Annotated in this window: 43 protein-coding genes (1 of these 43 only partly in view); 18 read left to right on the plus strand and 25 right to left on the minus strand. The window is 67.4% G+C overall.

Translation table 11 applies throughout. The features are described from left to right. Nucleotides 1–258: 258 nt before the first annotated feature. On the minus strand, nt 259–1,158 hold the full coding sequence (locus tag ACFV0T_RS11115) for an alpha/beta hydrolase (protein WP_385776847.1): 900 nt from the start codon (nt 1,156–1,158) through the stop codon (nt 259–261). 322 nt (nt 1,159–1,480) lie between these two features. Between ACFV0T_RS11115 and ACFV0T_RS11120 the strand changes: the two genes are divergently transcribed. Together ACFV0T_RS11120 and ACFV0T_RS11125 are read left to right on the plus strand one after the other, a co-directional pair. Continuing rightward, nucleotides 1,481–2,305, plus strand: coding sequence for an enoyl-CoA hydratase/isomerase family protein (locus ACFV0T_RS11120; protein ID WP_385776849.1), 825 nt, complete (start codon nt 1,481–1,483; stop codon nt 2,303–2,305). A gap of 160 nt (nt 2,306–2,465) precedes the next feature. Beyond that, nucleotides 2,466–2,867 carry a tautomerase family protein gene (locus ACFV0T_RS11125; RefSeq protein ID WP_385776851.1) on the plus strand — a complete coding sequence of 134 codons (402 nt, stop codon included), beginning with the start codon at nt 2,466–2,468 and terminating at the stop codon, nt 2,865–2,867. A gap of 314 nt (nt 2,868–3,181) precedes the next feature. On the opposite strand, the gene ACFV0T_RS11130 is transcribed toward ACFV0T_RS11125, so the two are convergent. Further along, nucleotides 3,182–3,628 (minus strand): winged helix-turn-helix transcriptional regulator, encoded by a 447-nt coding sequence (locus ACFV0T_RS11130; protein WP_385776853.1) that lies wholly within the window; start codon nt 3,626–3,628, stop codon nt 3,182–3,184. A gap of 461 nt (nt 3,629–4,089) precedes the next feature. On the opposite strand from ACFV0T_RS11130, the gene ACFV0T_RS11135 reads away from it, so the two are divergent. Beyond that, nucleotides 4,090–4,983, plus strand: a complete 894-nt coding sequence (locus ACFV0T_RS11135) for a dihydrodipicolinate synthase family protein (RefSeq protein ID WP_385776855.1) — start codon at nt 4,090–4,092, stop codon at nt 4,981–4,983. Between the two features lie 167 nt (nt 4,984–5,150). Here ACFV0T_RS11135 and ACFV0T_RS11140 read toward each other — a convergent pair whose 3' ends face one another. The 3 genes from ACFV0T_RS11140 to ACFV0T_RS11150 all read right to left on the minus strand — a co-directional run bounded on the left by ACFV0T_RS11140 (nt 5,151) and on the right by ACFV0T_RS11150 (nt 6,967). Then, nucleotides 5,151–5,714 carry a dihydrofolate reductase family protein gene (locus tag ACFV0T_RS11140; RefSeq protein ID WP_385776857.1) on the minus strand — a complete coding sequence of 188 codons (564 nt, stop codon included), beginning with the start codon at nt 5,712–5,714 and terminating at the stop codon, nt 5,151–5,153. 333 nt (nt 5,715–6,047) lie between these two features. Next, nucleotides 6,048–6,203 carry a hypothetical protein gene (locus tag ACFV0T_RS11145; protein ID WP_385776859.1) on the minus strand — a complete coding sequence of 52 codons (156 nt, stop codon included), beginning with the start codon at nt 6,201–6,203 and terminating at the stop codon, nt 6,048–6,050. Nucleotides 6,204–6,505: 302 nt separating this feature from the next. Then, nucleotides 6,506–6,967 (minus strand): hypothetical protein, encoded by a 462-nt coding sequence (locus ACFV0T_RS11150; protein ID WP_385776861.1) that lies wholly within the window; start codon nt 6,965–6,967, stop codon nt 6,506–6,508. A gap of 377 nt (nt 6,968–7,344) precedes the next feature. On the opposite strand from ACFV0T_RS11150, the gene ACFV0T_RS11155 reads away from it, so the two are divergent. After that, the gene (locus tag ACFV0T_RS11155) at nt 7,345–8,190 is read left to right on the plus strand and encodes a hypothetical protein (RefSeq protein ID WP_385776863.1); all 846 of its coding nucleotides are present in this window, start codon (nt 7,345–7,347) and stop codon (nt 8,188–8,190) included. A 10-nt stretch (nt 8,191–8,200) separates the two neighbouring features. Here the strand turns inward: ACFV0T_RS11155 and ACFV0T_RS11160 are convergent, their stop codons facing one another. Further along, on the minus strand, nt 8,201–8,941 hold the full coding sequence (locus ACFV0T_RS11160; protein ID WP_385776865.1) for a YitT family protein: 741 nt from the start codon (nt 8,939–8,941) through the stop codon (nt 8,201–8,203). 130 nt (nt 8,942–9,071) lie between these two features. On the opposite strand from ACFV0T_RS11160, the gene ACFV0T_RS11165 reads away from it, so the two are divergent. Beyond that, nucleotides 9,072–10,463: a PLP-dependent aminotransferase family protein gene (locus ACFV0T_RS11165; RefSeq protein WP_385776867.1), complete on the plus strand. Its 1,392-nt coding sequence runs from the start codon at nt 9,072–9,074 to the stop codon at nt 10,461–10,463. 339 nt (nt 10,464–10,802) lie between these two features. On the opposite strand, the gene ACFV0T_RS11170 is transcribed toward ACFV0T_RS11165, so the two are convergent. Continuing rightward, on the minus strand, nt 10,803–12,425 hold the full coding sequence (locus ACFV0T_RS11170; protein WP_385776869.1) for a 4-hydroxyphenylacetate 3-hydroxylase N-terminal domain-containing protein: 1,623 nt from the start codon (nt 12,423–12,425) through the stop codon (nt 10,803–10,805). An 873-nt stretch (nt 12,426–13,298) separates the two neighbouring features. Beyond that, complete coding sequence (locus ACFV0T_RS11175) at nt 13,299–16,355, minus strand: BTAD domain-containing putative transcriptional regulator (protein WP_385776871.1); 3,057 nt, start codon at nt 16,353–16,355, stop codon at nt 13,299–13,301. A 288-nt stretch (nt 16,356–16,643) separates the two neighbouring features. Between ACFV0T_RS11175 and ACFV0T_RS11180 the strand changes: the two genes are divergently transcribed. Continuing rightward, entirely contained in the window at nt 16,644–16,814 is a 171-nt protein-coding gene (locus ACFV0T_RS11180; RefSeq protein WP_385776873.1) for a hypothetical protein, read from the plus strand. Between the two features lie 56 nt (nt 16,815–16,870). Here ACFV0T_RS11180 and ACFV0T_RS11185 read toward each other — a convergent pair whose 3' ends face one another. From ACFV0T_RS11185 to ACFV0T_RS11235, 11 genes are all read right to left on the minus strand, one after another. Further along, nucleotides 16,871–17,758 carry an NAD(P)-dependent oxidoreductase gene (locus ACFV0T_RS11185; RefSeq protein WP_385776876.1) on the minus strand — a complete coding sequence of 296 codons (888 nt, stop codon included), beginning with the start codon at nt 17,756–17,758 and terminating at the stop codon, nt 16,871–16,873. Between the two features lie 108 nt (nt 17,759–17,866). Beyond that, entirely contained in the window at nt 17,867–18,406 is a 540-nt protein-coding gene (locus tag ACFV0T_RS11190) for a flavin reductase family protein (RefSeq protein WP_385776879.1), read from the minus strand. 101 nt (nt 18,407–18,507) lie between these two features. Beyond that, on the minus strand, nt 18,508–21,564 hold the full coding sequence (locus ACFV0T_RS11195) for a BTAD domain-containing putative transcriptional regulator (RefSeq protein ID WP_385776881.1): 3,057 nt from the start codon (nt 21,562–21,564) through the stop codon (nt 18,508–18,510). A gap of 43 nt (nt 21,565–21,607) precedes the next feature. Continuing rightward, a complete protein-coding gene (locus tag ACFV0T_RS11200; RefSeq protein WP_385776883.1) occupies nt 21,608–22,468 on the minus strand; it encodes a cupin domain-containing protein in 861 nt (286 codons plus the stop codon). 153 nt (nt 22,469–22,621) lie between these two features. Beyond that, the gene (locus ACFV0T_RS11205; protein WP_385776886.1) at nt 22,622–24,151 is read right to left on the minus strand and encodes a 4-hydroxyphenylacetate 3-hydroxylase N-terminal domain-containing protein; all 1,530 of its coding nucleotides are present in this window, start codon (nt 24,149–24,151) and stop codon (nt 22,622–22,624) included. Between the two features lie 633 nt (nt 24,152–24,784). Next, nucleotides 24,785–25,441: a TetR/AcrR family transcriptional regulator gene (locus ACFV0T_RS11210; protein WP_385776888.1), complete on the minus strand. Its 657-nt coding sequence runs from the start codon at nt 25,439–25,441 to the stop codon at nt 24,785–24,787. Between the two features lie 240 nt (nt 25,442–25,681). Beyond that, nucleotides 25,682–26,266 (minus strand): carboxymuconolactone decarboxylase family protein, encoded by a 585-nt coding sequence (locus tag ACFV0T_RS11215; protein WP_385776891.1) that lies wholly within the window; start codon nt 26,264–26,266, stop codon nt 25,682–25,684. A gap of 5 nt (nt 26,267–26,271) precedes the next feature. Next, nucleotides 26,272–26,559 carry a hypothetical protein gene (locus ACFV0T_RS11220; protein ID WP_385776893.1) on the minus strand — a complete coding sequence of 96 codons (288 nt, stop codon included), beginning with the start codon at nt 26,557–26,559 and terminating at the stop codon, nt 26,272–26,274. A 500-nt stretch (nt 26,560–27,059) separates the two neighbouring features. Continuing rightward, the gene (locus ACFV0T_RS11225) at nt 27,060–28,460 is read right to left on the minus strand and encodes a M24 family metallopeptidase (RefSeq protein ID WP_385776895.1); all 1,401 of its coding nucleotides are present in this window, start codon (nt 28,458–28,460) and stop codon (nt 27,060–27,062) included. Nucleotides 28,461–28,600: 140 nt separating this feature from the next. Next, nucleotides 28,601–29,248 carry a helix-turn-helix domain-containing protein gene (locus ACFV0T_RS11230; protein ID WP_385776898.1) on the minus strand — a complete coding sequence of 216 codons (648 nt, stop codon included), beginning with the start codon at nt 29,246–29,248 and terminating at the stop codon, nt 28,601–28,603. Between the two features lie 371 nt (nt 29,249–29,619). Further along, nucleotides 29,620–30,381, minus strand: coding sequence for an FAD synthetase (locus ACFV0T_RS11235; protein ID WP_385776901.1), 762 nt, complete (start codon nt 30,379–30,381; stop codon nt 29,620–29,622). Nucleotides 30,382–30,571: 190 nt separating this feature from the next. Here ACFV0T_RS11235 and ACFV0T_RS11240 point away from each other — a divergent pair, with 190 nt between their 5' ends. From ACFV0T_RS11240 to ACFV0T_RS11255, 4 genes are all read left to right on the plus strand, one after another. Then, nucleotides 30,572–31,381 (plus strand): SDR family NAD(P)-dependent oxidoreductase, encoded by an 810-nt coding sequence (locus tag ACFV0T_RS11240; protein WP_385776903.1) that lies wholly within the window; start codon nt 30,572–30,574, stop codon nt 31,379–31,381. Nucleotides 31,382–31,500: 119 nt separating this feature from the next. Further along, complete coding sequence (locus ACFV0T_RS11245; protein ID WP_385777014.1) at nt 31,501–33,060, plus strand: Re/Si-specific NAD(P)(+) transhydrogenase subunit alpha; 1,560 nt, start codon at nt 31,501–31,503, stop codon at nt 33,058–33,060. Between the two features lie 23 nt (nt 33,061–33,083). Next, nucleotides 33,084–34,511 carry a Re/Si-specific NAD(P)(+) transhydrogenase subunit beta gene (gene pntB / locus ACFV0T_RS11250; RefSeq protein WP_385777016.1) on the plus strand — a complete coding sequence of 476 codons (1,428 nt, stop codon included), beginning with the start codon at nt 33,084–33,086 and terminating at the stop codon, nt 34,509–34,511. Nucleotides 34,512–34,620: 109 nt separating this feature from the next. Continuing rightward, entirely contained in the window at nt 34,621–35,343 is a 723-nt protein-coding gene (locus ACFV0T_RS11255) for an enoyl-CoA hydratase/isomerase family protein (protein WP_385776906.1), read from the plus strand. Between the two features lie 705 nt (nt 35,344–36,048). On the opposite strand, the gene ACFV0T_RS11260 is transcribed toward ACFV0T_RS11255, so the two are convergent. The 3 genes from ACFV0T_RS11260 to ACFV0T_RS11270 all read right to left on the minus strand — a co-directional run bounded on the left by ACFV0T_RS11260 (nt 36,049) and on the right by ACFV0T_RS11270 (nt 39,001). After that, the gene (locus ACFV0T_RS11260; RefSeq protein WP_385776908.1) at nt 36,049–37,425 is read right to left on the minus strand and encodes an NADP-dependent succinic semialdehyde dehydrogenase; all 1,377 of its coding nucleotides are present in this window, start codon (nt 37,423–37,425) and stop codon (nt 36,049–36,051) included. 383 nt (nt 37,426–37,808) lie between these two features. Further along, nucleotides 37,809–38,492, minus strand: coding sequence for a GntR family transcriptional regulator (locus tag ACFV0T_RS11265; RefSeq protein ID WP_385776910.1), 684 nt, complete (start codon nt 38,490–38,492; stop codon nt 37,809–37,811). Then, nucleotides 38,489–39,001, minus strand: a complete 513-nt coding sequence (locus tag ACFV0T_RS11270; RefSeq protein ID WP_385776912.1) for a VOC family protein — start codon at nt 38,999–39,001, stop codon at nt 38,489–38,491. The genes ACFV0T_RS11265 and ACFV0T_RS11270 overlap by 4 nt, the downstream gene beginning before the upstream one ends. A 133-nt stretch (nt 39,002–39,134) precedes the next feature. Between ACFV0T_RS11270 and ACFV0T_RS11275 the strand changes: the two genes are divergently transcribed. The 4 genes from ACFV0T_RS11275 (at nt 39,135) to ACFV0T_RS11290 (ending at nt 44,893) form a co-directional block, all read left to right on the plus strand. After that, nucleotides 39,135–41,324, plus strand: a complete 2,190-nt coding sequence (locus ACFV0T_RS11275; protein ID WP_385776915.1) for a dehydrogenase E1 component subunit alpha/beta — start codon at nt 39,135–39,137, stop codon at nt 41,322–41,324. Further along, nucleotides 41,317–42,597, plus strand: coding sequence for a dihydrolipoamide acetyltransferase family protein (locus ACFV0T_RS11280; protein ID WP_385776917.1), 1,281 nt, complete (start codon nt 41,317–41,319; stop codon nt 42,595–42,597). The genes ACFV0T_RS11275 and ACFV0T_RS11280 overlap by 8 nt, the downstream gene beginning before the upstream one ends. A 679-nt stretch (nt 42,598–43,276) precedes the next feature. Continuing rightward, the gene (locus ACFV0T_RS11285; protein WP_385776919.1) at nt 43,277–43,459 is read left to right on the plus strand and encodes a hypothetical protein; all 183 of its coding nucleotides are present in this window, start codon (nt 43,277–43,279) and stop codon (nt 43,457–43,459) included. A 456-nt stretch (nt 43,460–43,915) separates the two neighbouring features. Continuing rightward, entirely contained in the window at nt 43,916–44,893 is a 978-nt protein-coding gene (locus tag ACFV0T_RS11290; protein ID WP_385776921.1) for a phosphotriesterase, read from the plus strand. Here ACFV0T_RS11290 and ACFV0T_RS11295 read toward each other — a convergent pair. Beyond that, nucleotides 44,874–45,833 (minus strand): AraC family transcriptional regulator, encoded by a 960-nt coding sequence (locus tag ACFV0T_RS11295; RefSeq protein WP_385776924.1) that lies wholly within the window; start codon nt 45,831–45,833, stop codon nt 44,874–44,876. The genes ACFV0T_RS11290 and ACFV0T_RS11295 overlap by 20 nt on opposite strands. A 418-nt stretch (nt 45,834–46,251) precedes the next feature. Here ACFV0T_RS11295 and ACFV0T_RS11300 point away from each other — a divergent pair, with 418 nt between their 5' ends. The 3 genes from ACFV0T_RS11300 to ACFV0T_RS11310 all read left to right on the plus strand — a co-directional run bounded on the left by ACFV0T_RS11300 (nt 46,252) and on the right by ACFV0T_RS11310 (nt 50,645). Next, complete coding sequence (locus tag ACFV0T_RS11300) at nt 46,252–47,091, plus strand: SDR family NAD(P)-dependent oxidoreductase (protein ID WP_385776927.1); 840 nt, start codon at nt 46,252–46,254, stop codon at nt 47,089–47,091. 350 nt (nt 47,092–47,441) lie between these two features. Beyond that, nucleotides 47,442–49,373 carry an N-acetylmuramoyl-L-alanine amidase gene (locus ACFV0T_RS11305; RefSeq protein ID WP_385776929.1) on the plus strand — a complete coding sequence of 644 codons (1,932 nt, stop codon included), beginning with the start codon at nt 47,442–47,444 and terminating at the stop codon, nt 49,371–49,373. A gap of 591 nt (nt 49,374–49,964) precedes the next feature. Then, on the plus strand, nt 49,965–50,645 hold the full coding sequence (locus tag ACFV0T_RS11310) for a hypothetical protein (protein ID WP_385776931.1): 681 nt from the start codon (nt 49,965–49,967) through the stop codon (nt 50,643–50,645). Between the two features lie 303 nt (nt 50,646–50,948). Here the strand turns inward: ACFV0T_RS11310 and ACFV0T_RS11315 are convergent, their stop codons facing one another. Together ACFV0T_RS11315 and ACFV0T_RS11320 are read right to left on the minus strand one after the other, a co-directional pair. Then, nucleotides 50,949–51,959: a helix-turn-helix domain-containing protein gene (locus tag ACFV0T_RS11315; RefSeq protein WP_385776933.1), complete on the minus strand. Its 1,011-nt coding sequence runs from the start codon at nt 51,957–51,959 to the stop codon at nt 50,949–50,951. A 136-nt stretch (nt 51,960–52,095) separates the two neighbouring features. Beyond that, nucleotides 52,096–55,830, minus strand: coding sequence for a S8 family serine peptidase (locus ACFV0T_RS11320; protein ID WP_385776935.1), 3,735 nt, complete (start codon nt 55,828–55,830; stop codon nt 52,096–52,098). A 622-nt stretch (nt 55,831–56,452) separates the two neighbouring features. On the opposite strand from ACFV0T_RS11320, the gene ACFV0T_RS11325 reads away from it, so the two are divergent. Continuing rightward, on the plus strand, nt 56,453–57,671 hold the 5' portion of the coding sequence (locus ACFV0T_RS11325) for an MFS transporter (RefSeq protein ID WP_385777018.1). The gene runs 92 nt beyond the window's last position; the window shows 1,219 of its 1,311 coding nt (coding positions 1–1,219); it begins with the start codon at nt 56,453–56,455; the stop codon falls past the right edge of the window.

Below are 57,671 nucleotides of genomic sequence, written 5' to 3' on the forward strand. Positions count from 1 at the left end.
CCTACCCTTGATCGGATTCTGTGAGTGGGGTGCACCCGGCGTTCCTGGAACTTCCGTCCAGGGCACCACGTGCGCATCTCCACTCAACGCCCGAAGCACACGGCTCGCCACGCGGGGAGACCGGCTCCGGGGCGGTGCTTCAGCTCCGGCCCCGGGAGGCGTGGTACTCCACCTCTGCCTCGCAGGTGTGGGGGCGCGGACGAGTCCAAGCCCAGGCGCGCCCCTGGGTCGCCCCGGCGGCAGGTCCCCCTGATCGGTCTACGCCTGGAGGTGAGTACGGAAGAAGCGGATGGCGGCGCTGGTACTCGTCTCGAAGCCGTCGAGATAGGGATCGAAGTGACCGCCGGGAATGAGGACCAGTTCCTTCGGTTCGAGGGCGTGCTCGTAGGTTCGCAGAGCCAGGTCGGTGGGTGCGACCGTGTCGTGGGTGGCTACCAGCATCATCAGGGGGGTGGGGGAGATCTGGTCGATCCAGTGGCCGGGGTCGTACGACCTGAAGCGCCGGTTGGACTGGATGGTGACGCGGTTCTCCCATAGTCCCTCGGGCGCGGTGTGCCCGAGGTAGAAGTTGATGGCGTCGGTGGCGCGGTAGGACGCGGTCGTTGAACTGTCGTCGCTGACGAATGCCTGGGTGGCCGGAGGCTTGCCCTGGGCCTGGGCGAGTTCGTCGGCGGCGAAGGACTCATCGAGCTGCCGGGTCAGGTGCGGCGGAACGCGTCGTCGGCTGGTCTCCGAGCCGCTGGTGGTGGGCACCTGGGAGTAGACGGCCTTGATCCTCCGGTCGGTGGCGGCCAGGACGAAGGCGTGTCCGCCGGCGTAGCTGGAGCCCCACAGGCCGATGCGGTCGCCGTCGACGGTGTCGAGGGTCTGAAGGTGGGAGATGACGCGTCGCCAGTCCTCGATCTGCTGGTAGGGGTCGATGTCGTGACGGGGGGCGCCGCCACTGTCGCCGAAGCCCCGGTGGTCGTGCAGCGAGACCGCGAATCCGGCTTCCGCGAGCTGTTGGGCGATGGGTTCGATGCTGTGGTACTTCGTGCCGCCGAAGCCGTGCGCCATCGTGATGGTGGGGTGGGGTCCGGAGCCGTCCGGGAGGAACAGCCAGGCGTGCAGCACGGTCCCGTCGGGAAGGTGAACGAGCTCGTCGGTGCGCTGGACCATGGTGATTCTCCTTAGGTGGTAGCGACCTTGCGGGATGGACGACGGCGGGGCGTCGATCGGATGTCCGTCGTGCGCGGAGCGACCCGCCCTGGCCCGGGCGGGCCACGAGTCGACGGCTCACTGCCCTCCCGGGGAACGCCGGGCGATCGTCGGCGCCGGGTTCGTCACCGCGGCGGCGTAGGGATCCTGGCGGGGCCCGGGAGGCGTCGAGCGGATCGGGGGAACTCCCTCAAGGTTCTGGTTGCATTTTGAAACCAGCGATGTCAGCCTAGAGTACGTTGCTTTCGTATTGCAACAGACATTCACTGAGGAGTGCTGACATATGCGCCACTACGAGACAATCCGAACAGAACTGAACGATGGCGTTCTGTGGGCCACGATCGACAACCCACCCCTCAACCTGATCGACGAGCGGTTCCTCGCGGACCTGATCGCGCTGCTCGACGACACGGAGGCCGACGGCAGCGCACGGGTGGTGGTGTTCCGCAGTGCCGACCCCGACTTCTTCATCCCGCACGTGGATGTTCGGCGGATCGCCGAGTACACGGCTGTCGCGGCGACATCCGGCGGCCCGGACGACATCAGCCTCGGCGCGCTGTACCGCCGGCTCAGCGAGGCTCGCCCCGTCACCATCGCGGTCCTCGAGGGCCGGGCCCGCGGCGCGGGGGCGGAGTTCCTCTACGCGTGCGACATGCGGTTCGCGTCCCTGGAGCAGGCCGTGATCGGCCAGATCGAAGTGGGCAGCGGGCTCTTCCCGGGCGCGGGGGCCGTCCAGCAGCTCGTCCGCCTCGCCGGACGCGGACAGGCCATGCAGGTGATCCTCGGATCGGACGACCTCGACGCGCGTGAGGCCGAGCGCATCGGCGTGGTCAACAAGGCACTGCCGGAGGGGGAGTTGACGCCGTACGTCGAGCGCCTCGCGAAGCGCATCGCGGGATTCCCGGAAGCCGCGGTACGGCTCGCGAAGCGCCGCATCAACGCGGCCGGTCTCCCGGCCAAGGAAGACGTGCAGGTCGACTCGGGCTTCTTCCAGATCCTGGCACGGGACACATCGAGTTCCGCCCGGATCGGTGCCCTCATGCAGCGTGGGATGCAGGAGCGATCGCGGACGGAACTCGAATTCGGCACGGCACTCGGCGAGCTTTGAGGCGCCACGGGCGGAAGATCCCGGCCGATCCCATCAGGGGTCCCGCGGGGAAGCCGCGCGCCTTGGTGATTCGCCGGACGGCGCGGCGGGTGCCCCGCCCGTCATCCGGCTGATCTCTCAAGAACCCGACCACGACACCGCACTTCCGAAGGAGCATGACATGCCCGTTTTCAACGCCCACATTCCGGCGAACCGCTACTCCCCGGAGCAGAAGCGCGCACTTGCCGACGCGCTCAACCAGTCGCTGGTGCAGGGGCTCGGAATCCCCGAGGGTGACCGCTTCATCATGATCAGCGAGCATGGCGAGGGCGAGTTGTCCCTGGATCCGACCTTCATGGGGATGCAGCGCAGCGGCGATGCCATGATCATCACCCTTCTCCTGGGTGCCCACCGGCCTCTCGAGGACAAGCGGGCAGTGGCCGCGGCCATCAACAGGCTGGTGGTCGAGGTGCTGGACGTGTCGCCCGACGATGTCTTCATCGCGCTGATCCCGGTCCCGAACGAGAGCTTCTCGTTCGGCAGAGGCGAACTGCAGCTCGCCGACGGCGCACCTCGCTGGTGATGTTCCCGGCCCGCGCCGCGACCGCAGCGCCATGCCCGCACCCTCTTCCGGCTGATTAGTGAGAGGCACGCGCGGGTCGAAGACCGCGGAGGGTCATGGTGCCGTGGGGCTACGACACCGTGCGCGCGAATGGAGCCATCGTGGCCGCTCCCGTGTCCGAGGTCAGGCGCCCGCCGCCGCGTGCAGGCCGCGACTGCCCGCCCGCTGCGCAGGAGCCGCCAGGCCGCCCGCCGGCTCCGCTGACAGCTGCGGGCGGCGTGGGAAGCCTGGTCGGGCGGCGGGGTGTGGAGCGGGTGCCGGCGTGCCGGGGCGGGTCAGGCGGGTTGACTACGGGTCTCGACGTCGTCCGGACCGAGGGCGCGGCCGTCATGAGCGTGCAGTTCGAGGCGGGCCACGGGCCGGCCGTCGCGCCTGTCGACGAGGCTGAGCCGCTCCTCGTCCGCGTCGAACAGGTTGGCCTCGCCCCACTGCCGCAGCGCGACGAGGGGCACTCGCAAGGCCTTCCCCTTCTCGGTCAGCCGGTATTCGGTGTAGGCGCTGCCATCGGATGCCGGAGCAAGCGTGAGCACCTCGCGCTCGACGAGCTTGGCCAGGCGGGCGCTGAGGATGTTCTTGGCACAGCCGAGGCTGCGTTGGAACTCGCTGAACCGCGTCATGCCGGACAGCGCGTCCCGGACGATGAGGAGCGACCACCAGTCGCCGATGTCGCTCAGCGAACGAGCGATGGGGCAGGAAGCCTCACTGAGGTCCGTCTTACGCACGTAAGCCTCCTCCCGAAGTTACTAGTTTCAGTATTAAACCATATGTCTTGGATGTGTGCTCGTGGTCGCTCTGCTTGAACGCGGACGGTTGCCGTGATACTGGTTTCATTGTGAAACATAATGATCGGAGCGCGGGTATATCGATTCGCGGGTGACGCCGAGGCCGGGTGGATCCACGCGGGCGACTGCCGGCGGACGTCCGTCGAGAGCAGCGATCGACGAATAGGCCGGGAGAAGGAGACCAGACACGGCGCGACGGCACCCGGGGTGCGCTCGGCCTGTCGGGCGCACAGTCCAGCTGGACCGACCTGCGGTGCGGACGCCGCAGATCCAAGCCCGCTGAAGGCGTACACGCCGCAATCATCCCGAACATCGCCTCCGTCACCTTCCGGCACCACACCCACGGCGACGCACGGCGGCCAACCGACCACCACCCGTTCTCACCGCTTCCGGGAGCCAACATGTTCCGCGGCCTCAGCGCCTTCCCGCTCACACCCACCGACGAGCAGGGCATCGACTACACGGCGTACGCCGCGCTCGTCGCTCGCCTCGCGGACGCCGGCGTGGACTCCATCGGCGCGCTCGGCTCCACCGGCGGCTATGCCTACCTCACCCGCGAACAGCGCGCCCATGCCGCGAAGGTCGCGGTCGAGGCCGCCGACGGAGTCCCTGTCATCGTCTCCATCGGCGCGGTGCGCACCTCTCACGTCCTGGCCCTGGCCGAGGACGCCCAGAAGGCCGGGGTGCGTGGGGTACTGCTCGCACCGGTGACGTATCAACCGCTCACCCAAGACGAGGTGTTCGGCCTGTACGAGGACGTCACCCGCGAGCTGTCCGTGCCGTTGTGCGTGTACGAGAATCCCCGCACCACCCAGGTGCACTTCAGCGACGAACTGCACGGACGTATCGCCCGGTTGCCGAACGTCGGCTCGATCAAGATCCCCGCGGTGCCCGACGACGCCGCTGGGGCCAAGGCCCGAGTCGACACGCTGCGCGCCTTGATCCCGGACACGGTCACCCTCGGTGTGAGCGGCGACTGGGCGGGCGTTCGCGGCCTGAACGCCGGGTGCGACGTCTGGTACTCGGTCATCGGCGGCATGTTCCCGCAGACCGCGCTCGCCCTCACGCGCACCGCCCAGGCCGGCCACGCGGAGTCGGCCATGGAGGCGTCCGACGAACTCGAGCCGCTGTGGGCGCTGTTCCGTCGGTACGGCGGCCTGCGTGTCATGTCCGCCGCCGCGTCCCACCTCGGCCTGACGAGGGAGCCGAACCTGCCGCGCCCGCTGCGCGGGCTGGACGAGGCCGCACGCGAGGACGTCGCCGCCACGCTGGCCATTCTCAAACTCACGGCCTGAGACGCCAGCCGCTTATCGATCACATGGTTGGTCTGGTCGAACTGGGTACCTGATCGGGTGATCGCGCGAGAGCCGGCGCACGACAGCAGGGGCACTGCGTGTCATGTCTCCGGCTTGCGCAGGCGCAGTGGCAGGTCCTCCGGGCGCGCGTTCGGCGGACGAGTCGTCTAGCGCGCCACGCGGTGGCGGAGGTAGACGACTCTTGAGCTGAAGGTGCGGGTCTCGACGAGTTCGAGATCCACCCGGCGCTCGTGCTGGGGGAAGAACGGAATGCCGCCGCCGACCAGCACCGGGTAGACCCTGGCCCGGTACTCGTCGATCAGACCCGACGCGGCCGCCTCGGCGGCGAGAGTCGCACCGCCGATCGCGATGTTGCCGTCCCCCGGCTCGGCTCGCCATCGCGCGATCTCCTCCGCCAGGCCGCCGGAGGCCAGGCGGGCATTGCCCTGCACCGCCGACAGCGTGGTGGAGAACACCACCTTGGGGAGCGCCCTCCAGACCGCGGCGAACTCGAGCGTCGAGAAGTCGAGCGACGGAGTCTGGTCGACGGTCTCCCAGTACAGCATCGTCTCGTACAGCCGTCGTCCCAACAGGTGGACACCGGCCTCTCGCACCTCGTCGGTAGCGAAGCGAAAGACCTCCTCGTCGGGCGGCGTCCAGTCGAAGCCGCCGTCCGGCCCGACGATGTAGCCGTCCAGTGAGACACCCATCGAATAGGTCACGCTGCGCATCAGAAGTCCTCCTCGGTGACGGGTTTCGACAGTACGACCGCCGGACGCCGCAGGACTCATCGCGGCTGGAGATCCCTCGCCTGAGAATCGGGCGGTCCTGCTCGTCGGAATCCTCGACGACCCCGCGGCGCGCGAGGACGAGAAGGGGGAAACTGAAGGTCCCTCCGGCAACAGCCTGTCAGTCCAGGCCCGCGCTCTCGGCTTGGGAAGTTCACGTGCTCTCGCGCCAGTTGCCCTACTGACCTGTGATCAAGGCGGGCGGCACCTGAAATGCTTGGCGTCGGGCCGATCACCGCGGCACCGGTTCTGGTCGGCTGTCGCCGAGGACGGCACTCAGCGCGCATGTTCCTGATCCGTGCCGGTCGTCGGCGGGACCACTCGAAGCTTCGCCATGGGCTGCACCCAGGACAGGTCCATGCCCTCGAGTTCGACGACGGCGCTCCAGCCGGGGGTCAGCTCGGTGAACTCCCCGAAGGGTTCTCGGTACATCCGGAGCACCCGGGCCGGGGGAGCCCCGTCATCCGGTGGGCTGTCCACCGGGAGCACCGAATCGCCGGGGAAGACGCTCCGCCCCACACTGATACAGCGGGCGTGACAGACCACCCTGTTCACCGAGTGCCGCTCGTACATGACTTCCACTCCCAGTAGTCCCACAAGCTCGGTACTACTCATGCTGAGGATGCCTCCATCCTTGGTCAGAACCCCTGGCCGGCCCCGTCGTCGAAGCAGAGCCAGGCGCCCAGTTCCGCCGCCGTCTTTTTACGACGCGCCGGACCTCGTTCACTGCACGGTCACGCGGGTATCCCGGGTGGCGCGTAGTGGTGCAAGTAGTCACGCAGCTGAGGCTCGAGTCCGGACAGGCCATTGTCGTTGAGGGCATGCCAGAGACGGTTCTCGATCCAGAACCGATGAGCGAACTCCTCGAACGAAGGTGCACACCAGAGGATTGCGGCCCTCTGCTCCTCCGGATCGTCGAGATCGGCCTCCGCCTCCTCCCCGTCGCGTCGTGCCTCGTACTCGTAGTCGAGATAGGAGTGCACCACGAACGCCTCACCCGAAGGACGGAGGTAGAGGTACCAGATGACGCAGTCCTGTTGATCACGCAGGAATCGCACGAGGAAGGCACCAGGCTCGACCGGACTGGGCAGGGGCTTCGAGATGTCGGTCCAGCAGCCGGTCACAGAGACGTCGTCCAGCGAGCAGCGCAGCTTCGAGTCGGTCTGGAAGGTGACGAAGTCCCGAGGCAGCGTCAAACCCTTGGCCGCGAGGCTCCGTGCGGGAGCGCCGTGACCCGTTCGGGAACTGGTTCGCCGGTACCACCGAGCCATTGAAAGGCGCCCGTGAACTCGGTGCAGTCGAGCGGTGGCAGGCTCTCGTAGGGGTAGTACTCGTAGGTGTAGCGGCAGGGCCGGTATTCACCCAGGTCGGTGGCACACCAAGCAGCGTCGAAGCCGACCGAGGACAAGTCGGACCCTGATCGTTCACCAGGCATCGGACCCCCATTGATCACCGTGAGTGGAGTTGTCGGCGTCAGCAACGCATCGCCTACTGACACTCCCTGCGAGGTGGGCCAGGCTGCTCCTCCCTGGTGAGGCGAACGTTGCCTGGTGTGGCGCTATCATGCGCTGCTGTGGGGGAGTCGAACGCCGTGCCGGCAGGGGTTGTTCTGGTCAGTGGCCGCACCCGGGTGTGGGTGGAGCACGCTGCGCTGCAGTGGAGGCACGGGCGTACGACCGTCACCGTGCCGGGGTCGCAGATCCGTGAGGTCACGGTCGAGGGACGGTCGCTGACCGTGGGTCTCTTCGAAGAGGGGCAGCCCGACGCGGCCCTGACGATCCTGCACCGTCATACGGCGGTGGTCGCCGCGCTCGGCGCCGAGATCGAAGCGATCGTGAGCGACGCGGGGGCTGCGGGCAACCCGCAGGCGATCCGGCGCGAGTCGGTGCGCGTATGGCCGCTGCGGGTACTGGCGGGTCTATGCAACCGGGTGCGAAACGGCAACCCCTGGTGGCGGCGCGCTCTGTGGTACGTCCTTGTGGGGCTTCCCCTGGCCGTGTGGCTGCCGGTGGAGCCCCGTCTTCTCGGCCCCGTCGCCTGGCTGCTGCTGCCGCCGGGCATCGCCTTGCTGCGCCTGTGTGCGGGCATGGCCGAGCTGGACACGCTATGGGTGATGTGGCGGCGAGGCATCACGGTTCAGGCGCGGTTCGAGTCCGACCCGTACAGCGAGGCCACCAGCGCCTACATCGTCCACTTCTGCACGCTGGAGGGCCGGAAGATCACGGCGCGCGGGCAAGTGCGAGGCCGCAGAGACGAGATTCGATACGACCCGCAGGACTCCTCGCGCGTGCTCGCGCCAACCCGTGTCGCCTGGCTGGGGATCGCCCTTGCCGCATTCCTTGCGACCGGTGTGTGGGGTGTCGTTCTCGGCCTCCCGGCGCTGTTCTGGCTGATCGGGCTGCTGGGACTGCTGTTCTAGAGATCCTGGTTCAGCTGCGGTGGCGGTGGCGGTGGTTGGCGGTCGAGCCCGGCCTTGGTGACAAGGCCGCCGATGAGGCCGGGACGGTACTGCATGCGTCTCGTTCACGATCACCGCTGTGCCGTGTGTGTTCAGGAGCCGCAGGAAGGGCGACCGCTACCAGCGGCAGAAAGCGGCTGACGAGAGGTCCCATGCACACTGCGATCAGCACGGTTCCCACCCCGACGGTTCCCCCCAGGAGCCAGCCGGCGCAGGCTACGGCGGCTTCGATGCCGGTGCGCACCGTGGCGAGAGGCAGGCGGGTGATCCGAACGAGACCGGTCATGATGCCATCGCGTGGCCCCGCCCCGAACTGTGCGCCGAGGTAGAGCGCGTCGAAGAACGCCAGCGCGACAAGGCCGACGGCGAGATATCCGAACGCGGCGAGTTGCCCAGGTGGGTGGGGGAGCACAGTCGCGGTGGCGTCGGCGGCGAACCCGACGATCGCCACGTTGAGGAGCGTGCCGAGCCCAGGCAGTTCCCGGAGGGGGATCCATGCCAGGAGCACAAGCAGCGAGATCAGGTTTGTCGTCCAGCCGAACGAGATTCCGAGGGACTTTGCTGTGCCCTCTGTCAATACGTTCCAGCTGGCCGCGCCGAGTCCGGACTGGACGAGCAGCATCACGGCGGCCCCGTACCCCATCAGACCGAACAGGAGCTGGGGGATCCGACGTGCCTTCCGGGGCGCCCGGATCTGGGCGAACGCGTTCATACGCGGTAGCACTGGTGGGTCGTGACGAGCTGGGGCGGAGGTGTGTGCTGTGGAAGCAGGAGGTGCCATACGGCGAGTCTCCGGGCGATCTGGACCCTGATTCCATAGCCAGATGAATTATGCTGGTCTGGTGAAAATCAGCTCGCACGCAGTGGCACGGATGCTGGGGACGTGGCAGGAAGGGCCGGGGCCGGCGCATCAGCGTCTCTCCGACAGGCTGCGTCTGCTCATCCTGGATGGACGCCTCTCCCTCGGTGCGGCCCTGCCGAGCGAGCGCGACCTGGCTTTCGCGCTCGGCACCAGCAGAACCACCGTCGGGGCCGCATTCCGCACGCTGGTCGAGCACGGATACCTCGCCACACAGGCGCGTACCAGGGCGACGGTGCGGCTGCCCGACGACACCACGGCCGGGCACCCGGTCCGCACCGGCACGGAGACCATCGACCTGTCCTTCGCCGCGCCGGCCGCGCCCGTCGAAATCCTCCACGCCGCGTTCGCGACGGCCCTCGAACACTTGCCACGACATTTCGAGCGGCACGGCTACGACCGGTACGGCACCGCGGAGCTGCGCGAAGCGGTCGCCCAGTGGTACCAGCGGCGAGGCTTGCCCACCGACCCCGATCACATCCTGATCACCAACGGCGCCCAGCACGCGCTGGCGCTTCTGGCGCGCCTGCTCCTGTCGCCACGTGACAAGGTCCTCATCGACCACCCGACCTACCCACACGCGATCACGGCATTCACTGAAGCGCGCGCCCGGCTTCTGCCCGTCGCCGTGACATCGTCCGGCTGGGACATCGAGCAACTCCATGCGGCAGGGCGAGCCGCGAACCTGGCCTACCTGATTCCTGACTTTCACAACCCGACTGGGTTGTACATGCCCACGAGGGTCCGCCAACAGCTCAGGCTCGCCTGTCCCACGGTCGTCGACGAGACCATGACCGATCTGGCTCTGGACGTTCCGAGCCCGGAACCCCTCGCGGTGCACATGCCGACAGCCATCAGTATCGGCTCGGTGTCCAAGAGCATCTGGGGCGGCCTCCGCATCGGTTGGATCCGCGCGCTGCCCTCTCTCCTGGAACGCGTCGAACAAGCGCGTCCCGCCACAGACCTTGGCACCCCCGTCGTCGAACAGCTCGCCACAGCCGTCCTCCTGAACGAGCACCGGACCCAGCGGTCCGACACCCTGCAGCAACTCAGATCGCAACGTGACGCCCTGCGGCAAGCACTCACCGAGTACCTACCGGACGTCCACGCCCTGCAACCTGCCGGCGGTGTGACGCTATGGGCGACGTTCCCCGAGCCCATCAGCTCGCGGCTGGCAGCCATCGCGCCTGACCACGGAGTGACGATCGCGGCCGGGCCACGATTTGGGATCGGAGGCGCGTTCGAACGCAACATCCGACTGCCGTACACGCTCCCATCCAGCCAACTGGTCCAGGCGATCCGCAGACTCGCCCAGGCAGAACAGGCACTCGTGCACGGCGCTACCGGAAGTCATTCCCCCGCACCCGTCGCATGAGCGTCGACAGGGTCATGACCCGCAACATCCAGGGACGTGCCCCGTCACGAACAGCCAGGGAATCGGTTGCGCTTGGCCGAACACGGTCGGCCCTCTCCCCACGGTGTGGAGAGAGGGCCGACGGCGGCTCGGGCGGGCGGCGTACTGGGTGGCGCCCACGACGTCGCGAACGGCCTGGTGGTGAACCGGGAACGCATCGGACGGCTGATGCGCCAACACGCCGTCCAGAGACGGAGGCTGAAGCGCGTTCATGGACGGCCTCCTGCATCGCCGCCGGGCGAAGCACGCTGCCGACGTGCCCGGCCCGGGGAACTCCCGGGCCGGGCACATCGGTGGAAATCACGCGTCCTGGGTCTTGATGTAGTCGGGCTGATCCTTGTCGTCCAGCGAGAAGCCCTGGTTGGCATCGGTGGCCCGAGCGCGCGCGGGTACGGGGGCGACAGGAGCTGCCGAGGGGAACAACGCCTCGCGCTCGGCGACGACGCGTGCGGTCATCTCGTCGGAGGTGCCGAGACCGATTGCCTCGCGGGCGAGTTCGGTGATGGAGCCGCCGGGGTCGGTCGAGATGCGCTGCATCGTCAGCAGTTTGATGAGGAACAACGGCGTGCCCTGGAACCTTTCGAACGACTTGAAGCGTCCAGCCCAGTCGCTGAGGAACCGGTCCTGCACGAACTTGAAGAGTCGCACCTTGTCGTGTGCGCTCATCGTCGTGCCGTGGAACATCTCCAGAAGCCTGGTGCCGATCCCGGGAACCTCGAAATCCTTGACGCTCGGCGACAGCACCGCTGAGCGCCCGCACATCTCGACGATCTTCTCCGTCAGCCGGTTCACGTTCTCCAGGTAGTGTGCGCGGCCGAAGTCGTAGAAGATGTTGTTCGGCTTGCACAGTCCCCTGGGCGTCACGAACGCGGTCGTCTCCGATGCGATGGTGAAGGCGCGCAGTGTCTCGTGGAAGCGGACGAGGTCGGCGATGTCGGATCCCACGACCGGGTGCTGAAGCGTTCCCGTGGTCTGTGCGACCAGAACCGCCAGTCCGGTCATGAGCTCCGCGTTGACGATCATGTGGTGCAGGGTGTCGGCGTGCTCGAAATCGAACGTACGCTGCGCGTACAACCTGGAGTGATCGACGTTGCCCAGGTGGTAGACGTGCTCCCACGGGATGAGGACGTCATCGAAGTACGCCATGGAGTCGAGCTCGTCGCCGAGGCTTGACAGAGGCCGTTCGAAGCCGGACTCGGCGGATGTGGCGTTGGAACGGCGTCCCACGTGCGTGACCTTCGGGTGGTTCACCGGCACGCTCGCCCAGATGATGTGCTCCGGTTCTGTCCCGGGCTTCACGATGTTGCCGAGCAGAATCGTGTCGGCGAATATGACCGCGGTGGAGACCCCCTTCCAGCCCTCGACCACGATGCCTTCGTCATTGCGCTCCTTGACGCGGAGCATCGGGTTGCGCGCGGCCGCCCCGGGGTCCGAGCGGTCCCGCTGCACGTCGTTGAGCAGGGGCACCGTCCAGAGGTCCGCGTCGCGGTTGGCCTCGAAGTCGGCGACGATGTTGCGGGCGAGGTCGACGTGCGCGGGCGTGTCCTTGGACAGGTCGGCCCACGGGGCGGTGTCGTCCACGAGGGCGTACCAGTTGCCGTTGTTGCTCTGGGGGAGGCGGCCGAACGCGCCGCCGGCAAAGCTGCGGATCACCTGGTTGGCATAGTCGCGCCGTCGTTCGAGGTCGTGCTGGTCTCGCGGATACAACCAGCCGATCGGGCGTCGCGTGCCGTCCTCGTCGACGAAGGTCAGGGAGTCCTGGTTCTCGGGCTCGTGATGCAGGTCGTAGAAGTGAGCGGCCTGCGCGACGTACCCGCGGGTCAGGGGGTGCGTCGTCACATCGTCGATGCGCTCACCGTCGATGTAGACGTTACGCCCGTCGCGCAGAGATTCCAGGTACTCGGAACCGGTCCTCATGGTCATGCCTCCAGTTGTCCAGGAACGCGGCTCATCGTCGCGGTCACGGTGTTAACCAGCCGCGAAGGGGGTGTTAGCTCGGTGTCCAACCTCGATCCTGCATGAGGGTTCGTCAGTTCACCGACGGGCCCTTTCTGCTCGTCGGGAGCGGAGATTTCTGCTTGTGGGCAGGTTGATGGCCCGGCTGTCGCATCGGGTGGGCGCCGGGGTTCATGGCTCCAGCCAGACCTGGTTCTGCCCGGTGTCGTGAACAGGCAGGTTGGTACGTCCGGTTGAGCGGACCGTTGGGATGCGGTCCTCGGCGCGGGGCCGCCGACGGCGGCGCAGTCCCAGTCGCGTTTCACCGACTTCGACGCGTGCACCGGACCGCGTTTCGCCAGCGACACGCACGCCCCCACGATCCGCGCCGGAACGTACTGCCTGGCGGATCCGCTCGGTGATGGTCATTCCGACCGAGTGCGACAGCCACCGTCGGCGCGCGGTGAGCCTGTCGAGGAACTTATGGGGTGCTGCCGGCGGACTCGGTGCGGTGCGGGGTGCGCCGACCGCGCCGGAACTTCGCCGACAGCTGGGCCGCCGCCAGCCGGGTTGCTCCGCCGGCGCAAGCCACGTGCTCGCTTCGACGTGGCGCCGGCCGAAGCACATCGTCCATGCCCACCACGAACGTGAACGGTTCCGCCGGCTCCGCAGCCGATCGCTCGGCGACCCGGCTTCCGAAGTCGGCCGCCGAGCTGATCCGGCAGCCCCCGCTGTCGGGCCGGACCACGGCCTTCGGCTCGACCGGTCCGACAGAGCGGTAACTCCGTCCCCGCACGCTCGTGCGAGCCGACCTGGAACACTTCCGACACGCGTCTCAGTCGCGCCTGTCTGCGCGAGCTCTCATCGGCGCAGCTGGGTGACGAGTCGGCGAACCTCGTCGGACGGCGCGACGCCGAGCTCCCTCATCCGTGCGACGTACCGCTGATAAAGCGCCAACACTGCGTCATCGCTCCCGCTGGCGTACTCGAGCTGAATGGCGAGCTGCCAGGCCTGCTCGCGGTAGGGATCGTCGCGGAGCACGCAGTCGACCAGCCCCTTCGCTTCACGCAGCTGGTTCAGTCGATAGGCCAACTTGGCCGCGTCGACTCTGGCCGACACGAAAATCTCGGTCAGAGCCACGCGACGCTCCGCGACCCATTTACCTCCCGCCGTTGCCAGGAAAGTGCCCCTCTCCGTACTGCTGAGGGCGTGCAAGAGCGTCTGGAGTCGAACCGCTCCGTCTTGCCTTCCGGCTTGCGCGACTATGTCAACGGCTCGTTGGGCCGAGCCCCTCGCCAGCTCCGGGCCAACCAGACTGAAGACATCCCCGTCCTGCGACGGCCCAAGGTCTGCCGGGAGCGCCTGGCGAAGCCGGAAGAGGGCTTGGCGCAGGTAACTTCGGCTGGCCGCATCGTTGCGGCCGCCGAAGAGCGCGCCGAGAAGCTCATCGCGGGTAGCCCTCCGGTCAGGGCTTCCGAGCAGATAACTGAGCAGCTCCACACTCTTCGTCAGGCGAGGCTGGACGACATTCCCGTCGACCGTGAGAGTCGGCTCTCCGAACTCCTCGAGGACGAGACGCGGCGCACTCACATTCACGCGCACGGGGAGCCGGCCCGAGAGCACGGCCAGGATTTCGTGACAGTGCGACATGCGACTGGACTTCGTGTCCGCCGCCCTGGACGCGACCGATGGCATGTCAGCCAACGCTGTCAGCAGCAAGTGCTGAGTCCCGTGGGTCGAGGCGGCGACGAAGGCCAGCTCTGCCGTGGCGTCGGACTCGTCCTCGAGGCCGAGCCGCCATTGCGCCTCAGCCAGGTACACCGCAGCGGTCGGGAGATCGAGCTGGCGGTCTCCTCTCTGCATACTCAGCAGGCATGCCGAGAGTTGCTCCCGCGCCTCGGCGTCCCTGCCTTGGAGCAGCATGGAAAGACCCGTCCAAAGCTGCCACGTCTCGCGCGTCAGGGCATAGTCCGAGACGCCGTTGGCAGCAGCCGCCGCCAGCACACGGTCGGCACGTTGCCTGTCGCCCTCGAGACGCAGCCACAGCTTGGCTTCGGCGAGAAGGCTCATGTTGTGGAAGACCTTCGAGCCTGTCGACGCAATGAGGTCCCGCCCCTGTTTGAGCAAGGACCAGGCTTCTTTGCCGCGGCCGAGGTCCAGCATGAGATCGACCGCGTCGACGGCATGCAACCAGACCGGCTGCGACGAACTGCGACGAGGCTCGTACATGGCCATCGCGGCGTCCAGACGCCCCGTGGCGCGCAGTGCAGCAACGACCCAGGGACCGCCGAGGATAGTGCGCCACGGGTCGAACGAGCCTGGGTCGTCGAGTCCGTCAAGGCGGCCGCGGATGAAGGCCAGGCGCATCAGCAAACCGTCGACTGGGCCGGAGGGCGTCGACGAGTGTTCCGGGAAGGGGGGCGGCTCCTCGCCGGTTGCGCCCGCGATCAACGTGTCGGCGATGCGCCGGTTCCGACCAGGTGGCAGCTGGTCGCCGACGGTTCGGGCCTCGTCGATCCGTCCGGAGTGCCAAAGGCACCAACAAGCCAGGACCCGGGCCTCCTCGGAGTCGGGAGCACCCAGCTCCGGAAGCCAGTCATAGCCGTGCCGATCGATGAACTCGACTCCGCGGCCCCATTGCTCCAGTGCGAAGGCAACGCGCAGGACGACGGAACCGATCTCCGGAGTCGGGGTCCGGACCGACGCACCCAGTGCATCGAGCCAACGTGCCGCCGGGGCGAAGTCCATCCGCGCGACCAGGTTCGGGAGGGCGGCGGCGGCCAACCGCCCGGCCGCCTCCACATCGCCGAGCCGAAGCAGCTCATCGACGGCTTCCTCACGGGCGCCGTGGGCGATCAGGACTTCCGCGTGTCTGCGACGCACCTCCCCGACCGTCTTGGCGTCCTCCCGTTCGAGAGTCACCTGTAGGAAGTCGCGGAACATGGGGTGGGGCGTCATGCGCGAACCATCGGCGGACCACGTCACCGGAAGATATCGGCCCCGCAGGTCGGCCATGATGTGCGCTGCGTTCTCCTGGCCCAGTGCCCGGGCCCCGTCGACCGATATCTCGTCCAACGGGCTCGTGTGAAGCAAGAAGGTTCGCTCGGCCAGGGAGAGCGAGTTGAATATGTTCGCGGCGACGTAGGAGTGCAGTGAGTCAGGATCCATCTCGCGAGACCGGGCATGGCGCCATCCGTTGAACAGGACGCCGGTCACCCACCCGGCCGTCGCGGCCACCGCCTGCGCGGGGTCCACGTCGAGGTCACCGACTGTTCGAAGTGCCGCGCTCGCCTCCTGGACGTCGAAGGCAAGGTCGGTCTCGACCAGCTCGCCGACCCGGTCGCGCTCGCTGGTCGAGACGAAGTCGAGCTGGACATCGACGCGCGAGATCAGTACGAGGTTCGCGTCGGACGGCAGGTAGCGGGCGAACGAGGACAGCACCGCGGTGCAGCTCTCGTCGGAAGCGATTCGCTCCACGTTGTCGCAGACCACAATGAGGCGACTGCCTTGCAGGCTTTCGGCGAGCAGGCCGGCGGCTTCACCGATCTGAAGGCTGCTGCTCAGTGCATCCGAGGCGACATCCGCTGCACCGGAAACTATGTTTTCGACAGCCGCCTCGATATAGACGAGAAGACGCCCCGCCGCCTGTTCCGTCCCGTCGAGCGACACCCAGGCAACAGGCCTGTCGAGGTCGCGAAGAGCCAGAACCACCGCGGTTGTTTTGCCGGCACCGGCGGTCGCGAAGACTTTCACGACCGTGTGGCGGTCGAGGAGTTCGTGTATGCGTTGGCTGAGCCTCTGGCGGTGGACTACCTTTTTCGCAGGCTCGGGGATTGCGAGTTTCCGCCTGATGATCGCGCGGTGGTGACGACCTGGTGTCTTTGGCTCACTCGCTCGACCGGGCTCGGATTCAAGCATCGGAGCAACTCCGAGAAGGTCCGCAGGAGCAGGCTCCTCTCCCAGCATCCCAGGCCATGCATTCCGACATCGCCCAACCTCCGCGGCTCTTATTGCTCCTCGCGGAGTCTACGTGAACAGTCCCGGGTTCGGTAGGGACTCCGGCCTGACCCAGTTACGTGGAGTCGGGATAGCTGATTTCGCGCTACAGGTACTGCGCGTAGTGCGTACTCCGCCGGACCGAGCATGCCCGGGGCGAAGTGTTTGCGCGTGCGATTGTGGAAGATTTCCAGGTGCTCGAAGAGTGCGGTGGACAGCTCACGACGGGTCCGCCATCGCTTCTGGTTGAGCGGTTCGATCTGGACTCGCGCCCCGAAGGGGGCTTCCATCATCTCCACGGACGCGCGCACCGAGCACGCCGTCGCCGCGGTGCTGGAGCCCGAGGACCTGCCGGCCACCCGCACCAGCGGTGGCCGCTAGGACTCGAAAGGGGGTGCCGACCGTGACGGGGGAACACGGCCGGCACCCGATCCACTTCAGCGCTGACCGGCCTCGCGCTGAAGCCGGATGAGGAGGGCCATGAAATCCAGCTCCCCCAGCCCGGTCGAGATGCACGCCTGGAGCAGCTGCTGTACGACGCCGGTGACCGGCAGCGGAACTCCACCAGCTGCCGCCGACTCGAGTGCCAGGTCCACGTCCTTGCGCATGAGCCGCGAGCTGAACGTCGACGTGTAGTCGTCCGCCAGGAGGGGTCCGATCTTGTACTTCACGAACGGTGACGCGACCGCCGAGGCGCCGACGACCTCCAGAAGCTTGTCCCGTTGTACGTCGTGTGCCTCCGCCAATGCGATGCACTCGGCGAGAAGTTCGGCCGTCCCGGCGACCATGAGGTTGAGAGCCAGCTTGATGATTCGTGCAGCGTCTCCCTCGCCGGCGTAGAACACATGGGGGCCGATGTCGCGGAGCAGGCTTTCGGCGGACGCGAAGACGGCGTCCTCACCCGAGGCGATGATCGTGAGGTTTCCGGCACGCACGACACCCGGGTTCCCGCTCACCGGAGCGCGTAGGTACTGGACGCCGCCGGCCGCAGCCGCGACGGCCACGTCACGGGAGACCTCCGCGGAGACGGTGCTCATGTCGATGAGCGTCCGTCCCTTGCCGGACGCGGTGTGGGCGAGCCCCCCGTCGGGCGCGAGCGCGACATCGGCCAGGGCACGGGAGTCCGCGACCATCGTGATGCAGACCTCTGACCGGGTCCACGCCTCGTGGGGGGCGTCCAGCTCGAACGCGCCCATGGCCACCAGGCCGTCGGCCTTGCCTTTCGACCGATTCCAGACATGGACCTCGTGGCCTGCGTTGATGAGCCGTTCGGCAATGGCGGATCCCATCTGGCCAAGGCCCAGCACGGATACGTCCACGTTCATCTCCTGGGGATAGGGTGCGCGACGTGCGCAAAGGGCTGTTGATGGCACCCAGGCCCGACACCTCACGGTGACGTCTCGGTACTGGCCTGGGGCCTGGGCGGAGTCCTGCTACACCGATGAAGCGAGCTGCCAGTCGAGCTCCAGCTGCGCATGGGAACGGGGATCGCAGAGGCTGCCGAATTTTCCACCGAAGTACACGAGGGGTTCCGGGGCGACGGAGTAACCGCACTTGACCACCTCGCCGATGAAGATCGTGTGGTCGCCGCCGGCGATCTCTTCGCTCACGTTGCAAACGAAATGAGCGACTGAGCCGTCGACTATGGGGAGGTCGTGGTCGGTTCGCAGCCCGACGCCGGCGAACTTGTCGTCACACCGGCTCGCGAACCGAAGCGCGTGCCGTTCCTGGCCCTGCGAAAGGACGCTGACGGCGAAGACTCCGGAGCCGGAAATGGCGTCCCTCGTCGCAAGGGTGTTTCCGACGCACACCAGTAGCAAGAGCGGATCCAGGGAAACAGACGCAACAGCACTGGCTGTCATCCCTGCCGGTCCGTTCGGAGTTGTGGTGGTCACGATCGTAACGCCGGTCGTGAAGCGCGCCATTGCCCCGCGAAATGCGGCACGCATCTCCTGCGCGGTCGATGCACCCATGATGCCTCCATTGCCTGTGACGAGATGGCTTGAGCGTTTCCTGTATCCAGCCGGCCTGAGTGTGACTGACGACATGTTTATCGACGCGAAATCGGCCCGAGCTAACGGCGCAGCCGCACGACAAGTCGGCGAACCTCGTCGGACGGTGGCACGCCGAGCTCCCGCATCCGCGCGACGTACCGTTGGTAGAGCGCCAGCACGGCGTCATCGCTGCCGCTGGCATGCGCCAGCCCGATGGCGAGCTGCCAGGCCTGCTCGCGGTACGGGTCTTCGCGAAGCACGTGGTCGACCAGTCCCTTTGCCTCGCGATAACGGTTCATTCGATACGCGAGCCTGGCCGCGGCGACCCGAGCCGACAAGATGGTCTCCGCCAGGACTGCCCGACGCTCCACGACCCAATCCCCGGACACCGTTGCGAGATACGGCCCCCTTTCAGAAATGCTGAGGGCGAGCGACAGAGTCCGGAGACGAATCTCTCCGTCCTGCCTCCCGGCCTGGGCGACGAGATCGACGGCCCGTTGCGCCGAACCCATGGCCAGCGCGGGGCCGACCAGTTGAACGACGTCGCCGTCATGCGCCGGGCCCAGGCCGTCGGGCAGTACCTCGCGAAGCCGGTAGAGCGCCTGTCGCAAGTAGCTTCGGCCGGCGGCATCATTGCGGCCACCGAAGAGCGCCCCGAGAAGCTCTTCGCGGGTAGCCCTGCGATCGGGTGTCCAGAGCAAGTAGCTGAGCAGCTCGACACTCTTCGTCAGCCGAAGCTGAACCACGCTTCCGTCGACCGTGAGGGTCGGTTCGCCGAACTCCTCGAGCACCAGTCGGGGCGTACTCGCGTTCACGCGTACGGGATGTTGGCCCGACAGGACCGCGAGGATCTCGTGCCAGGGCGACATGCGACTGGACTTGGTGTCCGCAGCCCTGGCGGCAACCGACGGGACATCCGCCAGAGCCGTCAGCAGCAGGTGCTTCGTTCTGTGCGTCGAGGCGGAGTCCATCGCAAGTTCGGCCGTGGCGTCGGACTCATCTTCGAGGCCGAGACGCCACTGTGCCTCGGCCAGGTACACGGCAGCCGTCGGCAGATCGAGATGGCGGTCTCCCTGCTGCATGCTCCGGAGGCATTCCGAGAGGTGCTCGTGTCCCTCGGCATCTCTGTTCTGCAGGAGCATCGACAGGCCCGACCACATCTGCCACGTCTCCCGGGTGAGGGCATACTCCGAGACTCCGTTGGCAGTCGCCTCCGCCAGCACGCGGTCGGCACGCTGTGTGTCACCCTCGAGGCGCAGCCACAGCTTGGCTTCGACGAGCAGGCTCATGTTCTTGTAGACCTTCGAGCCGGTCGACGCGATGAGCTCCCTTCCTCGCTTGATGGCCGCGCAGGCTTCCTCTCCGTGGCCGAGGTCGAGCATGAGATCGACGGCGTCGACGGCATGCAGCCAGACCGGCTGCGATGAACCACTGCGAGGTTCGAACATCGACATCGCGGCATCGAGTCGCCCGGTGGCGCGCAGCGCGGCGACGACCCAAGGGCCGCCGAGTACCGTGCGCCACGGATCGAACGAACCCGGGTCGTCGAGTCCTTCAAGGCGACCGCGCATGAAAGCAAGCCGCATCAGCAAACCGTCGAGTGGGCCGGACGGCATGGTCGAGTACTCGGGAAAGGGGGGCTGCTTCTCGCCGGTGGCCAGCGCGATCAGCGTCTGCGCGATGAGCCAGTTCCGACCCGGTGGCAGCCGGTCGGCAATGGACTGCGCGTCCCTGATCCGCCCCGAGTGCCAAAGGCACCAACAGGCCAGGACGTGGGCTTCTTCGAAGTCGGGATCTCCCTGCTCCGGCAGCCAGCCGTAGCCATGGCGATCGACGAGTTCCACTCCACGATGAGATTGCTCGAGTGCGAACGCGACGCGCAGGATGACCGATCCGATCTTCGGGGTCAGAGTCCGGACCGACGCTCCCAGGGCATCGAGCCAGCGTGCCGCCGGCGCGAAGTCCATCCGTGCAACGAGACTGGGGAGTGCCACGGCAGCCGACCGCCCAGCCGCCTCCAGGTCACCGAGCCGGAGCAACTCGTCGACGGCCTCCTCGTGCTCGCCGCGGGCGATCAGAACCTCGGCGTGCCTGCGGCGAACCACGCCGAGCGTCTTGGCCTCTTCCCGCCCCAGAGCCTCTTGGAGGAAGTCGCGAAACACCGGGTGCGGCGTCATTCGCGAACCGTCCGAGGACCACGTCACCGGAAGATGCCGGGCGCGGAGATCCACCATGACCTGCGCCGCGTTCTCCTGCCCCAGGGCCTGGGCGCCCTCGACGGACACCTCCTCCAACAGACTCGTATGAAGGAGGAACGTCCTCTCGACCAGGGAAAGCGAGTTGAAGACGTTCGCTGCGACATAGGACCGCAGCGAGTCGGGATCCAGCTCGCACGGCCGCGCATGACGCCAGCCCTCGAACAGGACGCCAGTGACCCAGCCCCCTGTCGCCGCCACCGCCTGAGCCGGATTCACGTCGACACGGCCGACAGATCGAAGTGCTGCGCCCGCTTCCTGAGCGTCGAAACCGAGATCGCTCTCGACCAGCTCACCCACCCGGTCACGCTCGCTCGTCGAGCCCGGGTCGAGGCGGACATCGACACGCGAGATCAGTACGAGGTTCACGCCGGACGGCAGGTAGCGGGCGAAGGACGACAGCACGACGATGCACGTTTCATCGGGGGCGATTCGTTCCACGTTGTCGCACACGAGAATGAGCCGACTCCCCTGGAGGCTCTCAGCCAGCAGCCCGGCTGCCTCGCCGATGTGAAGACTGCTGCTCAGGGCATCAGTCGCCACATCGGCTTCGCTGGGGACAGCGCCCTCGACCGCCGCCTCGAGATAGACGAGCAGCCGGCCCGCCGCCTGCTCCGTACCGTCGAGTGACAGCCAGGCAACGGGCCTGTCGAGTTCACTGACGGCCAGGGCCACTGCCGTGGTCTTGCCGGCCCCGGCCGTCGCGAACACATTCACCACAGTGTGGCGCTCGAGCAGCCCTTTCAACCGTTGACTCAGCCGGTCGCGGACGACGACGCCTTTGCCAGGCTCCGGCATGGCCAGTTTCCGTCTGATGATCGCGCGATGCTGGCGACCTGGCGCCTTGGAGGCGCTTGGTCTGTCGGAATCGGAGTCACCCATCGATCCTCGAGCCTCCGTGCTCGTCAGTGCTCGTCAGTGATCCTCAGTGCTCGTCCGGGACCTTGCTCCAGTCGTCCGGGAAGAAGAAGCCGTCCGAAGTCGGAGGAATCGGCGACTGCACTTCGATCCAGCGGGCCGGCTCGTCCCGTTCGTTGACGAAACCATGTGTGCCGTTGGTGCCTGCCCACACCAGATCACCCGTCTGGATGACCTCGTCGTGGCCGTCGAGGGTCCCTCGCATCCCGCCGGAGGTGAAGTAGTAGATCTCCTCGAACGGGTGGTAGTGGACCTTGGCCGCCTTGCCCGGGCCGGACTTCGGTGCGATCTCGCACACGAAGACGGTGTGATGCTGTGCTCCCAGGAGCTGGTCGACCATCATCCTGAGGCTGATGTTCTTGACGTTGGGACCGTGGTAGCCAGGCATCGACAGCTGGGCGTACGGGGCCATGTCCGAGTCCTCGAAGTGCCCGACGAAGCGATGCCGGGGGTCCGTCTCGGACGGCCGGCCGAGGTTCTCACCCGGAGCGGGTTTGGCGGCGATGCTGCTACGGGCTCCGTCGAACGTCGGCGGCTTCGGTGCGCGTACCCCGAGCCATGTCAGTCCCTCATCACCGGCGGAGAGCGAGTGGGCCACGCCGACAGGCGCCACACCGTAGTCGCCGGAACCAAGTTCGTAGCGCAGCCCGGCGAAGGCTGCTTCGCCGGATCCGCCGGTGATGAACCACGACTCCTCGAACGGGCAGCGCGCCCAGCCCGTCGTCGCCCCGGGAGCCAGCTCGTACAAGCTCACTTCCAGGTGATCAGCACCCTGCTCGTGTCCGACCAAGAGCGCCTGCCGAAGACCCGGAACGCCCTCGACGTCGAAGAACTTCCGGTCCGCCGCACGGGCAATGTAATAGGCCATGCCATTATCTCCGTTCACACGCGAAGGTGCCTGGGCCGGCATCCCTCGCCCAGTTATTCCTGATCCTCATCGGGCCTCTGCCCAGGGGTGACGGTGAGGGCGGGCGGTTCGCGGCCGACAACCGCCACGAACCGCCCTTGCACCGTCGTCGGCTCAGCGGACCTGTGAGCCCTCGAGCCGCACGCCGTCGAGGCGTCGGGCATATTCGGCCTGCTCGGTGTAAGCCGTCACCTCGGGGGCCTCGGGCTCCGGAAGGCCACAGACCTTCCGGGCAAGCTGCGTGATCGGCCCGGAGGGTGACAGCTCCGAGCGGGTCATCGTGCGCATCCGAGTGCCGAGCAACGGGGTCCCGTTGAACTGCTCGAAGGTGCTCACCCTGTCCCCGAAGTCGGAGAGGAACAGGTCACGGATGACACGCGAGATGCGCAGGCGGTCATAGGGCTCGCCGACCGCACCTTCCTGCAGCGGTGCCAGCCAGTCGTGAAGCTCGGGGTTGTTCCACTGATCCTCGGTCGGGAACAGGAGCGAGGCGCGGCCGGCGAGGTCGATCACCTCGTTCCTCATGTCCGCGTACTTCTCCAGGTAGTACGACCGGCCGAAGTCGAAGAGCAGGACGTTCGGCTTGTAGAGCCCCGAAGGCGAGATGAACCCTTCCGTCTCGGACGCGATCACGTGGGCCCGCATCGTCTGGTAGAACTCGACGAGACGCGCCACGCGGGCCTGGACCGGCGGAATCTGGAAGGTGCCGAGGTGCTCGGTCATCAGCATCGCGAGACCGACCATGAGTTCGGCCCGGACCATCTGCCGGATGAGCGCCTCGTAGTGCGTCCAGTCGAAGATGCGCTGCGGGTACAGCGAAGCGTGCTCGGGGCTTCCGATGTGGAATACGAGCTCCCACGGAATGAACACGTTGTCGAAGATGACGGTGCATTCGAGCTCGTCACCGGCCGAGGAAATCGGGTGGTTGGCGGGGTCCTCACGCACCGTCGTCTCGCGGGAGGTTATCGTGACGCCCGGCGCGTTCACCGGAACAGCGCCGTAGATGACCTGCTCGCTCTCGATTCCCGGGCGGTAGAAGACGCCGATGTGCAGGTAGTCGGCGAACGGCGCACCGGTGACCACGGCCTTGACACCGTTGACCACGATGCCGTCGTCGCGCGTCTCCATGACACGCAGCGCGGTCTTGGCCGCGTGCTGCCTGGACCGGTCGATCTGAGGGTCGATGAAGGCGAAGGCGCAGTTGAGGTCGCCCTCCTTCACCAGCTTCAGGAACTTGCGGATGCCCACGGTCAGGTCACGCCCGCCAGTACCCACGGACTGGTCGCTCCACGGCTGCGGGTCCTCTTCGTAGGTGACCAGGCCGTAGTTGTTCGCGCACGGAGTCCGCCCGATCGATCCGCCGTCGAGCTCCCGGACCACGGTCTCCAGATACACACGCTTGCGCCGCAGCCCCGCAGCGTCCCCGTGATGGAACCACATCATCGAACGACGCACTCCGTCGTCGTCGACGAAGGTCATCATGTCCTGCGTCTCGGGCTCGTGGTGCAGGTCGTAGAATTTCGCAAAGCTCTTGGCCGCTGCCCTGGTCTTCGGGTGCGTCGTGAGATCGTCGATCCGATCACCTCCGACCCAGACAACGCGCCCGTCTCTGAGGGACTCCAAGTACTCGTCGCCAGTTCGCATCAAACGCCACCCTCTCTACTTCACCAGGTACCATCGTGCATGGACTGTTCTTATCGGGTTGCCATCCACATTCCACTCGACAGAACGTCACGGGGAATTGGCGAACCCGTTTTGTGAACCTGCCCTCAACGGGTTAGAAGCCGGGAAATCAGTGCCACAATCGGCTGACGCTTCGTTGATTTCCTTGGAGTTTAGCCAGGCGACGTTAATGGGGTGTTAATCGTGCCGACACGCCGTTGACCTCGGCTTTTCGTGACGGTTCCGTCGGAATCTCGGGCGGGCCGTCAGGGTCGTACGGATGATCACGAGCAGGTCTGCGGCTCGGCTGCCGCGTCGGATGGGCGCCTGTTTTCCAGGCCCTGAACATGGAGGGGCCTGATGGAGGAGGGCTCGTGTACCGACACGGGGCGTGCCGGCGGCCCCGGTTCGCAGGAGCGGTGAAGCCCCTGTAACGGGGGTGGAGCGAAAGGGCTGCGCCGAGCGTCTCCCCCTGGAGCTCGGGCACGTTCGCCGACGCGCCGCCGTCGAGGTGGCGCGCCCGGCGTGCACCGGGGGCGCAGGCCCTGGAGGATCGCCGAGGCAAGTAGCGCTGTATCGGAGCCGGTTGACGCACTCGACCAGGTTCCTGGGAGGTTACGCAGGCCACTGACCGTAGACCTTCGGCGAAGTGCGATTCCCGGGCTCATGCAGTGCGATGCGGGCCTGGCGGGTCAGACAGGCGCGGAGTCTGTGCTCGCCGAGTTCGGGGAGGAGCGCGGAGACGTGTTCGGCGGACAGCGTGGCAAGAAGCGTGTGGGCGGCGGCCCGCGGGTCAGGTACGGCGTGGAGCAGGGTCGTCACATGGCGGTGCCAGAAAAGGTAGGCCTGGGCCCGGTAGCGCGCGCCCGCGGTCGAGGTCTCCGATGTACGGACCAGATCCAGGTGCTGGATCAGGTGGTCGACGTAGGCATCGAAGAATGCCACGAGGCGCTCGCACGCCGGGGCCCCCGGACCCAGTGGGGGAGGGCCGTGCAGGATGGCTTCCCGCAGTGCCTGCTCGCGGACGGTCAGCAGCGCGGTGGCCAGTCCGGATCTGTCGCCGAAGCGACGGAACAAGGTGCCCTTGCCGACACCTGCGGCGGCTGCCACCTGGCCCATGGAGGGGCCGTCCGCGCCATGCTCGTCGAACAGTCTTGCGGCGGCCTCGAGTATCGCCGCGCGGTTGCGCGCCGCATCCGCGCGTTCTTTGCGCGGCGGGGCCGGCGTCGGCGCGGAGAAGCAGCGTTCCGACGGGTCCTGTTCATGTCTCACGTGCAGTTTCCTGACCACAACATGTTGTCTGGGCACTAGGGATTCCAACGTGCCGCGGACCACCGGTTCACGGCCCGCACGACGGCTCGCGCTACCTCTTCGCCTCGCCTCGCCTGAGAGCGGGACGGCCGCCATGAGCGCAGGACGTTCGCAGGCGGCTCGCCGTGCGTGCAGCTCATCCGCGCACAGCGTGAGGCCGGCCAGGCTCCTGCCTGACCGGCCTCAGTGCCTTACGCGGTGTCAGAGCTGGGCTGCCACAGGAGCGGGTGCCTCCGGCATGTCCATCTCGAAGTCCATGACACGGTGGAAGCGTGACAACGCATTCCACACGCTGATGCACATGACAAGCTCGACCAGCGCCGCTGCGTCGAACACCCGCTGTACGTCGTCGCGGACACTCCTCGAGACGCCGGTGTGGTCACTTTCCAGGGGGACCGTCGGAAGGGCGACCGTCATCTCCTCGGCCAGCTGAAGAGCGAGCCGCTCCTGCTCGGTGAAGCCTTCGAGCTTACCGTTCGCAACGGCGCCGAGCTCGTCGACCGTCACCCCTTTGGCCAGCGCGGACGAGCATCGGTGACTCGCCGTGTAGCGACAGTGGTTGAGGACGGCGACGCGTACGGCGACCAGGTCCTTCACACGCTGATCCAACGCGCCCGGGCCGTTGAGCTGCCCGAGGAACGGCAGGTATTTGGCGAGCAAGCCGGGGCTGTTACCGATGGCCGCCCAGGTGTTCAGCACGTCGCCGTAGAGATTCACCCCTTGGGCGAGAGCGGGTTGGTCGACCGATGAGAACTGATCGGACGTGAGTAGAGGCACCAGCGACATGAGAGTTACCTTTCGACGGATCCTGCCTGGAAGCGGCTGGATCGGGGTGAAGGTGAGGCAGACTCCTGGGGTCCGGTCATATCCGCAGGCTCGTTCTGACAGCGTGGTGAGGCACCAGGTTTCCGCGAGCCGATCGCGATCCCCATCGTCGCGTTGAACCACGGCACGAGGAAGGTCAGGGCGATGCGCATCGTGAGTACCCACGTGAACGGGCCGTCCCGGACCTGCGCATACAGGTTGACCATGAACAGAGTTGACCCGACGATCAGGGCGGCCGTGGTCGTCTGCGCCATGGACCTGCCTCGTACGGCACCTCGCAGCGCCACGCTCCAGGCGACAGGGGGAGTCTTCGCTTGAGAGTCTTGCTCGGACAGGCTCATTTGTCCTTCAACGCTCTGGACGTCACGTCACGATCCGCACGGTTTCTCGACGAGGCTGACGAACGCCTGCACCCACCGAGCCGTGACCGTACGGCCGACGGGCCGGTGGTCGATGGGCAGAGTGCAGGCATCGTGCGTGTCACGCCGCGTCGACCTCGCCTCCGCTGCGACCTCAAGGCCGAGCCGGGTCGGCCGGCGCTTTCCACCGCGCGGAGGGGAGAGGAAGGTGTCGGGCGGCTGGGTGAGGTTCCCCTCGTAACGCAAGGCCGTGACCAGCGGGCCGGACGAGGGTTCTGCTGACAAGAAGTGGAACCTGGAGACGGAGTTCCGTGAGGGGGTGTGCGGACCTGGCTCACGGGCAAAATCGGCGGCTCGCGGCCCCGCGGCTCAACGGGCTTGGGACAGCCTGTCGGTCAGAGGTCGGCAGAGCCGTTTCGGTGGCTGGACGCGGTCCCGGCGACCGTGTTCAGATGCGACTGGGAGTCGCGCTGGGTCGACAGTGGTCCCGAGACGGTGTAGTAGCGCTGGCCGGCGACGAGAAGCTCCTCCGCTGGGAATTTGGTGATCACCTCGCACCCGTCCGCGGTCACCACGAGCTCCTCCTCGATCCGGGCCGCGCCCCAGCCGTCCTTCGACGGCCAGTAGGTCTCCAGCGCGAACACCATGCCCTCTTCGAGCACCTCGGGGTGCTCGAGGGAGACAAGTCTGGAGAACACCGGCTTCTCCCAGATCGACAGCCCGACACCATGGCCGTACTGAAGCGCGAAGGCGGCTTCCTCGTCGGGGAACCCGAATTCCTGGGCCGTCGGCCACACCGACACGATGTCGGCCGTCGTGGCCCCGGGCCGGACGAGGCTGATCGCTTCGTCCATGTACTCACGGCAGCGCGTGTAGGCGTCCCGTTGGGCGGATGAGGCACTGCCGACAGCGAACGTGCGGTAGTAGCACGTGCGATAGCCGTTGTAGCTGTGCAGAATGTCGAAGAACGCCGGGTCCCCGGGCCGCACGATGCGGTCCGAGAAGACGTGGGGGTGTGGTGCGCACCGCTCCCCGGAGATCGCGTTGACACCTTCGACGAACTCCGAGCCGAGGTCGTAGAGCGTCTTGGCCACCACACCCACGCACTCGTTCTCGCGCACACCCGGCCGGAGGAACTCATAGAGGTTCTCGTAGGCGGCGTCGACCATCGAGCAAGCGTGGGTGAGCAGGTGGATCTCGTCACGTGTCTTGATGCGTCGGGCCTCCAGGAACACCTGCTGGCCGTCGACCACCGTGATGCCCGCGTTCTGCAGGGCCATCAGGACCGGAAGCTCGATGACGTCGACGCCGAGCGGCTCGTCCAGAAGCCCGTACAGCTCGAGCTCGTGCTTGATCTTCCGGGCGACGGAGTCGCCCATGCCGACCAGAGGGTTGATGGCGCCGCGCAACGTCGAGATGCCGGCGCGAGCGCCACTCGGGTTGCGGGCATCGGCCCCGTGATGGGCTCCGTGCGGATCACCGTCCGCGTGGGCCTTCGAGTAGTCCAACCACGGGTTGTACAGCTGGTGGTGCTTGGCGGCTGAACCGAAGTCCCAGACTATCGGCTCACCTCCCCTGACCAGCAGGGAGAACCGGATCATCTTGTCGACTGCCCAGGTGCCGATGTGCGTTGAGGTCATGTAGCGGATGTTGGAGAAGTCGAAGGCCAGGACCGCTCCGAGGTCGGACCGCTCCAACGACTCGCGGAGACGGGCCAGCCGCTCGTCGCGGAGCCTGTTCATGTCGACGCGGGTTTCCCAGTCGACCGCGTTCGGTCCAAACGTCGGAATCGCCATCACAAGTCCTTTGCCAAGCGCACAGTCGCGGGTGTTGGAGACGCAGGTGCACCGCCTGCATGAGGCCTGATACACGCTGTTCAGTAATACTTAACACCTGGAGAACGAGCGACGTCAACTCCCGCTGAGCAGCCGGGTCCTTACGAGCGGCTTCCTCCCCGCCGGGCGTCAGTGGGGTGGCAGGTGGGGATCGAGCCCTCGGTTCCCGACGCACCGCAGCCCGCAACCACGTGCCACAGGCCCCTCGCCGGCTCGTCGCTCTCGTTCACGTACAAGTGGGGAACCGCAGAGTCGAAGCTGATGGACGAGCCGGGTTCAAGGCTGTACGTCTCGAACCCGAGGCGGACGGTCAGGCGCCCCGACATCAGAAAGCCGTACTCCCGTCCCTGGTGAATCATCAACCCTCCGTTCGTGGAGGAGCTGCTGCCAGGCGGGTAGGTCACGAGCAGTGCGTTGACAAGCGGGTCAGGGCTGGGCGTAAGCCGCTCCCAGGTGACGCCGCTGTCCATCACCAGCACAGCTCGTTGGTCGGGCGCCACAACAGGGGACGCGGGGGGCGTCGGTGGGCCGGGACGGTGCTCCACCCGCGGTCCGGCGAGGAGCTCATCGAACGAGATCGAGAGTTCCGACACCAGGGAGTAGAGAGTGGCGACCGAGGGTTCGGAGTGCCCGTTCTCGATCTGGGACAGCATGCTCGGTGAGATGCCGACGCGGCGACTCAACTCACGAACGCCGAGCTTTGCCGCAGTGCGAGCGGCGCGCAGGCGAGCGCGTGCTTCGGGTTCCACGGGGTCCGTTCCCTCCTCGATTCCGGCATGCGGTCCACGCGCGGTCGTTGATCGGCGCCGGACGTTGCCCAGGACTGTGTGCAGTAATACTAAACGGCTCAGGAGGGTGTGAGACGCCTGCAGGCATCCGGGAGTGGCCACCGATGCCAGGATCGACAGCCTTCGCAGGCGTCGGCCTCGGGCCCTTCCGGTACACCGGTCCGGACCAGGTGAAGTCCGACACCGCGACGGTGATGTCGGCGGGACCCACTTCGCGCTCTTCCTCGTCGACTTCGATCCTTCCCTTTGGGAAGCGCTGTGAACGGCGCACGCCCAGGCGCGTGGTCCGCGGAACCCGAACACCTGCGGGAGCAGTGGAACGGCGGCTCGGCCTATGAGGCATGCTTCACGAACGTCACCTCGACATGGGTGCCGGTCCGCGTTGTCACCCTGACCTCGACCGTGCGGTCCTGACGCACTCGTAGCGCGCAGGGACGACTGTCGACGTACCCGAGATAGAGCCCGGGTGCGGGCAGCGCGTATTCGTGCGAGATCAGCAGCCGCCCGTCGTCGCTCACGACTGCCGGAAGGGCCAGGGGGGCTCCCAGCAGGTCGGCGGCCAATTCGACGTCGCCGTCGGAGATCAGCCTGCGGATGCGCGTCGATGAGATCGGCTCACGGGCAGGGCCCCACGTGACGAGCGGGACGACCCGGGTGCTGAGCTCGGGGTGCTGTTCGAAAGTGGTCGTCGTCCCGGCGCCCCGGGCGCCGAATCGAAAGCCCTGGCCGACACTGACGAACTCCGCGCCGAGCTGGTCGACAACGACATCCTCGATGAAGTCCTCGGCAGAGACCCGCGACCAGGCTCGGTCGAACGGGACGATCGCCACGCGCCTGATTCCCAAGCTGCAAAGTTTCTGAAGCTTCCGTCGGCGATCGCTCAGCAGACTCGGTACCTGGCGTGGGTCGAGCACCTGCAGCGGGTGAGGGTCAAATGTGAGCACTGTGTCGCACCCGTGGAGGACCTGGCGGTGACCGAGATGAACGCCGTCGAAGGTCCCGATCGCAACAGTGGCGCGCGAGCGCGCTCCACGGGTGCGGCGACCACCGGCACTCCGTATTTCTTGGGGTACCGCGAGGCTGAGGACCTCCATCACCCCTCCCTCCTTCGACCTCAGTGCAGGCTGGGCGCAGTCTCCGCCTCGCACCGTTACCCGTTCGGAAGGTGCGAGACGGCCCGACAGGCCGCTCGTGAACCCTGCGTTAACCGCGCTTGCAGGGGCCTCGGCGCTTCAGATCCACTCTCCACGGTAAGGAATGACCCGCTGACTGGAGGAGCCGAACATGGCTGCAGGTTGGAACTTGGAAGGCCGCACGGCTTTCGTGACCGGTGGTAGTCGAGGCCTGGGCTTCGCCATCGCTCAGGCGCTGCTCGAGCGTGGCGCCAAGGTGGCGATCGCGGCCAGGGACGAGGCTGCCGTCAAGGCTGCGGCCGGTCGTCTCACCGCTGGAGCCGGCGCCGAGGACGTGCTCCCCGTCGTCATGGACGTCACCGACACGGATTCCGTCAGCAGGGTGCTGGCGGAGGTGCACGCGTGGCACGGCAGCCTTGACATCCTCGTGAACAACGCGGGGCCGCAGCTCGCGCCGTCCACCCTGGACAAGGTCGACGAGAAGGTCATCGCCTCGGCCTTCGACACGAAGCTGATCGGGTTCCTTCGCGTCTCGCAGGCCGCTCTCCCGTACTTGAGCCGGACCGGCAGCGGCAGCATCGTCAATGTTGTCGGCGCCACCGCTCACGCGGTGATTCCCAACACCGCTCCCACGGCCATCGTGAACGCGGGCGTGGTCGCGCTCACGAGCTACCTGGCGACCGAGGCGGCTCCCAGCAACATCCGGGTCAACGCGATCTCCCCCGGAATGACGAAGACCGAGGGCTGGCTCACCAAGACGGAGGGCATGGGCAAGCAGCAGGGCAAGAGCGCCGAAGAGGTTCGGGCCGGCATGGCCAAGGGGCTCGGCATTCGCCTCGACCGGTGGGCCGAGCCCGCCGAAATCGGCGCCGCGGCGGTGTTCCTGGCGTCCGATGACGCCTCCTACGTGACCGGCCAGGTGCTGCGCGTCGACGGCGGACTGTCGAAGCCCGTCGCCTGATCCCAGGCACCCGGGCAAGCGCCGTCCAAGGTCCGCACTCGCCTTGGATGGCGCTCCTGGTTTGTGTACCCGAGGTTCCGCCGAGTGCTCTGCAACATCGACACCCTGGAGTTATGGGAATGCTGATCGGAATCGTGAGCGAAGCCCGCCGCGGCGAGACGCGCGTTGCCGCGACTCCTGCCTCGGTGGTCCAGCTGGTGAAGCTGGGGTACGACGTCGTGGTGGAGCCGGGTGCTGGTGCGTTGTCGAGCTTCCCGGACGAGGCGTATGCCGAGGCCGGTGCGAGGATCGGTGACCCGCTGGCAGCGGAGGTCGTGCTCGGGGTGAATGCTCTCTCGTCCGAGCAGTTGGACGGGATGAAGCCGGGCGCGACCGTCATCGGCGTCATGAGCCCGGCGTTGAACCCTGCGCTGGTGGAGGACCTGGCGAAGCGGCCGATCACGGCGTTGGCGATGGACGCGGTGCCGCGTATCTCGCGGGCGCAGTCGTTGGACGTGTTGTCGTCGATGGCGAACATCGCGGGCTACCGCGCGGTGGTGGAGGCCGCTCATGTCTTCGGCCGGTTCTTCACCGGTCAGGTGACGGCTGCGGGCAAGGTGCCGCCGGCCAAGGTGCTGGTCTGTGGTGCGGGGGTGGCGGGTCTGGCCGCGACCGGTGCGGCGGGAAGCCTGGGTGCCATCGTGTACGCCACCGACCCGCGGCCGGAGGTCGCCGACCAGGTCAGGTCGCTGGGCGGCGAGTACCTCTCGGTCGAGCCCGAGGATGCCGGCGAGTTGGAGGTGTCGGCGACGGGTTACGCCAAGGAGATGTCGCACGACTACAACACCCGCGCGGCCCAGCTGTACGCCGACCGGATCGTCGAGATGGACATCGTGATCACGACGGCACAGATCCCGGGCCGGCCGGCGCCGACGCTGATCACCGCGGAGATGGTGGCGTCGATGAGTTCGGGCAGCGTGATCGTGGACATGGCCGCCGCGAGCGGCGGCAACGTCGAGGGCACGGTCAGCGACGAGGTGGTGGTCACGGCCAACGGTGTGACGATCATCGGCTACACCGACCTGCCCGGTCGGTTGCCCGCGCAGGCGTCCCAGCTGTACGGCACCAACCTGGTCAACCTGATGAAGCTGGTGACCCCGGGCAAGGACGGCCGGCTGGTGCTGGACTTCGACGACGTGGTGCAGCGGTCGATGACCGTGGTGCGCGACGGCGAGTGCACCTGGCCGCCGCCGCAGGTCCAGGTGTCCGCCGCTCCAGCAGCCGCTCCCGCTTCCGCATCCTCTGAGGTGAAGCCGGTCGGCTCCCAGGCCGAGCAGCCGGTGTCGATCCAGCGGCGGTACACCGCGGTTGGGGCCGGCGCCACGGTGTTGTTCCTGCTGACGGCACTGTCCCCGTCGGCGCTGCTGGGACACCTGACGGTGTTCGCGCTGGCGATCGTGATCGGCTACTACGTGATCGGGCACGTGCACCACGCCCTGCACACGCCTCTGATGAGCGTGACCAACGCGATCTCAGGAATCATCGTGGTCGGCGCCCTGCTGCAGATCGGCCACGGTGAGACCCCGAACGGCGCGGCGGTCACGGTGCTGTCGACGATCGCGATCCTGCTGGCATCGGTCAACATCTTCGGTGGCTTCGCGGTGACCCGCCGGATGCTCTCCATGTTCTCGAGAAGCTGAAGGGCCCTGTCATGTCTGATCTGATGACTGTCGAGACCGCCGCGGCGGCCGCCTACATCGTCGCGGCCCTGCTTTTCATCCTGGCGCTGGCCGGACTGTCCCATCACGAGACCGCCAAGGCCGGCAAGACCTACGGCATCGGCGGCATGGCGGTGGCCTTGGCCGCGACGATCGCGCTGGCGGTCCACCGTGACATCTCCGGAGTCGGTCTGGCGTTGATGATCGGCGCCATGGCGATCGGTGCCGCGATAGGTCTGTGGCGGGCCCGGGTCGTGGAGATGACCGGGATGCCCGAGCTGATCGCCCTGCTGCACTCCTTCGTGGGTCTGGCCGCGGTGCTGGTGGGCTGGAACGGCTACCTGCACGTCGAGTCCACCTTGGACGGCACGGTCAGTGCCGAGGCCAAGGTGCTGGGGGCTCAGGAACTGCTCGGGATCCACTCCGCCGAGGTGTTCATCGGCGTCTTCATCGGCGCGGTCACCTTCACCGGTTCCGTCGTGGCGTTCCTCAAGCTCGCGGCACGGATCAAGTCGTCCCCGCTGATGCTGCCCGGCAAGAACTACCTCAACCTCGGTGCCCTGGCCGCGTTCGCGGTGCTGACCACCTGGTTCGTGATCGACCCGGCGCTGTGGCTGCTGGTCGCGGTCACCATCGTCGCGCTGGCGCTGGGCTGGCACCTGGTCGCCTCGATCGGCGGCGGTGACATGCCGGTCGTGGTCTCGATGCTGAACTCCTACTCCGGCTGGGCGGCCGCGGCATCGGGATTCCTGCTGGAGAACGACCTGCTGATCATCACCGGCGCCCTGGTCGGCTCCTCGGGTGCCTACCTTTCCTCCGTCATGTGCAAGGCGATGAACCGGTCCTTCATCTCCGTGATCGCCGGCGGTTTCGGCATCGAGGCCGGCCCGGCCGACGACAAGGACTACGGCGAGCACCGCGAGATCACCGCCGAGGGCGTCGCCGAGCTCCTCGGGTCGGCAGACTCGGTGATCATCACCCCCGGCTACGGCATGGCCGTGGCCCAGGCCCAGCACGGCGTCGCCGAGCTGACCCGCAAACTCAGGGACCGAGACGTCAACGTGCGGTTCGGCATCCACCCGGTCGCGGGCCGGCTGCCGGGCCACATGAACGTCCTGCTCGCCGAGGCCAAGGTCCCCTACGACATCGTGCTGGAGATGGACGAGATCAACGACGACTTCGACAAAACCGCGGTCGTCCTCGTCATCGGCGCCAACGACACCGTCAACCCCGCCGCCACCGAGGACCCGGGCTCACCCATCGCCGGCATGCCCGTCCTCCAGGTCTGGAACGCCGAGAACGTCATCGTCTTCAAACGCTCCATGGCCTCCGGGTACGCCGGTGTCCAGAACCCGCTTTTCTACCGTGAGAACTCCTCGATGCTCTTCGGCGACGCCAAGGACCGCGTCGAAGACATCCTCCGAGTGCTCTGATGCCTGGGGCGAGAACGCAGTAGAGACGCATCGCGGCGCAGCAAGGTCGACGTGCCAGGCATCGGACGCGCCGTTTTCGACGAACAGTCAACGAAGTGAGAGGACTCGGATGATGAAGAACGTGGACAGCGTCTGGAGCGGCGGCATAGAGCAAGAAGTGGTCGGCGCTACCAGCATCTTGACCATTCACAATGGTGAGCGGAACCTGCTGAACCCAGGCATGCTCACCGACCTCCGCGCCCGGCTGCAGGAGTGTGACGACAACCCGGACATCCGCGCCGTCCTGCTCACCGGCGCAGGTGAGACCTTCTGCGGCGGTCTCGACATCGCTCCCATCAAGGCGGGTGCGGACCCGGCCCTGTTCGGCAAGGCATTGATGGAGACCCTCCGGATCTTCCCGCGTCTGGGTCTGCCTGTCGCGGCTGCCGTCAACGGCGACGCGCTCGCCGGGGGCGCCTCGTTCGTGGCGGCCTGCGACTTCGCCGTCACGGTGGACAGTGCGCGGATCGGCACGATGGAGGTCAGCGCCGGGATGTGGCCGATGATCGCGCAAGTGCCCATCATTCATCGGATCGGGCCGCGCCTGGCGATGGAGAACATAGGTTCCGGCGAGCCGTTCACCGCCGAGAGGGCCCGCGAGGTCGGTCTCGTGCAGGCCGTGGTCGAGGCCGGCCGAGCAGCTGTGGTCGCCCGGGAGTGGCTCGACAAAGCACTGAGGGCGGCCGGCGCGGGTGCCCCTGGCCGTCGCTCCCTCTACGAGTTCGCATCGATGTCGTACGACGACGCGTTCGACGCGTCGCTGCCACGTTTCGTCGGGCTTTTCGACCACTGAACTCTTCGGAGTGCTGTCGCGGGGTGACGTGCGCCCGGTCCTTGCGGTACGCCTGACAACCACGACCGGGTCGTGCGGCTCACATGAACGCCGGGTTCTCCCAGGCCACCGGCTACCGTTACCTCCGTGAAGGCACGGATCTTCTCGCAGAGCAAGTTCGAGAAGCGCCCCGCGCGCTGATGGAGCGACAGGCCCACTGCCGCACCCACGTGATCTCGTTTTGAGGCTATGCGGTGAGTTCGGTGGGCAAGGGGGGTCTCGTCGGCTTCTCGATCGGGTGGCGGGTCTTGTCGAGGAGCATGGGCGTTGATGATGCGGCCGCCTTCGCTGAACATTCGGCGAGCGCGGGAGCTGTCGGCAGGTCGAGGTGCACCTCATGGGTGGCGGTCTCGGCCGGCTGCGAGCGGCCCTACCGGCGGCTGCAGGACTGATGGACGCAAGGCAGACATGTACCCGTCGGTCGAGTGCTGGAAGTGTTCACCGGCTCGGAGCGAGTCGGTGGCGATGTCGTCGGCGAGCATCGAGAAGGACATCGGCGCGCCGACCGCCTCCCCTGGCGAGGCTGCTGGTCGAGCGCCGGCTTCGACCAGCTCGGCGATCGGCGTGGGGAGACGGTTCCAGGCCACGGTGCCGGACCGCGCGCGAGGAGCCGACGGGCGTCTGCCGAGTCCATCGCGCACGGTCCGAGGAGACCGACGTCGCCCGTCAGTTCTTCCAGATCGTCTTGAGGTTGCAGAACTCCCGGATGCCTTCCGCGGCGAGCTCGCGGCCTATGCCGGAGTCCTTCACGCCGCCGAAAGGCAGCTCGGGGTAGGAGACGCTCATCCCGTTGACGAAGACGGCACCTGCCTCGAGGCGGGTGATCAGGAACCGCTCCTCGTCCGGTTCAGTGGTCCACACCGACGAGCTGAGGCCGAAGGTCGTGTCGTTGGCGAGCACCGCGGCCTGCTGGATGTCGTCGACCCGGTGAACCACGGCCAGCGGACCGAAGGCCTCCTCCCGGTACACGCGCATCTCGGGGGTGACCTCCTCCAGCACCGCCGGCTCGAAGAACCACCCCGCAGTACCGACCGCCGACCCACCGCACCGCAGGACGGCACCCTTCGCGACGGCGTCGTCGACGAGTTCGACGAGCTCGCGTCGACCGGACTCGGTGGCGATCGGCCCGATCTCGGTCTCCTCGTCGAGCGGGTCGCCGACGGTCAGCGCCTTTGTGTCCGCGACAAAGGCCTCGACGAACTCCTCGTACACCTCCGTGTGGACGATGAACCGCTTGGCCGCGATGCAGGACTGGCCGTTGTTCAGCGTACGAGCGGTCACGGCCGTTCGGGCGGCCGCGCGAACATCGGCGGAGGGCAGCACGATGAACGGGTCGGACCCACCCAGCTCAAGCACCGCCTTCTTCACCTCTGAGCCCGCGACAGCCGCGATCGACCGCCCGGCCGGCTCGGAACCGGTCAGCGTCACGGCGGCGACGCGCCGGTCGCGGACGACTGCTTCGACGTCGGCCGAGCCGATGAGGAGCGTCTGGAACGATCCGAGGGGGAAGCCCGCTCGTTCGAAGAGCGTGTCGAGGTACATCGCGGACTGCGGAACGTTCGAGGCGTGCTTGAGCAGGCCGACGTTGCCGGCCATCAGCGCAGGCGCAGCGAAGCGGATCACCTGCCACATCGGATAGTTCCACGGCATCACGGCAAGAACGACGCCCAGCGGCTCGTAGGAGGTGTAGGCAGCCGAGGCTTTGACCGTGCCCGGGTCGGCGAGCGCCTGGTCGGCCAACAGGCTTTCGGCGTTGTCGGCGTAGAACCGCATCGCGAGCGCGCACTTGAGGACTTCCCCGCGGGCCTGCGTGATCGGCTTGCCCATCTCGATCGTGAGTCTTTGCGCCGTGTGGGCTGCCTCGGCTTCGACCAGGTCTGCGGCTGCCCGCATCCACCGGGCCCGAGTGTCGAAGTCGGTCGCCCGCAGCATCGCGGCCGCGGCCTCTGCCTGCGTCAGCCGCTGATCGACCTGTTCCTTCGTGAGTGAAGCGAACTCTTCGACGAGCTCACCGGTGGCGGGGTTGACAGTAGCGATGGGCACGGCGCTCTCCTCGTGATGTGGGGCACTCCATGAGCCTTGATTGGATCCATTGTAGGTTCCGTAGGGAGGGTGTGCCAGGGAAATGTAAGGCTGATGCCGTTCGCTTGCGTCCAGTTGGATACATTCGAGGTGGCCCATCTGAGAATGGTCCGCGACGTGATGAGAGGGTCGGCTCTCAGGGGTGAGGGCCGAAGCGGACGCTCATGCGCATGCCGCGCGCGGGACGGTCCATTCGCGCCGAGTCCGGCACGCGCGCCGGCGTCCCGCTCCCGGGACGGGCGTCGAGTACCGACGCGGAGATCGCTCCGTCGGCGACCCGAGCGATCAGGAGGGAACTTCAGAAGGCGCCCGCCTGGCCGGCCGCCGCAGGAGTCAGCCCCGCGTCACCGCTTTTCGGCGAAGAGCTCGGGGTGAGCCGTGAGTTCGACCCTCGTGCGGCGGATGTGCCCCGTGAGGTACCGCTCACCGTCTTCGGCGTCACGGCGCCGCACGGCGTCGAGGATCAGCCGGTGCTCGGCGTTGACGATCGTGGCCCGGTCAGGGTCCGTGAGCACCATGAACGCACGGCGATAGTGCTGGGTGGAGTTCCAGAGCCGCTCCGTCATGGCCAGCAGGTGGTCGCTGGGGCAACCCGCGTAGGTCGCCATGTGGAAGTCGCGGTCCAGAAGAAGGAACCGGTTGACGTCGCTCTGGTTCTCGATCTCGTCCTGGATGTGCTCCAGGCGGGCGAGGTGGTGATCAGTGAGATGGGGAAGACTCTCGGCCAGAGTCAGCGGCTCGAGTCGCTCGCGCATCCGGTAGTAGGTGTTCACGTCTTCGAGGCTGAGCACAGGAACCCGCGACCCTCGATTGGGGAACGACTCCGTGAGTCCCTCCGACTCCAGGATCCGCAGCGCTTCGCGGACCGGGATCCGGCTCGTGCCGAGGCGCTCCGCGAGTTCGTCCTGGCGCAGCCAAGTGCCGGGAGTCAGCTCGCCGGCGAGGATCTCCTCGCGGAGGATGCCGGCGATGTGCTGACTCCTGACGCTGTCCGACCCGCGCGGATCGCGAGCGTGCTCAGGAGTCAAGTGCGGTCACCTCTGAACTTTGACGGGTCACGGTCGAAGGCCTTGCCGCCAGGATAGGACACCAGCTCGAACTGCATTCCCCATGGTGAGAGGAAGTAGACCCATCGCTGCCCCTCCGACGGTCCGGTGCTGACGGTCGGGTCGCCCAGCACGGGGACGTCTCTCGCTCTCAGGAACGATACTGCTTCGTCCAGGTCTTCGACGTAGAGCGCGACATGGTGACCGCCGACGTCACTGTTGCGTGGGACGACCTTCTGCTGCGCGTCCGCTCGGTACTCGAAGACCTCGAAGACGGCCTGCTCGCCGCACCGGTAGAAGCGCAGTTGTCGCATGACGGTGCGCGCGTCCACGTTCAGGTGCACCGACATCCAGTCCCCTGCCCCGCTGAACGGGCCGAGCGAGTACAGGTACTCACAACCCAGGACGTCCACGAGCCACGTGTGCGCTTGGTCCAAGTCCGGCACCGTGAATCCGATGTGATCCAGGCGTACGAGGCCAGGTAGAGCCATGATCTTCCTCCCTTGGATACAAATGCACTTCCATGGTGCGCCAGTGGCCGCCGGAAGTCGAGCACACTCTTGAAATTGGATCCAATCGTGTGGCAGGGTCGCTTGCACGCTGGTCGATTGAAGGAGGCTCCCGATGCCTGCGGAACACACGCTCGAAGCGAACGCCGCGTGGTCGGAGTTCGTCGTCACCCAGGACGACTGGGACGCCGCGGCTCCAGTACTCTTGACGGGCATGTTCAGCCAGTTGGTGCTGATCAGGACCTTCGAGGAGTACGTCCTGGAGCTTGCCGCCGACGGGCTCATCCACGGCCCTGCGCACTCCAGCATCGGCCAGGAAGGCGGCGCGGTCGGTGCGTGTTTCGCCCTTACGTCAGAGGACACCGCGAACGGGTCGCATCGTGGCCATCACCAGTTCCTCGCCAAGGTGCTCGCCCATCTGTACCCGAAGGGCATAGACCCGACAAAGCCGTTCGCTGAGGATGTACGGGCCGTACTCCTGCGGAGCCTGCGCGAAATATGCGGACTGGACCGGGGCTTCAGCCACGGTCGAGGCGGCAGCATGCACCTGCAGTGGCACGAGGCCGGCGCCATCGGGACCAACGCGATCGTCGGTGGCGGGGTACCGCTGGCGGCCGGATCCGCGTGGGCCCACAAGAAGGCCGACACCGACGCGGTGACCTTCACGTTCTTCGGCGATGGCGCGATCAACATCGGATCCACGCTGGAGAGCTTCAACCTTGCGGCGGCGTGGTCGCTGCCCTTGTGCTTCTTCGTGGAGAACAACCTCTACGCCGTCTCCACCCACGTGTCCGAAGTCACCGCCGAGCCAAGGCTGTCCGGCCGCGGCCCGGGCTTCGGCATCCGGAGCTGGAAGGTCGACGGCATGGATCCGCTGGCCGTGTACCTCGTGACGCAGCAGGCCCTCGCACACATGCGCGGCGGCAACGGTCCGACGATGATCGAAGCCGATGTGTACCGCTACTTCCACCAGAACGGTCCCTTCCCCGGCTCGGCGTTCCGGTATCGCACCAAGGAGGAGGAAGCGCAGTGGCGCGCACGCGACCCGATCGACACCATGGTGGAACACCTGGTGCGACGCAGAATCCTCAGCAAGAGGGCGGTCGCGGAGACGATCAAGCGCGCCAAGACTCTGATGTCCGAACTCGGCGACGTACTCCTGGAACCGCGACCGGGCGGCAAGCCGGGTGAGCGACGCATCCGGCCCTCGGAGTGGCCGGACCCGGCGTTCGTCGATGAAGGCGTCCGGGGCGACCTGTCGGAATTGGCGGAGATCGAGTTCACCGACGCCGAGGACTTCGCTGACGGCTTGACCGATGTCAAGTTCATCGGCGCCGTCGCCGACGTGATGCGACGCCGCCTGGAGACCGATCCTCGTGTCGTGGTGATGGGGGAGGACGTGCACCGGCTCAACGGCGGCACCAATGGCGCCACCCGCGGTCTGAGCGAGACGTTCCCCGACCGCGTACTCGGGACCCCGATCTCGGAGAACGCGTTCGCCGGCCTCGGCGGCGGACTGGCTCTCGACGGCCGGTTCCGCCCGATCGTCGAGTTCATGTACGCCGACTTCATGTGGGTGGCGGCGGACCAACTGTTCAACCAGATAGGAAAAGCCCGCCACATGTTCGGAGGCGAGGGGAAGGTGCCGTTCGTCCTGCGCAGCAAGGTCGCCACCGGCACCGGCTATGGATCGCAGCATTCGATGGACCCGGCCGGCATCTTCGCGACGGCACCCGGCTGGCGAATAGTCGCTCCGTCGACGCCGTTCGACTACGTCGGCCTGATGAACACGGCCCTGGCCTGTGATGACCCGGTCGTGGTCCTCGAGCACGTGGACCTGTACAACTCCACCGGGCCCGGACTGCCGGAGAACCACGACCACTACCTTCCCGTCGGCAAGGCAGCCGTACGTCGCGAGGGCGCGGCCCTGACCATCGTCACCTACCTGGCGATGACGCCCGCCGTTCTGGCCGCCGTCGAAGAGACGGGAGTGGACGCCGAGGTCATCGACCTGCGCTGGCTGGACCGGGCCAGCCTCGACTGGGACACGATCACCCGATCGGTGATGAAGACCAACAACGTGCTCATCGCCGAGCAGGGAGCCATCGGTACCTCCTACGGCGGCTGGCTCGCGGACGAGATCCAACGCCGGCTGTTCGACTGGCTCGACGCCCCGATCGAGCGCGTGACGGGTGGCGAGGCGTCGCCGAGCATCAGCAAGGTACTGGAGCGCGCCGCGTTCGCCTCCACGGAGGAAGTCGTCGTCAAGCTCCGCGAGATCACGCAGGGGCAGAACAATGGCTGAGATCATGCGCATGCCCGAGGTCGCCGCCAACACCACGGAGGCGATCCTGGAAGCCTGGAACGTCGGCTTGAACACCCCTTACGCAGCCGGCGACCCGATCGTCACCGTGGAGACCGAGAAAGCCACGGTCGACGTGGAAGCCGAGAACGACGGCGTACTGCTTCGCCTCCTGGTGGAAGCGGGCACGACAGTGGCGGTGGGTACGCCGATCGCGGTCTGGGGGGCAAAGGACGAGCCGGCGTCCGAGGTGGACGCCCTGGTGGCTTCGCTGGGTACCGGACAGGCGCCGGTGACGGCGTCCACCGCCTCGGCGACGGCGCCGCAAGAGCCCGCGACGCCGGCGGGCACGGTCGCTCCGGCGCCCGCCGTGGCCGCGTCGGACAACAGCGAGCGCATCTTCGCCAGCCCGCTGGCACGTCGTCGCGCGCGTGAACTCGGAGTCGATCTGAAAGCTGTGGTGGGGAGCGGCCCGCACGGACGAATCCGGCGCGCCGACGTCGAAGCAGCCGTCGTCACCTCGGTGGAGCCGGAGGAAACACTGCCCGCCGACACCGGGGCCGAGATCTCGACAAGCGCGACTTCGGCGGCCGGGCCGCGATTCGTGGACGTGCCCAACACGCGGATGAGGACGGCAATCGCCCGCCGCCTGACGGAGAGCAAGCAGAACACGCCGCACTTCTACCTGCGCGCCGGCGCACGCGTCGACGCGTTGCTCGAGCTGCGGCAACAGATCAACGCCGGCGAGGGCGTGAAGGTGTCGATCAACGACCTGCTCGTCAAGGCGATCGCGTCCGCGCACGTGAGCGTTCCCGCGATGAACGCGCAGTGGAACGACACCTCGATCCGGCACTTCTCGGACGTCGACATCGCTGTGGCCGTCGCCACCGACGGCGGTCTGGTCACCCCGGTGGTCCGCGGCGTGGACTCGCTGTCGATGAGCGGCGTGGCCAAGGCGACGAAGGACCTGATCGCCCGTGCGAAGGAGCGCCGGCTCCAGCAGGACGAACTGGAAGGCGGCACGATCACGATCACCAACCTCGGCATGTACGGCACCGAGGACTTCGCGGCGATCATCAATCCGCCACAGGCCGCGATCCTGGCCGTCGGCGCGGTGCGGCAGGAGGCGGTCGTCGACGAGGGTGCGATCAACGTCGCGTCCGTTCTGCGTCTGACTCTCGCCGTCGACCACCGGTCGGTGGACGGCGCCACCGCGGCCGAGTGGATGAAGGCGTTCGTGGACGTTCTCGAGCACCCGTTCCGGATCCTGCTGTGAGTGCCGGCGAACTCGAGGGCGCGGAGGGCGCGGAGGGCGCACCCCGACCGGGATCACGACCGACCTCCGTCGTATTCGGTCGTCGGGCTCGCGGTACCGAAGCACACGTCGTTCCCAGCGGATCCGTAGGCGGCGAATGGGCATCAGCCCCGGCGGGCCGACACCCTGCGGCAACTCAGATCGCGACGTGACGCCCTGCGGCAAGCACTCGCCGAGTAGCTGTCGGCATCCAGTGATGTTCCCCGACATGAACAGCCAGGGAATCGGTTGTGCTTGGCCGGACGCGGTCGGCCCTCTCGCCACGGTGTGGGGAGAGGGCCGACGGCAGTTCGGGCGGGGGGCGTACTGCGTGGCAGCGGGGCGTCTGCGGACAACGACTGTGCGCCGGTGCGAAAGACCTCACGGTCGTGGTGCACGAGAGTAGACGCCGTGCCGACAGGCGGCCTGTGGTTCGGCCCGCCCGTGCGGACCATGTACGCGGCGAACCGGACGGATCTGTGAGGACTCCTGTCCCGCTCAGATCGGTCCGGTGTCACGCAGGCGACGGCACGGTCCGATAGGAGCACGCGCTCCTGCTGCTTTCGCCCACGACGTTTTGCGCTAGAACCGCTGTGACGCCATCCGCCCTGCGACCGAGATCGCCGATGTCAGCGCCGCCGAGGCGGCGCTGCGCAACTGGGTGCTGAACCTGCACGAGGAGTTGGCCGGCAGCGGCGTCCAGGCCGCTCACGTCGCCATCGACGTGACGATCGGCAGCTCGACCTTCTACGGACAGCCGCGGGCCACTGCGGAGCAGATCGCTCCCGTCTACTGGGACTTGCACACCAACCGCGACAAGGTCGAGCGGATCTTCAAAGGCTGAGACCGTCCCGGTTTCTGACCCGCGCTCTGGTCGCTTCGCGATCGTGTGTGCTGTGGTGTGCCACGGCGCGGGGTAGCGGCAGCGGATGTCGTGCCTCCCGTGCCAGGTAGAGCAACGCCGTTCACCGGCTTCGCACAGCGGGGGCGGCGGCCCTGCCGACCCCCGCGCGACTGCCCGACCCGGCACACGCCGGACAGCCTGAGCCGTTCGTCTTCCTCTCGCTGCACGGCCGTCCGTGAGGCATGGGGGTGCGCCTGCGGACAACGACTGTGCGCTGGTGCGAAAGACACCCCGGACGCGGTGTCCGAGAGTAGATGTCGTGCCACAGGCGGTCCGTACATCGGCCGCCCGTGCGGACCTGGCACACCGCGAACCGGACCTGCCAGGGCCACACCCTCACTTTGCACAGACCATGCCGGTGCCGTTCAGGCGACGGCGAGATCCCGAAGGACATCCATGACCCCGCACTCTCAGGTGCAGACTGTTCGCGGCCCCGTGTCGGTCGACGACCTCGGTACCGTCCTGATGCACGAGCACGTTTTCGTCCTGAGCGAGGAATTCCGTCAGAGCATGCCGGAAACCTGGGACGAGCAGGAACGCGTCAGTGACGCGGTGCGTCGGCTGAAGGACCTGGTCGCCAGGGGCGTCACCACGATCGTGGACCCCACAGTGATCGGCCTCGGGCGCGACGTCAGCCGGGTGGCGCTGGTGAACGAGCAGGTCGACCTGAACATCGTCGCGGCCACGGGCATCTACACGCTGGGCGATGTCCCGAACTTCTTCAGGTACCACGGGCCGGGCACCATGCTCGGCGGTGCCGAGGGCATGACCGAACTGTTCGTCCGGGAGCTCACCGAGGGCATCGCCGACACGGGCATCAGGGCCGCGTTCCTGAAGTGTGCGATCGAGGAGGAACTCACCCCTGGTGTGGAGCGGGTGATGCGGGCCGTGGCACAGGCTCATCTGCGTACCGGTGCGCCGATCACCGTCCACACCAACGCGATCGCCCGCACCGGCCTGGTGGCGCAGGAGATCCTGCGAAGCGAGGGGGTGGACCTCGCGGCGGTTGTCATCGGCCACAGTGGCGACACCAACGACCTGGACTATCTGCACGAGCTCATCGACAACGGCTCGTACGTCGGTATGGACCGCTTCGGTCTCGACATCCTGTTGCCGGGCGACCTGCGTGTGGCGACCGTCGCGGCTCTGGCCCAGGAAGGCCTCGCCGACCGTATGGTGCTGTCGCATGACGCGTCGTGCCATGTCGACTGGTTCCCGGCCGGGGTGCGCGAGCAGATCGCGCCGAACTGGCATCACACGCACCTGCACGACAGCGTCCTCCCTTCACTGCGCGAGGCCGGCGTCACCGAAGAGCAGCTCACGACCATGCTGGTCGACAATCCGCGCCGGTACCTCAGCCCGCTGGGCGGCTGACCGGCCGATGGCGAAGCCTGCTCACGTCCACTCCGTCCCGGGGCGGCAGGGCGCCCTGCCGGGCGTCGCGGGGCGTCATCCCGAACTCGTGCCGGAACGCGGTGCTGAATGACGCGTGACTGCCGAAGCCGCAGGAGTGAGCGATCTGCGCGACCGAGTGTCCGGCCCAGTTCGCGCCGGCGAGCCGGGTCCGGGCAAGGTGCAGGCGTTCACGCCGTATGAGGTCACGCGACGTCGTGTTGGCTGCCTGCAGTACGTGCTGGATGTAGCGCGTCGACCAGCCGAGTGCGCGCGCGATGGTGGCGATGTCGAGGTCGTCATCGCACGCGTGACGGCGGATGTAGCGGCGTACCTCCGTCTCGACCCTCGCCCGGTGCCCTGTCGGTGCCGAATCGGTTGCGCCCTCCGCGGCCAGGCACACCAGGTCGAGCAGGCGCTCGCAGGCGATGTCGAAGGCCGTCTCGGAGAGCGTTTCGAGCTCCTCCTGCAACGTGGTCAGCATCGTGCGGATCACCCGGCCCAGACCGCTGCCCCCGTCAAGCATCTGTGGCTGGTGGACGGCAGCCGGGTTGCGGTGGGCAACCTCGTGGCCGGGCACGATCAGCGCGATCGACAGGAAGTCGTCGTCGTGAGCGAAGGTCACCGGCCGGTCCATGTCGCACAGCGCCATGACACCGGGCCGGATCTCGCCCGACGACGGTCCTTGCTCCACCCAGGCAGTCCCGGCGAGGGGAACAAGCAGTTCGCAGGTGCCGCGAGGATCGGCGGTGATGTGCCGAGCGTCCCGGATGACCGTTTCCTGGCCGCCGCTGCACAGGGCGATGCCATAGGTCTGGGACTGCTGGGCGGCGAGCCGTCCCGTCCACGGCGCCGTGCGATCCATCACTTCGACGAGGCTTGCCCCATGCAAACTGGTGAACGCCTCGCTCCAATCGCTCACCGAGGGTATCGGTGCAGCCGGGGTCCATTGGTACACGCGTCTCCCTTGTCCGCTCGGCCGGCAGCGGGAGCGACCGCGATGGCCCCATCTTCCGGTTTGAACCACATTGTCCCGTCCGGCCTCGCCCTGTTGCGACCGCGCGATCGGTCACCCCAGCGTAGTCGGAATGGGTCGCAGCCCAGCCCGGCCCGGCCCGGCCCAGCTCTTGCGAGGCGGGGGCATCGGCACATCCCGGCAACGGGAAGGTGCTCCGCCGCAGGCAGGCTCCACGCCTTGAGACGTGTCATCTCCGGCACCGGCCGGAGGGGAGGAGGGAACCGCATGCGCTGATGGCCCGCGCCTCGTCTGCCGAATCAACAACCCCACGCGTCCGCACAGCTCACACGAGCCGCCGACAAATGAACGGATACCACCACCCATGTCGAAGACCATCGTCATCACCGGTGCCAGCGATGGCCTCGGAGCCGCCGGCGCCCGCCGGCTCCACCAGGACGGCCACCGGGTCGTCATCGTCGGTCGCTCCCCCGAGAAGACCGCGAAGATCGCCGACGAGCTCGGAGCCGACCGCTTTCTCGCGGACTTCACTTCCCTGGCCGACGTCAGGAAACTTGCCGCGGAACTCGATGCCGCCTGCCCGCGTATCGACGTCCTGATCAACAACGCCGGGGGCATTTACGGTGATCGCGACAGAACGGTCGACGGGTTCGAGAAGACCCTTCAGATCAATCACCTGGCGCCGTTCCTGCTGACGAACCTGCTCATGGGCAAGCTCCTGGCCGGCAAGGCGTCGGTCATCCAGACCTCCAGCGTGGGAGCCCGCCTGTTCGGAAAGCTCGACATCGACGACCTCGACAACGACACGGACTACACGGCGCACCGGGCATACGGCACCGCGAAGCTCGAGAACATCCTCTTCACCAAGGAACTTCACGCCCGCTTCGCGTCCCACGGCCTGTCCGCTGCCGCCTTCCACCCCGGCGCCGTCGCGACCAACTTCGCCTCCGGCAGCAAGAGCTTCATGCGCCCCATCTACAACAACCCGCTCAGCCGCCTCTTCATGGTCAGTCCGGAGAAGGGGGCCCGGCAGATGGTCTGGCTCGCCGAAGGCACCCCGGGCACGGAGTGGCAGTCCGGTACCTATTACGAGAACGGCAAGCCCGCTCGCCGCAACAATCCGCAGGCTGACGATCGTGACCTCGCCCGTGAACTCTGGAACCGCTCCACCGAGCTCGTCGGCGTGGACGTCGTGAATCCGTGAACAGGAGCCGACCCGGCGGTGGCCCGTACCGGCAGGGGAAGGTCAGTCACGTCAGGCGTCATCGCGCCGCGCTCGTACGGGTGCCGAGTGTGGCCGTCGGTGTCCGACGCCGGGGCTCTCGTGCGCGCACGGCTCGGCCGAGCGACCGTCCGGCCGCTCGGTTGCTGAGCCGAAGAGCGGCTCGCGCCATTCCGGGATCGCGCGAGTAGGTACGGGTGTCACGACTCGCCCGGACGGCTGGTCATATAGTCGTCGACGCTCCAAGTCCCCGACAACTGTTGTCCCGTTCGGCCGCTCGATGTGCCGTACGTGGCGACTGTTCATCTCGAATTCCCATAAGGATCATCATCTTGCACAAGAGGAAAAGGCGGCTGCGTCTTCCGGTCGCGATCGCGGTGAGCGCGTTGGCCGCAGGTGGTCTGGCCACCCTGCCGTTGACCGCGCTGGCCGACAGCACAGGCGACGTGGCCGACGCGTCCCGGCAACAGGACTTCGCCTCGGCCGCCGCGCAGTACCACATTCCCGTCAGCGTCCTCCTCGGCGTGGCCTACCAGGAGTCGGGATGGGACGCGCACGGCGCGCTGCCCAGCTCCGGCGGCGGTTTCGGGCCCATGAACCTCACCGACGTCACCCCCGCCATGATGGCCGGCGGCGGCGCGGGTGCCGCCGGGCGCAGCGACCTCGCTTCTCTGGCCGCGGATCCGGCTCTGCACACCCTGCAGGCCGCCGCGAAGCTGACCGGGCTGTCCGTGGACACGCTGCGGACGGATCCCGCCGCGAACATCCGCGGGGGAGCGGCGCTGCTCGCGTCCTACCAGGAGCAGTTGACCGGCGACACGCCGGCCGACGCCTCTCAGTGGTACGGCGCCGTGGCCCGGTACAGCCAGTCGACGCAGAAGCAGGGGGCAGTCCGATTCGCGGACCGCGTTTTCGCCACGATCCGCACCGGGGCCGCCGGTGTGACGCAGGACGACCAGCGGGTCCGACTGGCGGCCAGTCCTTCCGTGCGGCCCGCGGACACGCAGGTCGAGCGGTTGCACCTCAAGGCGTCGGCCACCGCTGACACGGAGTGCCCGCTGACGGTGGACTGCACGTTCGTTCCCGGCTCCCCGGCGGGCGGCCAGGTGTCGAACCGGCCCGCCAACGGCATCAGGATCGACTCCATCGTCATCCACGACCTGGAGTCCACCTACGACGCCGGGGTCAAGGGCCTCGCCGACCCGAAGAACGTCGCCTCGACGCACTACGTGATGCGGTCCTCGGACGGCGCGGTGACCCAGATGGTGCCGACGAAGGACATCGCCTTCCAGGCGGGCAACTACTCCTCGAACCTGCACTCCATCGGGATCGAGCACGAGGGCTACGCCGCGCAGGGCGCGGCCTGGTACACAGAGGCGCAGTACGAGGCCACGGCCGACCTGGTGAAGTACCTGGCGGGCCGGTTCGGCATACCCCTGGACCGTCAGCACATCGTGGGCCATGACAACGTTGCCGGACCGAACTCCTCGCTGGTGTCCGGCATGCACTGGGACCCGGGCAACGGCTGGGACTGGGACCACTTCATGCGCCTGCTCGGCCGTCCGCTCAGCGGGCTGCGCGGCGTCCCCGACGTGGGCTCGGTCGTGACCATCGACCCCCCGTTCGCCGACAACGTGCAGACCGTCCAGGTCTGCCCCGCCGACGACCCGACGGGTGCCACCCCTGCCTGTACGGACAAGCAGCAGGCATCGAACTTCGTCTATCTGCGCACCGCCCCGGACGCGAGCGCCCCGCTCTTCGGCGACCAGGCGATCCACGGAACCGGCGCGGGCACCAACCGGATCAACGACTGGGGCAGCACCGCGCAGGCCGGACAGCAGTTCGTGGTCGCGGACGTGCAGGACGACTGGACCGCGATCTGGTACAGCGGGTCCAAGGTGTGGTTCTACAACCCTGACGGCAAGAACACCAAGCGCGCCTTCGGGGTGAAGATCATCAAGCCTGCGGGCACGACCCCGGTGGCCGTCTACGGATCCAGCTACCCGGACAAGTCGGAGTACCCGGCAGGCTTGGGCGCCTCCACCCAGGCCCCGTTGAGCATGTACACCGTGCCGGTGGGCCAGGCCTACGTCGCCACCCAGCCGCCGGCCGCCACCGACGACTACTTCACCTCCGGAGCGGTCGTCATCGGCAGCAAGAAGATGTACACCGTCCAGTACAACCACCGCGTGGCGCTGGTCTACGCGAACGACGTCTCAGCGACCACCGCGATCCACCACTGGGAGGACGGCGGCGCGAACTGACGCCCGCTCCACTCCGTCAGGGGGCCCCGGCCGGGCGACGTCCCGGCCGGGCCCCGCCCGTGCCAGCCCGGAACCCCACGACGCGGCCCGCCTCCCGAACCGTCCTCCTGGCTGAACCGGATCGAGGGCCAGTTCACTGCCCTGCCTTGTACTCACCCTGGACGGGACCGACCACGGGCAGCGACAAGGAGCAGGGCGCACGGCCCCCGTCACTGCACTCCATCGTTACCGCGCCCGGCCCGACAGCCATCCGCATGGACCACCGGCGCTACCCCTGCGGGCGTCACCGTCCACGTGGGCGCCACATCCCCCTGACTCATGATGTGCGCATGCCGAAAGGGTCGTCTCTGAACCACGGCCGACAACCCCACGCCTTACGCCGGTGTTCCGCCGACATTACAAAGGGAATTAGCGGCTCCGTGACGAAATTGCGACGCCATCGCGAACTGCCGTATCCCGGCGGAGGGAAGGTTGAACAACGGATGGCATTCCAGAGGTTCAACCTGGAAGGAGTGGGGGCTCAAGATGCCTGGGGGTGGCGGAAGTGGCGGAAGTGGAAGGCTGCGTCGTTTCTTTCGTTCAGCGACCGTAGTGGCGCTCACGATTGGTGTAGTCGTGGGGCTTGTTCAAATCTTCGCCAACGATGCCTACAGCGGAATCAAGGATCGACTGTGGCCGACAGTCAAGGGTACGGAAGTAATCAACTACGCGCCCGTGAACAACGGGCATCTGGCGACCGGAATCAGCATCGGCAAGACAGGATCCGGCACCTGCGACCGAGAAGCCCTGATCACCGAGGGTGCAGCCATGCGGTGCAGCATCAAGGACCAGGGGTTCGAACCCTGCTACTGGCGAGACGTGAAGGGCGATCGGGATCGATACATCTGTGTCATGTCTCCGTGGGAGAAGAAAGCCATCCAGGTAGTCATTCCGGAAGGGTGGGACACGCCAGGGATCGAGGGTCCGCAAATCCCGAAAGAGGAGCGTGGGCCTTGGGGTGTCGAGGTCCAGGACCCCGGAAATCGAGAAAAGTTCTACCGCTGCCTGGCCATCACTGGTGCGGCGGGAAGCGCCGGCGGAGAGCCCACTCGGTACATCTGCTGGAATGAGCACATCGACCCGTGGAAGGACGGGTACTTGGACGAAGCGGAGGTCGCCGCCTACGGGACTGAAGTTGAGCGTAAGACGCAAGGGCCATGGATGCTGCCGATCGCTATTGTCGGAGGCGGCTCCGAAGTGAGGCGCGGTGCAATCAGGCGCGTCTTCCTCTAGTGCTCGTCAACTGCTGCGGCGCACAGCGCTGCACCCGCCGCGCCGCCGCCGGCCCGGCCACGTCGAACCGAGCCGGCCGGCGAACACCCAGTTCGACCTCGGCTACGCCATGCAGATCAACCGTGACGCGCAGGCCGTACGGCAGACACACAGCGTCCTCGCCAACGGTCCGGCCCGCCACGAGCGGGCTCCCGTGCGGCCCCGCTCGACGTCCGCCAAGCCGCCACCCTGCGCGAATCTCACCGCACCAGGGCCACCGAAGTCACCTGCAGTCTGTCCGGCGAACAGTCCGACATCACTCGATCACGTGCCGTAGCCCGGCGCCGCTGGCTCCACCCAGCCGTGTCTGACGGCGTGACCGCCGAGCTGCATCCGGGTACGGACTCCGGCCAGGTCCATGAGGTGGCGCAGGCGTCGGTGCAGCGTGCGCGGTGACAGGCCCAGCTGTGTCGCGGCCGTCTGGTCGGTCAGGCCGGCCAGTAGTAGCGCGAGGATCCTTCGGTCAAGGTCCGTCGGGCCTGGCGAACCGAGCTCCACGGTGGTTTCGGCTTCTGCCCCGGTGCCCGACAGTTCGAGCGGGTGGGCGGTGCGCCATACCGTCTCGAACAGCGCGTCCAGCGCGTCCAACAGGCCGCTGCGGTGCAGCAGCACGGCGCCGGGCTCGCCGGCCGGTGTGACCGTGAGCGGGACCAGGCCGAGGTCGGCGTCGGCCAGCACCAGCTTCATCGGCAACTGGTCGGCGACACGCAGTTGTACGCCGTTGCGCAGTGAATCGATCGCATCGGTGATGATGCCCGGCTCTGCCAGCACGGCCCGGTCCAGTACTGCCCGGAAGTGCACGCCGCGGCCGATGGCCATGGGTTCGGCCGTGTTCTCCTCGGGCGGGACGGCGAGGAACGGTGCCGTGATGAAGCTGCGGACCTGCGTGCGGGCCGCCTGTTGCACCTGCAGGAAGCGATGACGGATGGCGTCGACGCCCGTCACGACTTCGATCAGATCGTTGATGCTGCTCCCGGTCATGGCCGACCGGTGTTCCTCGGCGAGGGTCACCAGTGCCTGCTCGGCGACGCGCAGCCCGTCTCGGTGCCGGCTGATGAGAGCGCCGAGCGCCATGGCCGGCGGCGCGGCGGCGAACTGCCCGTCCGCCGACCGGATCACCAGTTCCCGCTCGATCAGGCGGGACAAGGCCTTCTCGACGTGGGCTCGCGGTACGACGAGAAGGTCCGACAGGAGCGCCGCGGTGGAGGTCGGCCGTCCGAGCAACGTCCGGTAGACGCGCTCGTCATCGGGGTCGAGGCCCAGAACATCCAGCATGGGTGACCGACTCTCCTCCGTTTGCCACAGCGGGTGAGTATGTGCCACGGCGGCAGGCCCTGAACAGTCCCTGCTGGGAGCAGGCGTGACGGGAAGTGCCCCCGGGAGTCGCCTCCCCGGGGCACGACAGTGCGGTTCATCGCAGGCCGTACGCCCGGATGATGTCGTTCTTGACACTGAAGCCGCGGTCCGTCCCGGTGCTCGCGCGGACCGAGATGAAGCCGCCGGGCTTCTTCGCCGTCCTGAACGAGCCCTTCCAGTAGCCTCCGGAGTCCTTGGCCAGGATCACCTTCTGCCAGGTGGCACCGTCGTCGTACGAGACGTCCAGCTTCACCGTGGTGACCTTGCCCGGCACGGTTCCCAGGTCCATCGGCACCGGCTTGAGCGCGATCTTCTGGGTCGCACCGGCCTTGACGTCGCCGTGCAGGTCCGACTCCAGCTTGTAGTCCAGGTTCAGCACCGAGAACGGCTCGAAGAAGTCCGCGTCGACGGTGTCGGACATGAACGTCCACTCGGTGTGGGTGCGCGTCGACAGCCGGAAGACGTCACCGGGACGCTCAGCGTCGAGGACGGCACGGTAGGGCAGGTTCCCCGCCGGCACCGCCACCCACTGCATGTCCGTGCTTTTCGGATTGTCGTGGATCAACTTGTCGCCCTGGAAGACCTGCAGGTGGGTCGGCGTCTCACCCCAGTCCAGGAAGCCGCCCAGCCGCATGGTGTCGCTGGCGGAGGCCCATGCCTGCACGTTCCAGGTCATGTAGTTCTGCCAGCGGGAGTTGTACACCCCGAAGGACTCGCCCTGGCCGGGCCGGGTCGCCGGAGCGAACCAGTCCAGACGGGTGGTGCTGCCCTTGGCATACGTGTTGTCGCCCGACACCATCACCCACGGCAGGTCTCCGTCGACGCCCTGAGCGTGGAACTCCCTCCAGTTCTGTCCCGGGGTCACCCATTCGGTGCGGGTGCCCGGGTGCCACTCGCGCTCGGGGAGGTTGAACGACGGGCTGAGGGTGAAGTCGGACCGGTAGCCTTCCGCCGACTTGCCGTCCGTGGCCGAGTAGTAGCGGGCATCGATCCGGGCGAGGTCCCTCAGGGCCGGCTTGTAGACCAGGGCCCGGTCCGGCACCTGGCCGGGGTAGTCCCGGGTCAGGTCGTAGACGAACGGCGTGTACTCGGTCTGCTTCGCGGTCAGTTCCAGGATGCCGGCCTTGGCCATCGCGACGAGGACCTTGCCCGCGTCGCGGTGCACCGTGGCGACCGGGATGGGCGTCTCGCCGACGTACTCCATCAGGGCACCGACACCGTCGTTGACCACGATCAGCGCCTTCGCACCGGCCGCGACCGCCGCCTCGGTGCGTTCCTCCGGCGAGACCTCGTCGCTGCCCTCGACGACGACGAGCTTGCCCTTGGCCCTGAGTTGCTCGTAGTCGGCCGCCGCGCCGGTGCCGGCGTAGACCGCGTCCAGCCTGTCTGTGGTCGTGCCCAGGGCGCTGCCCGCCTGCACCAGTGCCTCGAAGCGGAGCCGACCGTCCCATGCGCTCAGACTGAGCAGCGGCTCGCCCTTGCGCCAGCGGGTGGTCAGTATGAACTCGCCCTGCTTCATCGGCTCCGTCGGCGCGACGTACACGTCGTCGTACGTCACCGGCAGCACGTACGCGCTGCGGTAGTCCGTGAACGGGTCGAGGCCCTTGTAGTGGACGTTGAAGTCGACCTTGCGCTGGCGGTCCTCGGTGCGCTGCGGCGCCTCGGTCTGCAGCAGCCGTGCCTTGCTCGCGTCCAGCACCACGTCCAAGGAGCGGTCCTTGAGCACGGTTTCCGGGTCGACCAGCACGGCCAGACCCGAGCGGTCAGCGTTCTCGCCGGCCACGTCGAGGTAGGCGGCGACGGTGTACAGGCCGGGTGTCATACGCATGGTGGTCGAGCCGTCGACGTAGAGCGCCCACGGCCAGGAGTCACCGGCCAGGTTGATCTGGACCCAGCCGGCCGCCGGACTGCCGTCCCGGCCGACCAGCTTGATGTTCAGGTCGTAGCGCTCCTCCTCCTTGAGCAGCGCCACGGACGTGCGGGTGACCGGCTTCCCGGTGGCCGTGTCGGTGGCTGTCACGTAGCCGACGTGCCGGCCCGCCGAGGCGGCTTGCGGGTTGCCGGTAACCGGGACGGTGGCTGTGCCGCCCGCCGGGACGGTCACCTTGGTGGCGCCCAGCACGAACGGGCCGTCGTCGTCGGTCAGCGCCAGTTGCAACGTGACGTCGGCGGAACCGGTGTTGGTGAAGGTCAGGTCCTTCGTGACGGCGACGTCGCTCGGCTCGTGCGGCCATGTGTGGTTGCCGAAGAAGAGCGATCCGGTGCCGCGGACCGTGGTGCGCACGGCGGCGGCCACGTCGAGACGGCCGGTGCCGACCTCGTACGGCGAGTACCCGTCGTCCAGGCCCTTCGCGGTGCTCATCAGGTGTTCCTTGAGCTGCGCGCCGGTCCAGTCCGGGTGCTGCTGGGCCAGGATCGCCACCGCGCCGACCACGTGCGGGGTGGCCATGGAAGTACCGCTGAGCGTGCGGTAGAGGCCCTCACCACCGTCGGTCATGTCCTGCGAGCGGGCCGCGGTGATGTCCACGCCGGGCGCGGCGATGTCCGGCTTCATGCCGCCTGAGTAGGCCAGCGGGCCGGTGCTGGAGAAGGAGGCGAGCCGGTCCTGCTTGTCGGTGGCGGCCACGGTCAGCGCCGAGGCGGCCGCGCCCGGGGCGGAGATGCTCTCCGGGCCCGCGTTGCCGGCGGCGATCACGAACAGAGTGCCGTACTGCTCGGACAGCGCGTCCACCGTCTGCGACATCGGGTCGCTGCCGTCCGTCGGATAGGAGTCGCCGAGGCTCATGTTGACGACGTCCGCACCGGATTCGGCGGCCCACTGCATGCCGGCCATGACCCAGGAATCCTGGCCGTAGCCCTCCGCTCCACCGAGCACCTTGCCGACGAACAGGTCGGCGCCGGGGGCGACGCCCTTGTTGTCGCCTCCGGAGGCGACGCCGGAACCGGCGATCGTGCTCGCCACATGCGTGCCGTGCCCGTTGATGTCGGTGACGGCCTCACCCGGCACGAAGCTGGTCGTGCCGTCGATCACGCCGGCGAAGTCGGGGTGGTCGACGTCGATGCCGGTGTCGAGCACCGCGACCTTGACGCCCTTGCCCGTGTAGCCGGCCGCCCAGGCCTCGGGCGCGCCGATCAGCGGCACGCTCTCCTTCAGGTCGGCCTTCACGCGACCGTCGAGCCACAGTTTCGACACACCCGCGTCCAACGTCGCGCTGCCCTGCGGCGCGACGATGCTCCAGAAGGTGCGGGCCTGCCGCTTGTCGGTGCTCAGCGCGGCACCGTGGATGCCCTTGAGCTTGCGGGTCAGCCTGCTGCCGCGGGGGGCCGTCGGCTCGACGGCACTACGGGACTTCGGCTGGGAGTACGCCGCGATCAGCGGCACCGCGGCCGTCTTCGCGTCGTCGTAGCCCATCTCGATCAGGTCGGTGACGTTGAACAGCCGTCGGTCCAGCTTGTCCGTGCCCAGCAGTGGTGCCGCCTCGTCCGGGATGACGAACAGGTCGCCCTTGACTTCCTGGATCTTCACGCCGCCGACGGCGCTGTCCGGCCGGTCGACGTCGGCGGTCTGCTTTCCGTCGGCCATCGTGGTGACTGTGACGACGTCGCCGGTGACCAGGGTGACCTTGTGGGTCGCCGTGGGCTTGGCCGGAGCGGTGGGTTTGCTCGGAGCGGCTTGTGCGGGCGCTTGCAGAACTGCGAGACCCGACGCCAGCAGCGGCAACACGATGGCGGCGGAGACGAGCCGCCGGCGTCTGCGCCGGAAGGCGGAAGAGAGTGAGGGGGAGACCATGCCATGGGTCTATCGGCCGGTTCACGCCGACGTGAAGGCCGGACGACGACAAGTCCTCGCCATGGCAAGGACTTGCCAGCCGCAAACCGTGCAGGTTCTGGCAAGGATCCACTTTTCGGACACGTATATTCGGCGAGCGGTTGCGCCGCGAAGCCCTTGTCGACCGCTCGCCACCCGGTGACAGCCGCGATCCCAAGGGGACTCGCTACCGCGGCATCAGGCCACGTTCGCCCTGTTCGCGCGGCGGCCGGGATGGTGCATCCGTGCGCCACCATCCGCCGCGAGCAAAGGGAGGGGATGTCTTGATCCGGGGCTGTGCAGAGTCCAGCCGGGCCGGAGGTACGGCGGCGTGCCGGACCAGGTTCCGACCGTCCGTCACGGGCCGCAATCGACTTTCGCACCGGGCCGCCGAGCGCCTAGTGTTCGGGCAACGAGTGACCCACAAGGAGTTGACACATGGTCGGTCGTCCGAGCGCGCGTTGACGTGGCAGGCCGTGATCGGCCTGTCATCGCGTGCTGCCCTTGACGTTGCGGCACAGCGAGCCTTCCCCTGCCTGAACCGTCGGTGCACCTGTGGTGCGCCGGGCGGCGGGCCTCGTCGTCGGCAACCCAAGGGATTTCGGTGCTGTCCGCTTCCTCCGCTCAATCCGATTCCAGTCATCCTGTTCCGTCAAACCTGTGGCGGGACGGTGACTTCCGCAGACTCTGGGTGGGCCAGACGGCCTCCCAACTCGGCGAACATGCAGGTCTGGTGGTACTTCCGCTCTACGCTGTCCTGACGCTCGACGCCAGTGCCGCCGAGCTGGGCGTCCTGCGCGCGGTGGGGCAGGCGCCGATCCTGCTGCTCTCGCTCTTCGTCGGCGCGTGGGTGGACAAGTGGCGGATCCGCACGGTGATGGTGTGGACGGACGTCGGCCGGACCGTGGCACTGGGCGCCGCCGCAGTGGCCGGCCTGTTTGGTTGGCTCGGCCTGCCGGCGCTGTTCGTGGTCGCCTTTGCCCTCGGGGCCCTGTCCGTGTTCTTCGACGTGGCCTACCAGGCCTCTCTCGTACGGCTGGTGAAACGCGATCAGTTGGTGTGGGGCAACAGCGCGCTCGAGGGCAGCCGGTCCGCGGCCCAGATCGGTGGTCCAGCCCTCGGTGGTGCGTTGGTGTCACTGCTGTCGGCGCCGATCGCAGCCGCTTCCAGCGCGCTGTTCTTCGCGTTGTCGTTCCTGTCGGTCCAACGGATCCGTCGGACCGAATTGCTTCCGAAGAGTTCGCGACGTCCCCCTCGGGTCTGGCAGCGGATCCATGAGGGCCTTCGTTTCGTCGTCAGGGATACCTCGCTGCGGACCGTGTGCCTCGCCTCGGCCGCCTTCCAGTTCTCCCTCGCGGCCATGATGACCGTCTATCTGCTCTTCCTGCCACGGGAACTGCACCTGTCGGGCACCACCGTCGGGTTGGCTCTCGCGGCGACGGGGCCGGGTGCGCTCCTGGGCTCGATGCTGGCCGCCCGCCTGCCGACCCGTTTCGGTCACGGCGCGGTGCTCGTATCCGCGGCGGTACTCGGCGACGGCGTGTTCCTGTGCGTACCCGCGCTGCACGGTTCCGCTGCGGTGACGGTTCCCGCTCTCCTCGCGGTCAGCTTCGTGTTCGGGACCGGGGGCCAGTTGGTGAATGTCACCGTCATGGCCGTCCGGCAGGCGGTCACTCCGGACGGCATGCAAGGCCGCGCGGCCGCGACGATCACGTTTGTCGGCATGGGGTTGACCCCGCTCGGCTCCCTGCTCGGCGGATTCCTCGCGGAGGCATGGGAGTTGCGCACCAGCCTCCTGGTGACAGCCGCAGGCATGCTGCTGT

The sequence above is a fragment of the Streptomyces sp. NPDC059582 genome (genome assembly GCF_042735715.1).
In the GTDB taxonomy this organism is placed as follows: domain Bacteria; phylum Actinomycetota; class Actinomycetes; order Streptomycetales; family Streptomycetaceae; genus Streptomyces.

Bases quoted from the DNA above. Each gene is read 5' to 3' on its own strand.
- ACFV0T_RS11140 (WP_385776857.1), bottom strand. From the start codon at position 5,714: ATGCGCAGCGTGACCTATTCGATGGGTGTCTCACTGGACGGCTACATC.
- ACFV0T_RS11175 (WP_385776871.1), bottom strand. From the start codon at position 16,355: ATGCTTGAATCCGAGCCCGGTCGAGCGAGTGAGCCAAAGACACCAGGT.
- ACFV0T_RS11135 (WP_385776855.1), top strand. From the start codon at position 4,090: ATGTTCCGCGGCCTCAGCGCCTTCCCGCTCACACCCACCGACGAGCAG.
- ACFV0T_RS11115 (WP_385776847.1), bottom strand. From the start codon at position 1,158: ATGGTCCAGCGCACCGACGAGCTCGTTCACCTTCCCGACGGGACCGTG.
- ACFV0T_RS11170 (WP_385776869.1), bottom strand. From the start codon at position 12,425: ATGACCATGAGGACCGGTTCCGAGTACCTGGAATCTCTGCGCGACGGG.
- ACFV0T_RS11205 (WP_385776886.1), bottom strand. From the start codon at position 24,151: ATGCGAACTGGCGACGAGTACTTGGAGTCCCTCAGAGACGGGCGCGTT.
- ACFV0T_RS11290 (WP_385776921.1), top strand. From the start codon at position 43,916: ATGACCCCGCACTCTCAGGTGCAGACTGTTCGCGGCCCCGTGTCGGTC.
- ACFV0T_RS11320 (WP_385776935.1), bottom strand. From the start codon at position 55,830: ATGGTCTCCCCCTCACTCTCTTCCGCCTTCCGGCGCAGACGCCGGCGG.
- ACFV0T_RS11185 (WP_385776876.1), bottom strand. From the start codon at position 17,758: ATGAACGTGGACGTATCCGTGCTGGGCCTTGGCCAGATGGGATCCGCC.
- ACFV0T_RS11200 (WP_385776883.1), bottom strand. From the start codon at position 22,468: ATGGCCTATTACATTGCCCGTGCGGCGGACCGGAAGTTCTTCGACGTC.
- pntB (WP_385777016.1), top strand. From the start codon at position 33,084: ATGACTGTCGAGACCGCCGCGGCGGCCGCCTACATCGTCGCGGCCCTG.
- ACFV0T_RS11145 (WP_385776859.1), bottom strand. From the start codon at position 6,203: ATGTACCGAGAACCCTTCGGGGAGTTCACCGAGCTGACCCCCGGCTGG.
- ACFV0T_RS11220 (WP_385776893.1), bottom strand. From the start codon at position 26,559: ATGGCGCAGACGACCACGGCCGCCCTGATCGTCGGGTCAACTCTGTTC.
- ACFV0T_RS11225 (WP_385776895.1), bottom strand. From the start codon at position 28,460: ATGGCGATTCCGACGTTTGGACCGAACGCGGTCGACTGGGAAACCCGC.
- ACFV0T_RS11315 (WP_385776933.1), bottom strand. From the start codon at position 51,959: ATGCTGGATGTTCTGGGCCTCGACCCCGATGACGAGCGCGTCTACCGG.
- ACFV0T_RS11190 (WP_385776879.1), bottom strand. From the start codon at position 18,406: ATGGGTGCATCGACCGCGCAGGAGATGCGTGCCGCATTTCGCGGGGCA.
- ACFV0T_RS11215 (WP_385776891.1), bottom strand. From the start codon at position 26,266: ATGTCGCTGGTGCCTCTACTCACGTCCGATCAGTTCTCATCGGTCGAC.
- ACFV0T_RS11195 (WP_385776881.1), bottom strand. From the start codon at position 21,564: ATGGGTGACTCCGATTCCGACAGACCAAGCGCCTCCAAGGCGCCAGGT.
- ACFV0T_RS11245 (WP_385777014.1), top strand. From the start codon at position 31,501: ATGCTGATCGGAATCGTGAGCGAAGCCCGCCGCGGCGAGACGCGCGTT.
- ACFV0T_RS11160 (WP_385776865.1), bottom strand. From the start codon at position 8,941: ATGAACGCGTTCGCCCAGATCCGGGCGCCCCGGAAGGCACGTCGGATC.
- ACFV0T_RS11280 (WP_385776917.1), top strand. From the start codon at position 41,317: ATGGCTGAGATCATGCGCATGCCCGAGGTCGCCGCCAACACCACGGAG.
- ACFV0T_RS11255 (WP_385776906.1), top strand. From the start codon at position 34,621: ATGATGAAGAACGTGGACAGCGTCTGGAGCGGCGGCATAGAGCAAGAA.
- ACFV0T_RS11300 (WP_385776927.1), top strand. From the start codon at position 46,252: ATGTCGAAGACCATCGTCATCACCGGTGCCAGCGATGGCCTCGGAGCC.
- ACFV0T_RS11235 (WP_385776901.1), bottom strand. From the start codon at position 30,381: ATGGAGGTCCTCAGCCTCGCGGTACCCCAAGAAATACGGAGTGCCGGT.
- ACFV0T_RS11125 (WP_385776851.1), top strand. From the start codon at position 2,466: ATGCCCGTTTTCAACGCCCACATTCCGGCGAACCGCTACTCCCCGGAG.
- ACFV0T_RS11120 (WP_385776849.1), top strand. From the start codon at position 1,481: ATGCGCCACTACGAGACAATCCGAACAGAACTGAACGATGGCGTTCTG.
- ACFV0T_RS11270 (WP_385776912.1), bottom strand. From the start codon at position 39,001: ATGGCTCTACCTGGCCTCGTACGCCTGGATCACATCGGATTCACGGTG.
- ACFV0T_RS11240 (WP_385776903.1), top strand. From the start codon at position 30,572: ATGGCTGCAGGTTGGAACTTGGAAGGCCGCACGGCTTTCGTGACCGGT.
- ACFV0T_RS11275 (WP_385776915.1), top strand. From the start codon at position 39,135: ATGCCTGCGGAACACACGCTCGAAGCGAACGCCGCGTGGTCGGAGTTC.